We start from the raw sequence: 55182 nt of genomic DNA on the forward strand, positions 1-55182 counted from the left end.
ACGATGTGCTCGACCTCGGGCTCGCCCTGGTACGACTCGGCGGGCGATGTGCCGGGGGCGCACGCGGCGAGCAGGAAGACGGAGGCGAGCGCGGCGCCTGCGAGCGCGGCGCGACGAAGCGAGGAGGAAGCCATGCCGCTATGGTATCGGTTCCGCCGCCCCGCCCAGTTGCATGCAAGCGTATGATGCGGACGTGAGCAACCTCGAGCGAGACCCGGTCGAGCTGCAGGTCCCCGCGCCCGAGGCGGCGACCCCGGCCGTGACCGTGCTGCAGCCGCGCGACGTGCCACTCGGCGGCGTCCGAGCCATGCAGGTCCGCCGTACGCTCCCCCAGCGCGGCCGCACCACGATCGGCGCCTGGTGCTTCGCCGACCACTACGGGCCGGACGAGGTCGCCGAGACCGGCGGCATGGTCGTGCCGCCGCATCCACACACCGGCTTGCAGACCGTCAGCTGGTTGTTCGAGGGCGAGATCGAGCACCGCGACTCGACGGGTGTGCGTGCGCTCGTGCGCCCGGGCGCGGTGAACCTGATGACCGCGGGCCGCGGCATCTCGCACTCCGAGGTCTCGACGCCGGGCACGACCCGCCTCCACGGCGTGCAGCTCTGGGTCGCGCTTCCGGATGCCTCGCGCCACACGCTGCCCGTCTTCGAGCACGCCGAGACGACGCCGGTGCCGGTCGACGACGCGACGGTGCGCGTGTTCGCCGGAGCGTTGCCAGGGGTCGCGTCCGAAGCATCCGTCACCGTCTTCTCGCCGCTCGTGGGCGCCCAGGTCGAGCTGCCCGCCGGCGGCGAGGCGTGGCTCGACCTAGACCCGGCGTTCGAGCACGGCGTGCTCGTGGACCGCGGCCCGGTGGGCGTGACCGTGCCGAAGCGCGACGACGAGGCGGACGACGCACCGGACGGCGCCGACGCCCTCGCGGTGACCGGTCACACGACGGTGCTCGAGCGCAGCGAGCTCGGATTCCTGGCGGCGGGCTCCGAGGGCGTCCGGCTGCGTGCTTCGGATGCGCCGGTGCGGGTGATCCTGCTCGGTGGCGTGCCGTTCGGCGAGCAGCTGGTCATGTGGTGGAACTTCATCGGCCGCGACCACGACGAGATCGCCGAGTTCCGTCGCCAGTGGCAGTCCGACGTCATCGACGGAGCCGACCCGCACGGCCGCTTCGGCACCGTCGACGACTACCCCGGCGACGCGTTGCCCGCACCCGAGCTGCCGACCGTGCGCCTCAAGCCGCGCGGCTGACCACCCGCGGCGCCCGCCTCGGCGCTACTGCAGCGCCGACGTGAGCCGGGCGAGATTGTCGAGCACGGTCGAGCGCAGCGGCTGCTTCCGCCATTCCTCGAGCGTGAGCTCGCGGCTCATGCTGCGATACCCCGCCTCGACCTCGCGCATGTCGCGCACGAACGAGGCGCCGCGGACCAGCAGCGACACCTCGGCGTTCAGCTCGAACGACCGGATGTCCATGTTGCTCGAGCCGATCACGGCGACGTCGTCGTCGATGGAGAAGTGCTTGGAGTGCAGGATGTACGGCGCCCGGTAGAGGTAGATCTTCACGCCGGTGCGGAGCAGGGCCTCGTAGTACGACCGCTGCGCGTGGTAGACGAGCGCCTGGTCGCCGATCTCCGAGACGAAGAGCTCCACGTGCACGCCGCGCTGCGTCGCGCCGCTGATGGCGTAGAGCATCGACTCGTCGGGCACGAAGTACGGGCTCGTGATGATGATCCGCTCTTTCGCGGCGTACAGCAGCGAGAGGAACAGCTTCAGGTTGTTCTCATTGCGGAAGCCGGGGCCCGACGGCACGACCTGGCAGTCGAGGTTCTGCGCCTCGGCCGGCTGGTCGAACGTGGGGATCTCGGTGACGATGACCTCGCCGGTCTCGAGGTACCAGTCGCTCGAGAAGATCGCGTCGAGTCCCGAGACGATCGGGCCCTCGAGACGTGCGACGAGCTCCTTCCACTTGAGCCCGCGCTTCTCGTTGCTGCGCTTGTTGTACCCGCGGTCGATGATGTTCTGCGAGCCCATGAACGCGACCTCGCCGTCGACGACCAGGATCTTGCGGTGATTGCGCAGGTCGGGGCGCTGATACTTGCCCTTGAACGGCTGCACCGGGAGCATGAGCTGCCAGCGCACCCCCATGTCGGTGAGCCGCTTCAGGGTCTGCTTGTAGCCGCGTACCCGCATCGACGCGATGTGGTCGAGCAGCACGCGCACCGTGACGCCGCGTGCCGCGGCCTCGCCGAGCGCGTCGAAGAACGGCGCCGTGGTCTTGTCGAGCGCGAAGATGTAGAACTCGACGTGCACGTACGCCTTCGCCTCGCGGATCGCCGCGGCCATCTGATCGAGCGAGGCGTGGTACTCCCCCACGAGCTGCGCGCTGTTCGAGCCGACGAGCGGCATCGCCCCGAGGTTGCGGTTCATGCGCACGATGCCCTCGAACCATGACGGCCAGGATCTCGTGTCGCTCACCCGCTCGACGCCGTGCGTGGCCTCGAGGATCGCGCGGTCGACCTCGGCCTGCTTCCGGCGGCGGTGCCGCGGCAGCTTCGGGTTCCCGATGAGCAGGAAGAACAGCACCCCGAAGTACGGGATGAAGAAGATGGCCAGCAGCCACGCCATGCCCGCTGTCGGCTTGCGGTTGCGCGGCACGACGATGATCGCCACGATACGGATGGCGAGGTCGATGAGGAGGAGCCCGACGACGACGAACAGCGCCCAGAACTCCTCGAAGTTCATCGGGTCGAAGCCGGCTTCTCGCGGGCGAACTTCGCCCGCTCCTCCGCCTCGATCCGGGCGTACGCGTCACGCTCGGTGCGGTCGGCGCGGACGATCGCGCGCATCACGATCCAGAAGATCAGCCCGATGAGCACGGTCGGCGCCAACGACCACACGGCGTTCGCCCAGAATTCTTCGACCATAGTGCTCTCAGGATACCCGGCCAGCGGCCGGTTCCCTGCCTCAGCCGGGTGTGATCAGCCCCCAGATGCCCGACCCGACGAGCCACAGCCCGATCGCGGCCACGATGATCCAGATGGTGATCCGCGCCTGCGAGGGCTTCTTGGGGTCGCGCTCCTTGAACGGATCGGTCATCTCACGGCCTCACTTGACCAACGGGAACAGGATCGTCTCGCGGATCCCGAGGCCGGTGATCGCCATCAGCAGACGGTCGATGCCCATGCCCATGCCGCCCGACGGCGGCATGCCGAACTCGAGCGCGCGCAGGAACTCCTCGTCGAGACGCATGGCCTCGGGGTCGCCGCCCGCGGCGAGCTTGGCCTGCTCGACGAACCGCTCGCGTTGCACGACCGGGTCGACGAGCTCGGAGTAGCCGGTCGCGAGCTCGAACCCGCGCACGTACAGGTCCCACTTCTCGACGACGCCGGGGATCGAGCGGTGCCACCGGACGAGCGGGGACGTGTCGAGCGGGAAGTCCATGACGAACGTGGGGCGCTCGAGGCCCGGCTTCACGTGGTGCTCCCAGAGCTCCTCGATGTACTTGCCGGGCAGCGGGTGCTCGATCTCGAGTCCGACGGCGTCGGCGAGCTCCTTCAGCCGCTCGGCGGGCGTCTCGGGCGTGAGCTCCTCGCCCACGGCCTCGGAGAGCGAGCCGTACATCGAGATCCGGTCCCACTCACCACCGAGGTCGAACTCGGTGCCGTCGGCCCAGGTCACGACGTGCGAGCCCGAGACCGCCAGCGCGGCGTCCTGGACGAGCTGCTTGGTGAGGTCGGCGATCGAGTGGTAGTCGCCGTACGCCTCGTAGGCCTCGAGCATCGCGAACTCGGGCGAGTGCGTCGAATCGGCGCCCTCGTTGCGGAAGTTGCGGTTGATCTCGAACACGCGCTCGATGCCGCCGACCACGGCACGCTTGAGGTACAGCTCGGGCGCGATGCGCAGATAGAGCTCGGTGTCGAACGCGTTCGAGTGTGTCACGAAGGGGCGGGCGGATGCTCCGCCGTGCATGACCTGCAGCATCGGCGTCTCGACCTCGACGAAGCCGCGGCCGGCGAACGTGGCCCGCAGACTGGCGTTCACGCGTGCCCGGTCGAGCACGTTCTTCCGCGCCTGATCACGGGCGATGAGGTCGAGGTACCGGCTGCGGACACGCGTCTCCTCGGAGAGCTCCGAGTGCAGGTTCGGCAACGGCAGGATCGTCTTCGCCGCGACGCGCCATTCGCGGACCATGATCGACAGCTCGCCGCGACGGCTCGTGATCACCTCGCCGGAGACGAAGAGGTGGTCGCCGAGGTCGACGAGCTCCTTCCACGCCTTGAGCGACTCCTCGCCGACCTCGGCGAGCGAGACCATCGCCTGGATGCGCGTGCCGTCGCCGGACTGCAGCGCCGCGAAGCACAGCTTTCCCGTGTTGCGCAGGTGCACGACGCGGCCGGCGACGCCGACGGTGTCGCCGCTCGCCTCGTCGACCCCGAGGCCGATGTAACGATCGCGCACCTCGGGGATCGTCGCCGTGATCGGCAGGCTCACCGGGTACGCGCCCCCGCCGAGGGCCGCGCCGTCGTTCAGCCGCTCGCGCTTGGCGAGCCGCACGGCCTTCTGCTCCGAGATCTCCTCGGGGGTCGGCTCGGCTGCGGCGTCGGTCTGCGTGTCGGCCATCGTTCTCTCTCGTCGGCTGGATGAAGCGACCCCCAGCCTACGCGGCGGGCGCGCCCCCGGTGGTCCAGTACGCGCGCCGGCGCCCCCGCGCTGGTCGAGTGAGCTGCGCGCCCGCGCCTCCGCGCTGGTCGAGTGAGCTGCGCGCCAGCGAGCGTATCGAGACCCGGTGAGCCGCTCTCGAGACCAGCCCACCCGGGTCTCGATACGCGTGCTCGTTCCTCGCTCGCTACTCGACCAGCGGGGCGCCGAGCGAGATGAAGGCATTGTCGATGAGCCGCGTCGATCCGACGCGCGCGGCGACGAGCACGAGCGCGGGCCCGGATGCCTCGGGCTCGACGGGCAGCAGGGTCGCCGGGTCGACCACGACCAGGTACTCGGGCTGCACGGACTCGTGCGCGCCGAACACGGCGTCGGCCTCCGCGAGCACCTCCGCGACGCCCTGCGGCGCCGCATCCGCCGCGGCACGCAACGCCTCGAAGAGCGCGAGCGCCGTCTGCCGCTCGACCGGGGACAGGAACCGGTTCCGACTGGAGCGTGCGAGACCGTCGGCCTCCCGCACGGTCGGCACGACCTCGATGGCGATCGGCAGGTTCAGGTCGGCGACCATGCGCTGCACGAGGAACACCTGCTGCGCGTCCTTCTGGCCGAAGCACGCGAGGTCGGGCTGCACGATGCCGAACAGCTTCGCGACGACCGTGAGCATGCCGTCGAAGTGCCCTGGGCGCGAAGCGCCCTCGTACAGGTCGCCGACCTCTCCGGCCGTGACCCGGGTCGACGAGGGGCCTTCGGGGTACATCTCGTCGACCGTGGGGGCGAACACGGCGTCGACCCCGAGCCCCGTGAGCGCGTCGAGGTCGGCGTCGAGCGTGCGCGGGTACCGGTCGAGGTCCTCGTTCGGTCCGAACTGCAGCGGGTTCACGAACACCGAGACGACGACGACATCGGCGAGCTCCTCCGCGCGGCGCACGAGCGCGAGGTGCCCCTCATGCAGGGCGCCCATGGTCGGCACGAACGCGACGGATGCCCCGGCGGCGCGCCGTTCGCGGACGAACGCGCGGAGCGCCGGAACGGTATCGATCACGCGGGGGCGGGCGACGGCGGCCTTCTGCTCGATCACGCGGCTCCTTCAGGCGGCGGCACGATGCCGGCCGCGTCGATCGTACCGGTGCCGTCGGGACCCGGGCCGCTGTCGTGCCTCGCGAGCGCGTTCTCGACGGCGCTGCGCACGAGGGGCGCGAGCACGGCGCCGGGGCGGCCGACCCCGATGCCGTCGAGCAGGCCGCTCGCCTGGTCGACGATGGCGGTCGAGAACGAGGTCGCGGTGTCGATCGCCTCGGCGTATGCGGGCCGGTCGGCCTCGGCCACGACGAACGGCTCGCCGCCCATCTCGACGACGAGCGCCTGCCCGATCGGGAGCACGGGCGCGGGCGCGGTGACAGCGAACCAGCTGCCGGCGAGCCGGGCCAGGTCGATCGACGTGCCCGTGAAGCTCATGGCCGGGTGCACCGCGAGCGGGATGGCGCCCGCGCGGCGGGCGGGGTCGAGCACGCCCGTGCCGTACCTCGCCGCGCTGTGCAGCACGAGCTGGCCCGGCTGCCAGACGCCCGCCGACGCGAGTCCGGCGACGAGCGGCTCGAGCTCGTCGGCGGGCACCGCGAGCAGCACGAGCTCGCTGCGCTCGATGATGTCGGGAACCGGCAGCACGGGCACGTTCGGCAGCATCGCGTCGGCCCTCGTCAGGCTGGCCTCGGAGACCGCGGCGACCCCGGTCAGCGCATGCCCGGCCCCGCCGAGCGCCGCCGCGAGCACCGCGCCGACCCGGCCGGCACCGATGACGCCGACCCCGAGCCGCCCCGCGCGCGTCTCAACCACGCCCAGCTGCCGATCCGGTCTTCACCGAACGGTCGCGGATGGCGGGTGTTTCAGCGCCGCACCCACCACATGCGACCGCTCGGCGAGTGGGTTGGGGCGACGACCGGTCAGCCATGCGCGGCGCCCCAGTGGTGCGTCGTATCGGCGGCCGCACGCGCGACGGACTCGCGCGCGACGGCGTCGAACGCGGCCGTCGCGGCCGCCTCGTCGATGGCCGGCAGCGTGGGCGTCACGGGGCCGGCGACGGTGTGCAGCCGCAGGGTCGCGAGGCGGAGCATCCGGCGCAGCGGCCCGCGCTGGATCGCGACCGACTGCAGGCGCGCGAGCGGCACGAGTGAGAGCCCGCGCAGCAGCACCCCATGCCGGATCGCCGCGACGCCGTCGCGTTCGAGCCAGCCGATGCGGCGCCACGAGAACGGGTGCAGCCACGCCGCGCGGCGCGGCGCGGGCTCGAAGCCGCCGTCGGCGCCACGGCCGGTGAGCCCCGCGGTCAGCGAGTCGCCGAGCGCCTCGGCGGCGCCGGGGAGCAGGAGGTCGAGCACGCGCCGTACGTCGTCGGCGGTGCCGACCGGCAGCACCACGGTGCGCTGGGCGGCCTCATTGCTGGCCGACAGCGACTGCCCGGCGATGTTGATCTTCACGCTCCACCAGCCGAACGGCCGCCACAGCAGCCACTGCGTCGCCTGGACGGCGTGCACCCGGCCGGGCGGCAGCGTCTGGTTCGCCGTCGACAGCAGCCCGTGCCCGATACGGACACCGTCGGGCGTGCCCGCGATCGAGTACCTGAGCGATCGCGTGATCCGCGACCAGACGTAGCTCACGAGACCGATCAGGGCCGGGATGAACGAGAACAGCACCCACCACGTGCGCGTGGCGACGCCGACCGCCAGGACTCCGACGAGCACGAGCATCCAGATCATGGCGCCGCCGAGCGCCGTCGAGCCGATCACGCGGCCGAGCGGGATGTGCACGACCGACTCGGGCGGCGCGAGGTCGGGGTCGAGCTCGGGTGCGAGGAACTCGCCGACGCGGCGGTTGACGAGCTCGCCGACGCGCCCGCGCGACTCGGCGTCACCCGAGGCCTGGCCCTCGGTCGCGCCGGGCACTGCGGCCGCGCCGGCGATCGCCGCCGGGTCGGGCTGCTCCACCGAGGCGGTATGCTCCGCCGGAGCGGCCTGCTGGGATGCCCCGGCCGCCGCCGAGGCATCCGTCACCGGACCCGCCTGGACCGCCGCCTTCGCGGCCCGCGCACCCGAGGCCAGGCGCAGGATGTCGGCGCGCAGGCCGTCGGCCAGCGCCGAGCCCAGGTAGGACAGCTGCACGTTCCCCGACTGGCCCGCGACCGACACGTCGAGCTTCGCCGCGCCGAAGAGGCGCGCGAACAGCGGCCTCGCGACATTGATGCCCTGGATGCGGTCGAGGCGCGCACTGCGGTGGGAGCGGAACAGGATGCCGCTGCGGACCTCCACCGATTCGTCGGTGACCCGGAACGTGTGCATGCGCCACGACAGCCAGAACCCGAAGATGATGGCGATCAGGATCACCGCGACCCCGATCAGCGCCCAGCCGACCAGGCCGTTCATCACGAGGCCGCCGATCGGGTCGCTCGCCCAATCGCCCTGCCACCGGCTGAACTCCTCGTCGAACTCGTCCCCGAGATCGGGCGCGAAGATCGGGATGAACAGCTCGACCAGTCGCTCACGCAGGTTCGCGATGACGAACCCGAGGATCGCGAGCAGCGCGAGCCCACCGCGCAGCAACGGGCTCGCCGGGTGGAGCCGGTGCCATTCGCCGTCGGCCAGCCCGGTCGCGGGCGCGGCGTTCGGGGCCTTCGCGGTCACAGGCCCGCCCGGCGGGTCTCGGCGAGCGCGACCAGCTCGTCGCGGAGCCGGTCGGCCTCCTCGGCGGGGAGCCCGGGCACGGTGACGGCGGTCGCCGCGGCGGCCGTGACGAACTTCAGGTCGGCGAGCCCCATCGCCCGGGCGACCGGCCCGCGCGTGATGTCGACGAGCTGCATGCGACCGTAGGGCACCGCGACCTGACGCTGGAACATGATGCCGCGCCGGAAGACGAGGTCGTCCTCGCGCAAGCGGTACCCGATCGACCGCACGCGTCGGGGCTCGAACGCGATCGAGATGAGCGCGACGACCGCGACCGCGACGGCGATCCACAGCGCCCACTGCTGGTTGCCGAGGAAGTACGCGATGAGCATGCCGGCCGCGAGGACACCCGCGCCGATCACCGAGCCCACGATCTCGACCACGATGTACTTCGGCGAGACGCGCCGCCAGTCGGTGTCCGGGCTGGACGCTCCGTCAGGCGCCGCGTCGGGGGTTCCGGGGGCGTCAGACATGTGCGTGCTCCTCGTGTTGGGCATCGGGGTCATCGGGCGGCGGCAGCGTGCAGAACCACTCGGCGACCAGCCCGGCCGCGAGCATGAGCGCCGCGCCGATCGCGGTGGCCAGGGCCATCCAGACGACTGTGGCGTTGGGGACGACGGCGCGCGTGAGCAGGAACAGCGTGATGCCGATGCCGAGCCCCAGCACGAGGGCCCCCGCGAGGCTCGACGCCTTGGCGAGCACCGCGATGCGCATCGCCCGGAACGGGTCGAGGCGTCGTCGCGAATGCCCGGTCACCGCACGCCGGACCGGCCACGCGAGCACGAGGACGATCGCGGCGACCCCGACGAGCGTGATGGGCAGCGAGAGCGGCGGCACGAGCGCCGTGCCGCCGCTGCTCACCACGAGCAGGTCGCCGAGGTAGCCGAGCACGACACCGCCGACGACGCACGCGATGAGCGACGAGGGATGGGTGCGTCTCACCTTCGGGTCACCTCGTCGGATGCGGCGGCGCGGAGCGCCGAGATCGGTCCGCGCCCGGCGAGCGTCGCGTCGGGCTCCACGTCGAGCCACGGCTGCAGCACGAAGGCCCGTTCCCAGGCGCGCCGGTGCGGCAGGACGAGCCGGTCGTCGGCGATGACGCGGCCGTCGACGTCGATCAGGTCGAGGTCGAGCGTGCGGGCGCCCCAGCGTTCGGTGCGCTCGCGGCCGTGCGCCGCCTCGATCTCGTGCAGACGCTCGAGCAGGGCGTGCGGGTCGAGCGAGGTCTCGATGGCCACGACGCCGTTGAGGTAGCCGGGGGCGTCCGGGTCGACCCCCGAGACGGTGATCGCCGCCGTCTCGTACACCGGCGAGACCGCGACGAGCGCGACCCCGTCGGTGTCGGCGAGCTCGCGCACCGCCTCGGCGATGGTCGCCTCACGGTCGCCCAGGTTGGCGCCGAACGCGATGATGGCGCGGCTCATGCCCGGCTCCGCACGATCGTGACCGAGACATCGGCGAAGGGCACGCTGATCGGCGCGTCGGGCTTGTGCACCGTGACCTCGACCTCGCGCACCGCGGCGAACCCGAGTGCGACGGTCGCGACGCGTTCGGCGACGGTCTCGATGAGGTCGACGGGGTCGCGTTCGACCGCGGCGACGACGGCCTCGGCGAGCTCCCCGTAGTGCACGGTCCGGGCGAGATCGTCGCCCGCCGCGGCGGCCGCCAGGTCGACGAACGCCGTGACGTCGATCACGAACGGCTGACCCGCCTCGCGCTCGAAGTCGAACACGCCGTGGTGCGCGTGCACGCGCACGCCGGTCAGCGTGATGCGGTCGCGAAGATCAGCCACGTCGTCCACTCTGCCACGCACCGAGGACGTCGAGCGCGCGGCGCGTGGAGACGACGTCGTGCACGCGCACCGCCCAGGCGCCGGCCTGCGCCGAAAGCGCGCTGATCACGGCGGTCGGCAGATCACGGTCTTCGACGGGCGCGTCGTCGGGCAGCAGCGACCCGATGAAGCGTTTGCGCGAGGCGCCGACCAGCACGGGAAGGCCGAGGGCGCCCAGCTCGTCGAGGCGCGCGAGCAGCTGCCAGTTGTGCTCCCCGCGCTTGGCGAACCCGAGTCCGGGGTCGAGGATGATCCGTTCGGCCGGCACGCCCGCGGCGACCAGCGCGTCCACCCGCGAGGCCAGCTCGTCGCGGACGTCGTGCACCACGTCCGCATACTCGGCCAGCCGGTCCATGCGGTCCGAGTGGCCTCGCCAGTGCATGGCGACGTAGCGCGCGCCGGACGCCGCGGCGATCGCCGCCATCGCCGCGTCGGCGAGGCCGGCCGACACGTCGTTGATGATCTCGGCGCCGGCCTCGACGGCTGCCTCGGCGGTCGCGGCGCGCATGGTGTCGACGCTCACCCGGATGCCCCGGGCGGAGAGCTCGCGGATCACGGGGATGACCCTGCGGAGCTCCTCGTCCGGCTCGACGCGTGCGGCGCCAGGCCGGGTCGACTCGCCGCCCACGTCGACGAGGTCGGCCCCCTGGGCGACGAGCTCCACGCCGTGCGCGATCGCCGCGTCGGCGTCGAACCACCGCCCGCCGTCGCTGAACGAGTCCGGGGTGACGTTGACGACCCCCATCACGAGCGTCGGCGTCGCGTCAGTCACGTGCATGCCCGGGGCCTGCGCCGATGAGGGCGATGATCTCGGCCCGGGCCACCGGCTCGGCGAGCGCGCCGCGGCTCGCGATCGTGATCGTCGAGCTCCGCTCCTGACGTGCGCCCCGCGTCGTGACGCAGCGGTGCTGGGCGTCGAGCACGACGAGCACGCCACGCGGGTCGAGCCCGGCCACGAGCGTGTCGGCGATCTCCTCGGCGAGTCGTTCCTGCAACTGCGGACGGCGCGCCAGCGTCTCGACCACCGCAGGGATCCGGCCGAGGCCGACCACGCGCTGGCCCGGGAGGTAGGCCACATGGGCCGTCCCGACGAACGGCAGCAGGTGGTGCTCGCACACCGAACGGAACGCGAGGTCGCGGAGCACGACCGCATCGCCGGTGGCCGGCACCCCGGCGTCGGTCTCGCCGATCGGCACCGAGTCGGCGAGGTGGCTCAGCGGGTCGACCGCGAGCCCGCCGAAGAAGTCCGCGTAGGCCTCGGCGACCCGCTGCGGCGTACGCTGCAGGCCAGGCCGGTCCGGGTCTTCCCCGATCGCGAGGAGGATCTCGCGCACGGCGCGCTCGACCCGGGCGGCATCGACCTCGGTCATGGCACCCCCTCCACCGTGCCGGCTACGCCGTGGCCGGCCGCGGGTTCGTTCGCGGCTTCCTGGGCGCTGCGGGCTCCTCGACGGGGGTGTCGCCGGAGTCCACGCCGCCGTCGACCGCACCCTGATCGATGGGCATCTTCTCTTTCGGGAACGTGATCGGCGGCACATCGGACACCGGGCGCTTGTCGCTCGAGAGCCACAGCGGCCGCTCGGGGAGCTTGCGCACGTCCTTGAATATCTCGGCGATCTGGTGGTGGTCGAGCGTCTCCTGCTCGAGCAGCTCGGAGGCGAGCTTGTCGAGGATGTCGCGGTTGTCGTTCAGGACCTGCCAGGCCTCGTCGTGGGCCTGCTCGATGAGCGCGCGCACCTCGCTGTCGACCTTCTCGGCGATCCCCTCGGAGTAGTCGCGCTGGTGGCCCATGTCGCGGCCGAGGAAGACCTCGCCCTGCGACTGGCCGAGCTTCACGGCGCCGACGTTGGCCGACATGCCGAACTCGGTGACCATCTTCCGCGCCGTGGCGGTCGCCTTCTCGATGTCGTTCGACGCCCCGGTCGACGGGTCGTGGAACACGATCTCTTCGGCGACGCGGCCGCCCATGGCGTAGGTCAGCTGGTCGAGCAGCTCGTTCCGGGTCACCGAGTACTTGTCCTCGAGCGGCAGCACCATCGTGTAGCCGAGGGCGCGGCCGCGCGGCAGGATCGTGATCTTCGTGACCGGGTCGGTGTAGTTCATCGCGGCTGCCGCGAGCGCGTGGCCGCCCTCGTGGTACGCCGTGATGAGCTTCTCTTTGTCTTTCATGACGCGCGTGCGACGCTGCGGCCCAGCGATGACCCGGTCGACGGCCTCGTCGAGCGCGCGGTTGTCGATGAGCTGCGCGTTGGAGCGCGCCGTGAGCAGCGCGGCCTCGTTGAGCACGTTCGCGAGGTCGGCACCCGTGAAGCCGGGCGTCTTCCGCGCGAGCACCTCGAGGTCGACGCCGTTGGCGAGCGGCTTGCCCTTCGAGTGCACCTCGAGGATCTTCTGCCGGCCCTTCAGGTCGGGCGCGTCGACGCCGATCTGCCGGTCGAACCGGCCGGGGCGCAGCAGGGCCGGGTCGAGGATGTCGGGCCGGTTCGTGGCGGCGATGAGGATGACGTTGGTCTTCGGGTCGAAGCCGTCCATCTCGACGAGCAGCTGGTTGAGCGTCTGCTCGCGCTCGTCGTGGCCGCCGCCGAGGCCCGCACCGCGGTGCCGGCCGACGGCATCGATCTCGTCGACGAAGATGATCGCGGGCGAGTTCTGCTTGGCCTGCTCGAAGAGGTCGCGCACGCGGCTCGCGCCGACGCCCACGAACATCTCGACGAAGTCGGAGCCCGAGATCGAGTAGAACGGCACGCCGGCCTCGCCGGCGACGGCGCGGGCGAGCAGCGTCTTGCCGGTACCGGGAGGGCCGTAGAGCAGCACGCCCTTGGGGATCCGGGCGCCGACCGCCTGGAACTTCGCGGGCTCCTTGAGGAACTCTTTGATCTCGTGGAGCTCTTCGATCGCCTCTTCGGCGCCGGCGACGTCGTCGAAGGTGACCTTCGGGCTCTCCTTCGAGACCATCTTCGCCTTGGACTTGCCGAACTGCATGACGCGGTTGCCGCCGCCCTGCATGCCCGAGAGCATGATCCAGAAGAAGAGGCCGATCAGCACCAGCGGCAGCAGGATGCCGAGCATCGACAGGAACCAGTTCGGCTGCGGGACCTCGTCGTCGTAGCCGTCGGCGGGGTTGGCCGCGTCGACCGCGGCGACCACGTCGTCGCCGCGCGGCGTGACGTAGTAGAACTGCACCTGTGAGCCGAGCTCCTCGTCGGCCTTCTTGAGCGTGAGGTCGACCCGGTTCTCACCGTCGACGATCTTGACGGCGGCGACCTTGCCGTCGTCGAGCAGCTCGAGACCCTCTTGCGTCGACACCTGCTTGAAGCCGGACGCGGTGATCAGGCTCGACCCGACCCACACGGCGACGATGGCGAGCAGGATGTAGATGATCGGCCCGCGCAGGATCTTCTTCATGTTCATGGTGAGGCAAGGCTATCGTCGCGCCACTGTGCACGCGCTTCATGTTCGCTGAAAGCGCGCCTGCCGCTCAACGCGCGCCTGCCTCGCGGACGAGGTGCGGCCGTCGCGCGGCGGGCCGCGGCGGGGCGTCGTAGCGCACGCGCGCGAGCAGCAGTGCCGCCCAGAGCGACGCGGCGGCGGCGACCCCGACGACGACGGCACGGCCGCGGCGCCGCCGTCGCGGTAGGCGATGATGCCGAGCGCGACGGTGAACGCCCACTCCGCGGTCCAGGCGCCGAGGAAGCTCAGCTGCGCGCGGCGCAGGTTCGGGTTGACGGCATTGCTGGTGAAGGCCGCGACCGCGTCGCGCATCCTCTGCCGGAGCCGGCCCATGCGTGAACTCTAGGGGGCCGCCCGCCCGTTGGTCGAGTAGCGAGCGCCAGCGAGCGTATCGAGACCGTCGCGCCGGGTCTCGATACGCGCAGCTCACTCGACCAACGGCTACGAGTACACGTGCGGCGCGAGGATCGCGACGTCGCGCAGGTTGCGGTAGTTCTCCGCGAAGTCGAGGCCGTAGCCCACGACGAACTGGTTCGGGATGTCGAATCCGAGGTACGTCACGTCGACGTCGACCTTGGCCGCGTCGGGCTTGCGCAGGAGCGCGCAGATCTCGACCGAGGCGGCGCCGCGCGACTCGAGGTTGCCGCGCAGCCAGCTGAGCGTGAGGCCTGAGTCGATGATGTCTTCGACGATGAGCACGTGCTTGCCCGTGAGGTCGGTGTCGAGGTCCTTCAGGATCTTCACGACACCGCTGGACTGCGTGCCGGCGCCGTAGCTCGACACGGCCATCCAGTCCATGTTCACGTGCGGTCGCAGCTCGCGCGCGAGGTCGGCCATGACCATGACCGCGCCCTTCAGGACGCCGACGAGCAGCAGGTCGCGGCCCTCGTAGTCCGTCTCGATGCGGCGCGCGAGCTCGGCGAGCTTCGCCTGGATCTCGGCCTCGGTGACGAGGACCTCGGTCAGGTCGGCCTCGATCTCGCGCGCGTACATGCCTGCTCCTGTCATCCAAGGCGAACGGATGCCTCGAGCCTACGCGCTCGCATCGCCCCCGTTGGTCGAGTGAGCTGCGCGCCAGCGAGCGCAACGAGACCCTGGTGGGCGGCTCGCGAGCACGGGCCGCCGAGTCTCGATACGCGTGCTCGTTCCTCGCGCGCTACTCGACCGACGGGTGCGGCAGCGGTATCGATACGCGTGCTCGTTCCTCGCGCGCTGCTCGTCCGGCGGGAGGGCTCAGTGATCGTGGGGCAGGATCTCGGTCGCCCCGGTCGCCGAGAACACGACGTGTCGTGCGACCCGCGTCGCCTTGGCCCCGCCGGGCAGGTCGATCGGCCCCTGCCCGTGCCACTCCGTCGCCAGGCGTGCCACTTCGAGCGTCTGCGTCCGGCTGAGCGACACCCCGAACTCGCTCGCGACGACGTGCCGGATGATGCGCTGCCGCAGCGCCGCGGGGTTCGCCTCGAGCACGCCGACCGACACCGCGATGCCGGCCTCGGCGGGCTCGCAGATCTCCTCGATGAACTCCTCGATCTGTGCGTCGAACGCGATCTCGTCCTCGCGCAGCTGCTCGGCGGTGCGCGCGAGCGCCTCGGCGATGCCGGGCCCGAGCTCGGCCTCGAGCACCGGGAGCACGCGTTCACGCACGCGCACGCGCGCGTACGAGGCATCCGTGTTGTGGGGGTCGTCCCAGAAGGTCAGGCCCGCGTCCGCGCAGGCCTGCCGGGTCTCTGCCCGCCGGATGCCCAGCAGCGGCCGCGCATACCGCCCGGCGCGCGGCGCCATGCCGGCGAGGCTCGCACCGCCGGACCCGCGCGCGAGGCCCAGCAGCACCGTCTCCGCCTGGTCGTCGAGCGTGTGGCCGAGCAGCACGAGCGCCGCGCCGGTCTCCGCGGCCGCCGCGTCCAGCGCCGTGTAGCGCGCCGTGCGCGCCGCCCCCTCCGGCCCGCCCTCCCCTGCGACCTCGACCCGACGGACGAGCACCGGCTCGAGGCCCAGCTCGTGCGCCTGCGCTGCAGCCCGCGCCGCGACCTCGTGCGAGGCATCCTGCAGCCCGTGATCGACGATCACCGCGCCTGCGCGCGCACCCGCCCGCGGAGCCTCGAACGCGGTCGCCGCGGCGAGCGCGAGCGAGTCGGCGCCGCCCGAGAGCGCGACGAGCACGAGTGCGCCTTCGGCGTCGGGCAGCATCGCGCGCACCGCGCGTCGCACGTTCGCGATCGGCGGGGTCAGGCGCGGCCGGCGTTCGCGCGAGGCATCCGCTCGCTCGTCGGAAGAAGGCTCGGAAGGCATCACGGTAACCTTATTGCGCCGATCGCGGGCCTCGCCCGCGCGCAGACGTTCATCGACAGGAGCACACATGGGCGAGTACGCCGCCGTCATCGAGATCCCCAAGGGCAGCCGGAACAAGTACGAGGTCGACCACGAGACCGGCCGCGTCTTCCTCGACCGCGTGCTGTACACCACGTTCGTCTACCCGACCGACTACGGGTTCTTCGAGAACACCCTCGGCGACGACGGCGACCCGCTGGACGTGCTCGTGCTGCTCGACTACCCGCTGTTCCCGGGCGTGGGCGTGAAGGTGCGCCCGGTAGGCGTGTTCCACATGACGGACGACGGCGGCGGCGACGCGAAGGTCGTCGCGGTGCCCGCGGGCGACCCGCGCTGGAACCACATCCAGGACGTCGAGGATATCCCTGAGTTCAGGCGGAAAGAGATCGAGCACTTCTTCGAGCACTACAAGGACCTCGAGCCCGGGAAGTGGGTCAAGACCGAGGGCTGGGCGAACGCGGCCGAGGCCGAGTCGCTGATCCAGAAGGCCATCGAGGCGTTCCCGGGTCACTGACCCGACCGCACCATCCGAGCACGGCACGAAGGGGCGCGAACCGCGAGGTTCGCGCCCCTTCGTGGTCATGCGCAAATCCTTGCTCAGGAAGATCGGCTGGACACGCCGCGCCGCGGCGCGCGGCTCGCCGACGAGGCATCCGATCTTCCTGAGCAACGAAGAGCGAGCGTCGTCTTGACTCGAGCGAATGCCTCGAGCGGATGCCTCGAGGTCAGCCCGCGGGCCGGGCCGCCGCCGACGGCGAGCCCCAGATGGGCCAGATGCGCACCGTCTTGCCATAGTCGGGCGCCTCGAGGATCTGGCCGCCGCCCAGGTAGATCGCAACGTGGTAGTAGCTGCCACCGCCGCCCCAGAACAGCAGGTCGCCGCGTTGCGCGTCGCGCACCGAGATCGCCTTGCCCTGGTTCGCGAGCGTGAAGTACTGGTTCGTGGCCGAGTGCGTGCCGATATAGATGCCGGCGGCGCCGTAGGCCGCACGCGTGAGGCCCGAGCAGTCCCAGGTGTTGACGGAGTCGCCCGGGGAGGCGTACCACTTGCCGAGCTGGGCGCTCGCGAACCCGATCGCGGTCTCGACCGCGCCCTGGTTCGGCACCGACGGGTTCGGCACGGGAACCGGGACGGGCGCGGGCGCCGGCGCGCTCCCGCCGCCGCCACCGCCGGGTGCCGGAGCGGGTGCGGGCGCCGGGGCCGGCACGGGCGGTGCGTTCCGCATGGCCTCTTCGGCCGCGGCCCGCTGCTGCCCCTCGACGCGTTCGCGTTCGAGCGCGGCCGTCGTGTCCTTGAGCAGCGCGAGTTGTTCGTACAGCTCGGCTGAGCGACGCTCCTGCTCGGTGACCGCGGCGATCGACGCGGCGGCTGCGCGCTGCGACGCGGCGGCGTCCTCTTCCGCCGCCTTGGCGAGCTTCTCCCGCTCGGCCGTGGCGGTCTTCGCCTGATCGCCCAGCGCATCGGCCGAGTTCTTGTCGGCGAGCGCCTGGTCGTAGAGCGCCTGCGATCGCTCGCCGAGCTTGCTGGCCGTGCCGAGCTGCTTCAGCAGGCCGTCGGGGTCGCCCGAGAACGCCAGCTCGGTCGTGAGCCCGCCGTCGGCGCGCTTGGCGAGGTGCGCGGCCATCAGGCCCGCACGCATCCGCGACAGCTCGGCGACGGCCTGGGCTTCTTCGGCCTGCCGGCCGAGCTGGTCGGCGCGCTCCTGCGCACTGTCGCGCGCGATGAGCGTGTTGCGGTACTTCTCGTCGGCGATGCGCGAGGCCTGCACCGCGGCGTCCGCGGTCGCCCGCAGGCCGTCGAGCAGCTCGCCGAGCCGCGTGATCTCGGCCTGCTTGGTCTGCTCGTTCTGCTTCGCCTGCTCGATCTCACCCCACGAGGGGTAGTCGGGGGTGGCGTAGGCCGGCCCGCCGGCCAGGCCGATCGATGCCGTGACGGCGCCGATGGCGACGGTCGAGAAGACCGTCGCGGGCTTCACCCGGGATACCGGGCGCGTGCGATGCTCAGCCAAGTCCAACTCCTCGGTCGGCCATGAACGAGATCGGGTCGATGCGCGAGCCACCAATCCAGACCTCGTAGTGCAGGTGGCACCCGGTCGATGCCCCGGTCGTGCCGCTCGACGCGATGTTCTGCCCGGCGTCGACCCACTGCCCCTGACCCACGAACGTACCACCGGGGCGGATGTGGGCGTATCCGGTCCAGACGCCGCCGCCGTGGTCGATCTGCACGTAGTTGCCGTAGGTGCCCGACCAGCCCGCGAAGCGGACGACGCCGCTGTTGGCGGCGTAGATCGGCGAGGAGCATCCGGTGCCGAGGTCCACGGCGTAGTGGAACGAGTTCGAGCAGCCGCCGCCCGTGCAGATCGAGCCGCGTGCGCCATAGCCCGAGGTGATGCGACCCGCGGCGGGGCTCGCCCACCCCGAGCTGACGACGGTGCCCGGGCTGCCGGCGCGCATGGCCTCCTCACGGCGCTTGCGCTCCTCCTCCTGGCGGATGCGCTCGCCCTCCTCGTACGCGGCCGTGGTCTTCGCCTCGGTGTCGCGCAGGAACGCGAGCTGCTGATCGAGCTCGATCTTCTTCGCCTGCGATTCGGAGAGCGCGGCCTCGGCGGCGGCCTGCGCCGCCTGCGCGGCTTCGAGGGCTTCCTCGGCGGCGATGCGGAGCGCCTCGCGTTCGCCGCGGGCGACGTCGGCCTGCTCGCCGAGCGAGGTCGCGGAGTTCGCCTTGGCTTGGGCCTGCTCGTAGATCGACGAGGTGCGTTCGACCATCTTGTCCATGCTGCCGAGCTTCGCGAGGAGTTCATCGGTCGCCGCGGCGTCGCCGGAGTCGAACATGAGGTTCACGCCGAGATCGCTCGAGCCCGTGCGGAACAGCTGCGCCGCGACCTGGCCCGCGTTGCGCTTCGCGTCGCCGGCTTCCGTCGCCGCGGAGTCGGCCTGCGCCTGCAGCTCGTCGGCACGGCGGACGGCGTCGTCGTAGCGCTGCTGCGCGGCGATGAGCTCGTCGGTGCGGCGCATGGCCTCGGCGCGCGTGGTCTCGACGTTCGCCTCGAGCTGCCCGATGAGCGAGATGATCTGGTCGACCGCCTGCGACGCGGCCGCGGTGTTCGCCTTCGCGGCCTGCAGCTCGGACCAGGTCGGATAGTCGGCGGCGAAGGCCGGTGAGATCGGCTGCGCGAGCGGCAGCGTGATCGCCATGACCGCGGCGGCGGCCGCGGCGAGAAGCCGCTGGGGTCCGGATCGGGCCGGTCCGGATCGGGCCGGTCCGGATCGGCGGGGCCGGCGTCGCGGGCGCGTCCGCTCGGGCGCGGTCGCACGTTTCGCGGCAGTTCGGTTCATTCCAGTCCCCGTCCACGCGAGGGTCCGGCCCCCGCGCCAAGTTTCCGTCAGCAGGCGATCACAGCCACGCTAGGCAGCGATCGGCTCGGATCCGGGATTTCGGCTCCGCGTGCCGCAAACGCGGTTCACGGGCGTGAACACCTCGGCGCGAGGCATCCGCCGGAGTCGTTTTGGAATCTCACGCCCGAGCACGTATGCTTTCCTCTCGGTGGTTGTGCCAGTCACGACTTCCGGCCCCATCGTTTAGCGGCCTAGGACACCGCCCTTTCACGGCGGCAGCACGGGTTCGAATCCCGTTGGGGTCACCGCGAACGGCGGGTATAATTTCACAAGCATGGCCCTGTAGCGCAGTTGGTTAGCGTGCCGCCCTGTCACGGCGGAGGTCGCGGGTTCAAGTCCCGTCAGGGTCGCCAAGGCGACAAGCCCTTTCGAGAGAAGGGGCTTTCTCCTTATCGAGGCACGGTTTCGACGTCAGTCGGGCGGATGCCACGAGGCTCTGTAGCTCAGTTGGTAGAGCGTTCGACTGAAAATCGAAAGGTCACCGGATCGATGCCGGTCGGAGCCACCACGAAACCCCCGGGCGACCGGGGGTTTTCTTGTTCTGGAACCTCACCAGATGACGCCGCCGCCGATCGAGATACCTCCCCAGGTGAGCGCGATGAAGATCGCAGCGAACACCACGGGTGCGATGCCTTTCCCGCTCCGGGCGAGGCCCTTCAGTAGCGCGATCACGCCGAGGACCGCGGCGACGATCGACAGACCGCCGCCCACGATCAGCCCGATGAACAGCGGGATGGGCATCAGGACGAGTCCAGCTAGTGCAACCCAGAAGGCCGCCCACGCGGTTGGGTTCGTTTGGCGTTCAACGGCGTTCGACATGGGATCGATCCTCTCACCCGTCACACTGAAGATGCTTCAAAGGGCACCCGTACGCCATCTCTACGACACGCTCAGGCAGTCCGCGAGTGCGTCGAGATTAGCCCCGCAGCACTCCGGGAAGGCGAGCGCCGAGGCGGATGCACGATGCCTGCCGCTCGCTCTGAAGGATGCCGCTAACCCAAGAAGTAGTTCTGCAAAACTCACACCCTGAGCGTTAGAATTGCAACATGGAATCACGCGTAGCGCTTCGGGTGCTCGCCGAGGTGACGGAGTCTCAGTGGGGGCTGGTCACGTCGGCGCAGGCGCTCGCGCGTGGTGTGAGCCACATGAACCTCGCCCGTCTGGTCGACTCAGGCGACCTCATCCGGCTCGCCCATGGCGTGTACCGGGATGCCGGCGCGCCCGGCCCCGAGCACGAGGAGCTGCACGCTGCATGGCTCGCGACCGAGCCCAAACGACTCGCCTACGAGAGGCTGGCGGATCGCCCGCCGAGCGCCGTCGTCTCCGGCGAATCGGCCGCGAGCCTGCACGCTATCGGCAACCTCCGCGCCACGCGCAGTGAACTGACTACGGCAACCCGGCGGCAGACGCGACGAACCGACGTCCACTATCGAACGCGAAAACTCCCCGCCGAGGACGTCACAGTGCGCGGCGGCCTGCCGGTGACGACTCGTGAGCGCACGATCGCCGACCTCGTCGAAACCCGCGAAGACCTCACCAACGTCGGCAATGCGCTCCGCGACGCGGTCAATCAATCTGAACTGGACACCAGCCGACTCGCCGAACTGCTGGCACCACTCGCCGAACGAAACGGCCACCGCAGGGGCGACGGGGCAGCGCTGCTCGCCGAGCTCTTTCGAATCGCCGGAATCGATCGTGACGGTGTGATCAAGCGAATCGCCGCAGTGCCGGAGCTCAGCGCTCGCATCACGGTGGAGAATCTGGAGCGCCTCGCGAAGGTCGATGTTTCAACGCTGCGAGATCCGGCTCATCGACACCTGGCCATGACGCTGCAACCGCTCTTCGAGCAACTCGCTGTCAAGTCAGAGGAACTCCGTCGCGCGCTGGAATCGGTGGGTCACGACCGCGATGATGTCGCAGCCGGTGCAGACGGCCCGGCACTCGCAGAGATCCGCCAGGTCGCCGATGCCATGACGTCGGCTGACTGGGCCCGCCTCGCCAGCGCCCTTCAGCTCGCACGACCCCCGGAGGAGATCGACCACTCATGACCGAGCCCGAGAAGTACGGCAGCCCTGCCGCCGTCGAGTCCGCGATCAACGCCGCAGCCCGCAGAGCCAACGCTGCCGACCCGTCGCTCACGGTGCAGGAACGAGTACGGCTCGAGTACTTCAATCGGTTCCTGAGCCGCATCTTCTCCGAACCGGACAACACCGAGTGGATGCTCAAGGGCGGCACGAGCATGCTCGCCCGGGTGCCTTCCGCACGCGCGACGGTCGATGTCGACCTCTTCCGCGCGAACCGCTCGATCGACGCCGCCCTTGACGACCTCCGCCGGCTGGCAGTCCTCGATCTCGGCGACTTCTTCCGATTCGAATACCTCGATCACACCAGCGCGGTGGGCGGGGACCAGCAGACCTCCACCGAGGGGTACGGCGTCCGTTTCGACGTGTACGTCGGCGTCAAGCGGAAGAACCCACTGCACGTCGACCTCGTCGTCAACGCCCTCACCACCGGCGACGCCGATACCGCCAGCCCCGCCAACGCCCTCGATCTTCCGAGGCTTCCAAGCCACCCGTACCGCCTCTATCCAGTCGTCGACCAGATCGCCGACAAAGTCTGCGCAACCCTCGTACGCTACGGCGGTCACCCGTCGAGCCGAGAGAAGGACCTCGTCGACCTCGTCGTGCTCGCCGTCACCCAAGACGTCGACGCTCACCAGCTGCGCCGGGCACTCGAAGGCGAGGCACGCAACCGGTCTCTGGCGCTGCCCGTCGAGTTCACCGTCCCAGCCGCTTGGGGTGCCCGCTACGCCAAGCTCGCCGCGCCTCTCCCGGCATGCACCGACTTCCGCACGGTCGTCGCCGCGACGGGACTCATGCGGTCATTCCTCGACCCGATCCTCGCCGGCGGCGCCGAACAGATGGCTTGGCATCATGACCTGCGCGCTTGGATGCCCTGAGACCGGCCCGAGCCGTGCAGACAGCCACAGTCTTGACCGCGACAGGGAGCGGGGCAGAGCGGAGGCCGCGCCGTCCTGATCTGCCTGCTACTGAACGGCGACGAAGACGTCGTCGCCGAACATGCCCGGAGTCACCCGGATGAGGCCGTTGCCGTCGGCGGGGATGGCGATGACTTCGTTGCCGGTCGAGACACCGCCCGTGTAGAGCTCGTCGAATCCGAGTGCGGGTTCTGGCGCGACCGCGGTGTGGTCGGAGGGGGTGAGGACTTCGCCGGTGGCCGTGACGAAGTCGAGGCCGACCATGGCGGCAAAGCCGGAGTCGGCGCCGGTGTAGGTGATGGTGGTGTTGATGATGGCGTACACGAAGCCTTCAGGGGGTGCTTCGTTGAACATGTTGGCGGCAAGCACGGCGTCGGTGCCGTTGAGGGTGACGCTGTTGATGACGACGTCGTATTCGTCGCCGCTGATCACGGTGCCGAGCGGGACGGGGTTCTCGCGGGTCCCTGCTTCCGGCGCAGCTGCCCCCTCAGACGGCTCTTCTTCGGTGACAGTCTCGGATTCGTCCGTGGCGGCGGACGGTTCGGTGATCGTGACGTCGGTGCCTCCGAACGCGTCGCTGAAGGATGTTGCGACGACGGCGAAGAACACGATGAAACCGACGACCGTGCCGACGATCGATGCGATGAGGGCAGTGATCGCCGGCCACTTCTTGCCGTTGAGGAACAGCGCGACGATCGAGAGGACGAACGCGATCGGAAGCAGAATCCAGCCGACGATGAGTGCGCCCGGGATGCACGCGAACAGGAAGCCGACCGCTGCGGTGATCAGCGCGATGATACTGAGGACATGCGGCTTGCTCGCTGCCGCCGCGGGCGCGAGCGTGCTCTGCGGTGCGAGTCCGGTGATGGTGGCGCTCGTGCCGGGGGCGGTGTGCTCAGTCCACTGGGCTCCGTCCCAGTAACGCTGGGCGCCGTTGCCGTCGTCGTACCAACCTGCGGGGGTGTTGTGGTTCGTCGGGTCGCTCACGATGGATCATCCTGGCAGGCAGACGCGGCAGATGCTGTGTTGTTCCTACGCCCCAGAACGGGGGTGTCTTGGGCAGCGCCACGCTCTACGGAGGCGAGAACCTCATGCCTGGTGCGGGCTCGCCAGGATGCTCGCCTAAGCCGTGGTCGGCTAGAACATCAGCTCGAACGCAGCCCGCTGAAGCAGGAATCCGATCACCACGGCGGCAGTGATCCCGAGAAGCACCCACAGGCCGACCTTCGTCGATCGAGAGGCCGCGTGCTCAAGCTTCATGCCGGGTTCCCAGTCTTCCAACCGCCTCGCCATCGGCGCCTGTGGTTCGGCTCTCGCCGGCGGGGGCCATGGCTGGGTGTGTTCGCTCCACGCCCGACCGTCCCACCAGCGGAAGACCGGCGCGCCCGCCGGATCGTTGTACCAGCCGGGCGGCGGAATCGGTGGGGTTGAGGCCATGGGTGCAGCGTAATCCTCGAACGGCGGAGAGCTTGGAGCACATCCTCCCGGTGAAGAGGCCGACGATCTCCGCATCTATGCAATGATTCACCGCATGAGCCTGTGGAGCACTGATGCCGAGGCTGGGGCGCTGGCCGGCGTGCGCGTGGTCGACTTCGGGCAGTACATCGCGGGGCCGATGGCCGCGATGCTGCTCGCGGATCAGGGGGCCGACGTCATCCGCGTCGACCCGCCGGGCGGGCCGAGATGGCCTTCCCCCGCGAACGCGGCGCTGCTGCGGGGCCGCCGGAGCGTCGTGCTCGACCTCACGTCGGAGGAGGATCGCGAGCGGGCGGTGAAGCTCGTCGCGTCCGCCGATGTGGTGATCGAGAACTTCCGGCCCGGCGTGATGGACCGGCTCGGGCTCGGCGCCGGACGGTTCACGCGCATCGCGCCGCAGCTCATCTTCTGCTCGATGCCCGGCTTCGGCGCCGACGACGAACGCGCCGACCTGCCGGGCTGGGAGGGCGTGGTCATGGCCGCGGGCGGCGGCTACTCACTGACCGGGCTGCGCATCGGCGGCTCGACCACCGCCGGCAGCCCGGCGGCGTTCTCGCCGGCGCCGCTCGCGTCGGTGTTCGCCGCACTCGAGACCGCGATGGCGGTCGGCGCAGCACTGATCGCGCGCGATCGCGACGGACGCGGCCAGCGCATCGAGGTGCCGCTGTTCGATGCCCTGTTCGAGGCGAGCGGCGTGCAGGGCATGTCACTCGAACGCAGCCCCCTCCGCGGCACGAGCTTCGGCAGCGGCCTGTTCCGCTGCGCGGACGGCCGGCACCTGACGTTCGTCGCGCAGTGGTTCCGGCATCTCGTCTGGTTCGTCGAGGCCGCGGGCAGGCAGGACTGGATCGACGAGGGCCTCGTCGACCTCGACCGACTGCGGGCCGACCCCGAAGCCGCCGCCGAGTTGCAGCGCCGCCTCACCGACCTCTTCGCGACCCGCGACGCGTTGGAGTGGGAGGAGCTCGGGCGGCAACACGGATGCAGCCTCGCCATGGTGCGGTCGACCGCCGAGTTCGCGGCCGAGCCGGCGGCGACCGAGTCGGGAGCCCTCGCGCGCGTCGTCGACCCGCTGCTCGGCGAGCTCCTCGTACCGGGCATCGCGGTCGACCTCACCCGGTCCGCGGGGCGCATCGCGCCGCGGACCGCGCCAGGCGCGGACACCGCCACCGTCATCGCGGCGCTCGATGCGCTGCCGGGACCGGGCGCGGCACCCGAACCGGCACCGGAACCGGCGCACGAACCCGCGCCCGCGACCCGGCGGGCGCCTCGGCGGGCACCCCTCGACGGCATCCGGGTGCTCGACCTGTCCCGGGTCGTCGCCGCACCGACCACCGGCAAGCTGCTCGCCCAGCTCGGCGCCGACGTCGTCAAGCTGGACGTCGACCCGGCGGGAAGCACGGCCGCGTTCGAGGAGCCCCTGTTCCACGTCCACCTCAACCGGGGCAAACAGACCGTCATCGCCGACCTCTTCACCGAGGAGGGCCGGGGCGTGTTCGCGGACCTCGTGGCCTCGTGCGACATCCTCGTGCAGAACTTCACGCTCGGCACGGCCGAGCGTCTCGGCACGAGCGACGAGCAGGTCCGGAAGCTCGCCCCAGGGCTCGTGAACCTCTACCTCAATGCGTTCGGCACCAGGGGGCCATGGGCCGGACATCGCGGCTATGCCGAGCTCGCGAACGTGTCGTCGGGGCTGTCGCACTTCACGCTCGGCGACGGGATGCCGCCCAGCGGATCTTCGCCGTCCATCGATTTCCCGCGCTGGATCTTCACCGACTACGCCACGGGCGTGCTCGGAGCGTTCGGCGCCATCCTGGGCCTGCTCGACCGCAGCAGCACGAACCGGGGCCAGCTGGTCGAGACCTCGCTGCTCAGGGCGACGGCACTCGAGCAGATCCCGTGGATCGTCGGCGACCCCGACGCGGCGATCGCACGATCGTGCGGACGCGCGGCGACCGGCTGGGACGCACTGCAACGGCTGTATGCGACCGCCGATGGCTGGCTCTTCCTGGGAGCCGCGCCCTCGCAGACGCCCCAAGTGCGCGCCGCGCTCGGGCTCGAACCCGACGCCGCGCTCGGACTCGAACCCGACGCCGCACCCGTCGACCTGGAGTCCGAGCTCGAGGCCCGCCTGGCCCGGCTCCGCGCCGACGAGGCGTGCCGCGCGCTCCACGCTGCCGGCGTCGGCGCGCACGAGGTGACCAGCCTGCCGGGCCTCATGCGCGAGGGCGGACCGGTCGACCGGCGCGGGCTCCGCGCGAGCGATCGATCGCCGCGCCACGGCGAGGTGGTCATGCCCGGCCCGGTCGTGCGCTTCTCGGAGACGCCCATGCGAGCCGGCACCCTGCCCGCGGAGTTCGGCGCCGACCTCGACGCGGTGCGCGCCCGGGCGGCGCGCTGAGCGGGTTCCACCCAGGTCACCGCGCCCAGGGAAAGGGGCCGCCGGGCCGGCGAGGAGGATTCACCGGCCCGGCCACCGAAGCCCCACGCGGGTAGATCGCGGTCGGCATCGATGGCGCAGGTCCCTTGGAGTGCGCGTCTTCAAGCGGAAGCGAAGTGCAAGCCCCCCGGCTTCAACTCCCGCGACCACGCCGTTCACGGTGTTGAGGAGGCTGATTACCCGAAAATCAGCCGCCGCCGACCCGGCGTGGTGCCCCGATCATAGCAACTTCGTCGCGTGAATCGTCGAGCCGATCCGCACGCGTCGAACCACGGAACAACCATGTCCGTCATCGGAACAGAATGACGACGAACGCTCGTGCGGTTCGTCTCGCCGACGTACGCTGAACCCACGGCGGCCGACGGGACTTTCGCGACGACGACCTCACCCGAGCGAACTCGCCTCTGCCATCTCACTGGCCGGTGACGTGGATCTGATGCGCGGATGGGATGAACATGGGCCTTCTCGTCTACAACGGCGGTACGGCGATCGAGATCCCCGACCGCACGCTCGCACATCTGCAGGCCGTCTTCATCGACAAGCTGCGCCGGCTCGAGAACTTCTCGTTCTGCTGGGACGACGGTCCGCGCCGATACGTGCTCTGGCTCGGCCCGGCCGTGCCGCTCGAGTTCATCTATTCGGGCAACCGGGCGCCGGCGCTGAACCGTCGCTGGCTCGAGCAGCTCGCGATGTCCGCGGGCGCGAGCGGCGGCCTCGTCGTCATGCCCGAGCCGCCGATGCCCGAACCCCAGGCGGCCCAGTCACCCCAGTCACCCCAGGCACCGCAGGCACCGCAGGCACCGCAGAGCCAGCCGGCCTAGCGAGTGAGCGTCGCGTTCGGCAGCTCGCCGTAGGCCGCGCGGTAGTCGGCCGCGAACCGCGACAGATGCACGAACCCCCATCGCCGGGCGATGCCCGCGGTCGATGCGCCCGGCTCGGCGGCGAGCAGGTCGGCGCGCGCGCCCTCGAGCCGGATGCGGCGCAGCCGCTCGCGCGGCCCCTCTCCGAGCTCGCGTACGAATGCGGCGTGCAGGCCGCGCGATGAGACCGACACGGCGGCGGCGACCTCCTGCACGCTGATCGGCTCGCCCGCGTGCTCGTGCAGGTACTCGAGTGCGCGCGCGACCGTGGTCCGGCCCGCCCGCGGCGTGGCGCGGTCGCGCCAGCCGGTCGGGTAGACGTGCAGGAACGCCATCGCGAGCCGGTGGAAGGCGGCCTGTTCGATGATCGGCGACTCGAACGCCTCCGGTGCGGCGGCCATCGCGAGCCGGATGCCTCGGGCCGTCGCCTGCCAGTACCGCGCCGCCTCGCGTGAGACGGGACGGGTGCTGAGCCGGTGCACACGCGCGCCGTCGTCTCCGGTCGCCTGGCGCGCGACGTCCTCGACCGCTCGCCGATCGAGCGCGATCGCGCGCGCGTGCACGGTGTCCCAGGTCGCGACCAGCCCGTCGTCGGGGGCGAGGTAGGGCATGGAGAGATCGACCTCGCGGCCCCGGTGCTCCACGCGGTATCGCTCACCGCGGCTCTCGACGACGATAAGCTCCTCGGCGCCGGCGTGAGCCGAGCCCGGGGTCTCGAACGCGTACTCGGCGAGCGAGAATCGCGGCGCGCGCGCGAGCTCGAGCCTGGTGCGGAACTCCGCCGGCTCGCCACTGCCGAGCCGCAGTGCGGGGAAGTACGGGGCGAGCGCCTGTTCGGCCGCGCCAGGGTCGACGAGCGTCATCGACGCGAGCTCGATCCTCGCGATCGGTCGCGGCCTCGACCCCGGTCCGTTCATCGGCGCAACGCCTCGGACGGGAGCTCCCCGTACGCGGCGAGATAGCTCGCCTCGAACCGGTCCACGTGTGCGAAGCCCCAGCGTCGGGCGACCTCGGGCACGTTCGTCGTCTCAGTGCTCCCGGCCCGCAGTTGGGTCCGCGCCGCGTCGAGCCGGACGCGCTGCAGCGCACGGCGAGGCGTCTCGCCGAGCTCGCGCGTGAACGCGTAATGCAGGCCGCGCGTGGAGATCGGCACGGCCTGGGCGATGTCCTGGACCGTGATCGGTTCACCGGCGTGGGCGTGCACGAAGTCCATGGCCCGGCGCACGGTCGCCGAGAGATCCGACGGGGTGCGCTCGGCGGGCTCGTCCCGCCAGTTCGTGGGGAACGCATGCAGGAACGCGGTCGCGAGCTGCTCGAACACGGAACGCTCGATCATGGGCTCGCCGAGCAGCTCGGGTGCGGTGGCCACGGTGCCGCGCACGTCGGCGACGACGGCCCGCCAGTGGCGGAGCGCGGCGGCGTCGCCCGGGCGATACCCCGTGCGGCGGAGCCGCAGGTCCTCGCGCCCCGACGCCGCACGGGCGACGGCGCCGAGCGAGGCCGGCGCCAGACCGATCGCGACGCATTCCACCGCCGACCAGTGCCCGGCGAGTCCGTCGCGCGGGGCGAGGAAGGCGTCGGCGGACGCGATCTCGGCTCGGCCGTGGCTCAGCGCGTAGTCCCGGCCGGTGCTGTGCACGACCGTGAAGTCGTCGGTGTTGGAGACCCCGCCTCCGCGTCCCTCGAACGCGTAGTCGATGACGCGGAATGAGCTCGCCGCCGTGGAGGCGACGCGCGCGCGGATGCCCGATGACGCGGCCCGGGTGAATCGGATCGAGGGGAAGTACTGTTCGAGGGCGCGCTCGGCTCCGGCGGCGTCGAGTGCGACGACGCCGGTGACACTGATGCCGGCCACGCCAGCCTCCTCGCTCAGCCCCACGAGCTGGGGGGGTGGGGCCAGCCTAGGCGACGGTCCCGCCCGATCGCTCGCCGCCGTCGCCGCGCGATGACGCCCGGTGACGCTCGACGGCGGCGACCTCTGAGGCGGTGCCGAAGCGCCGTCGGTGCCAGAGGCCGATGACCTCGAGCGCCACCCACGACGCCGGCACCACGATCGCCATGTCGATGAGTGTGCCGGGCCCGGGCATCTGGAGCTGCAGGAACTCGATCGCGATCGGCACGGTCAGCACGAGCACGAGCCCGGCGACCATGGCCAGCACCACGGCCGCCTTGATCCACGTGAACGGCCGCGAGAGCACCGTGAGGATCCACAGCCCGATGAGCGCGAGCGTCACCATGCTCGCGGTGCGCACCGCCGCCTCGGGCTCGCCCAGCGCCCTCGCGTGCCCGGAGACGATGGCGATCGCGATCGCGACGACGAGGCCGGCGGGGATCGCGAACGAGAGCGACCGGCGCAGGAACCCCGGCACGTAGCGCCTCGCGTTCGGCAGCATGGCCAGCAGGAACGCCGGGATGCCGATGGTGAGCCCGTCGGTGATCGACAGCTGCCGTGGCAGCAGCGGGAACGGCCACAGCAGGATGCCGAACAGCACCGACATCGCGATCGCGTACGAGGTCTTCGAGAGGAACAGCATCGACACGCGCTCGATGTTGGCGATGACCTTGCGCCCTTCGGCGACGACGCCCGGCAGGTGCGAGAACCGGCCGTCGAGGAGCACGATCCGGGCGACGGCCCTCGTCGCGGCCGATCCGGACGCCATCGCGATGCCGAGGTCGGCGTCCTTGATCGCGAGCGCGTCGTTGACCCCGTCGCCGGTCATCGCGACGGTGTGGCCGCCGGCTTTCAGCGCGCGCACCATGTCGCGTTTCTGGGTCGGCGACACCCGGCCGAACACGAGGTGCTCGTCGAGCACGCGGGTGAGGTCCGCCTGGTCGGCGGGCAGCTCACGCGCGTCGAAGCCGTCGCCCGCGTCGAGCCCGACCTCGCGCGCGACGGCCGCGACCGTGAGCGGGTTGTCGCCCGAGATGATGCGGACGCCGACCCCCTCCTTCTCGAAGTACGCGAGCGTCGCGGCGGCGTCGGAGCGGACGACCTCGCGGAACGTCAGCAGCACGACGGGTCGGAGCCCGGCGGGCAGCACCGCGCGGTCGGTCTCGGCCTCGGTGAGCGGTTCGGGCGCGAAGCCCAGCAGCAGCGTGCGCCGGCCGGTCGCGGCGAGCGTGCGGGCACGCTCGAGGGCGACGGATGCCTCGGCGCCGTCGCCGTCCGAGAACATGAACTCGGGCGCGCCGAGGACCCACGTGCCGCGGGCATCGTCGTCGAACGACACCGCGCTCCATTTGCGCGCGGACGAGAACTCGATGCGGGCCGAGGCCTCGGGCGAGGCATCCGTGAACTCGTCGGTGAGGCAGCGCGCGGTCGCGTTCGCGGCCGGCTCGGTGCCGTACCAGGCGAGTGCGCGACGCCAGCCCTCCGGCAGGTCGTCGCCGGGACGCCCGTCGTCGAGCGCGTGCACCGCGTCGAACCGCACCTCGCCGGTCGTGATCGTGCCGGTCTTGTCGAGGCAGATGACGTCCACGCGCGCGAGGCCCTCGACCGCGGGCAGTTCTTGCACGAGCACCTGATGCATGCTCAGCCGGACGGCGCCGACCGCGAACGCGATGCTCGTCATGAGCACGAGGCCGAGCGGGATCATCGCGATGACCGCAGCGACCGAGGCGACGGCAGCCTCACGCCACTCCCCCGTGTCGATCGCGTGCTCCCAGCCGCCGGCGGCCTGCATGTTCGCGTTCACGACGATGGCCATGATCGGGAAGATCGCCCACGTGATCCAGCGCAGGATGCGGTCGATCGAACGTCGGAGCTCGGAGTTCACGAGCGAGAACCGCTTGGCCTCTGCGGTGAGCTTGGCCGCGAAGGCCGCGTCGCCCACGGCCGTGACCCGTGCGAGCCCATCGCCGCCGACCACGATCGACCCGGAGAGCAGACGGTCCCCTGGCAGCTTGTCGACCGGGTCGGACTCGCCCGTGAGCAGCGACTCGTCGGCCTCGAGGCGCGTGGCGTCGAGGACCGAGGCATCCGCCGTGATCTGGTCGCCCGAGCGCACGACGAGGAGGTCGTCGAGCACGATGCCGCGCACCTCGATCTCCTGCTCGACACCGTCTCGGAGCACGCGCGCCTTCGGCGCGTGCATGAGCGCGAGCCGGTCGAGTGCGCGCTTCGCGCGGTACTCCTGCGTCACGCCGACCACCGCGTTCGCGATCGCGGCGAGGCCGAACAGCGCGTCCTGCCAGTACCCGAGGATGAGCAGCAGTGTGAAGCCGGCGACCACGATGCCGTTGAACAGCGTCAGCACGTTCGCCCGGAGGATGCTCCAGATGCTGCGGCTCGAGGCATCCGTCACCGTGTTGGCCCGGCCCGACGCGACGCGCTCGGCGACCTCGGCCGCCGTGAGGCCGCGCTCGGCGACGAACGTACCCGGGGCGTGCGACGCGGCGGGTGCGGCCGGCTCGGCCGTGGTCCCGTGCGGATCGCCCATCGCGCTCCCTCGTTCGCTCGTGTCGCTCGTCACCCGTATCCGGTCGAGCATGGCACACCATCCCCGCTCGCGGACAGACACAGATTGTGGAACAATCCGGCCATGCGTTTCGTCATGGCCGTGCTGCTCGCCGCAGTGTGCTTCGGCACGACCGGCACCGCGCAGGCCCTCGGCCCCGACGCCGACCCGGCCTCGGTCGGGGCCGCCCGGATCGTGATCGGCGGCGCCGCGCTCGCGCTCGTCGCCGGCCTGCAGCTCGCCGCGGCTCGGCGCCGGCGCGCACCCGGGGGCGCGGGGCCTGCGGCGACGACCACGGTCCGGGCGCTGCCCGCGTGGCTCCTCGTCCTGATCGGCGCGGTCGGTGTGCTGGCGTACCAGCCGGCGTTCTTCGCCGGCACCGCGGCGAACGGCGTCGCGGTCGGCACGGTGGTCGCACTCGGCTCGGCGCCCGTGCTCACCGGCGCGCTGGACTGGGCGGTCTCACGACGCCGCCCCGGCGGGCGCTGGCTCACCGCGACGGTCGTCGCGACGGCCGGCGTGGCCACGCTCGCACTCGCGACCGACGGCACGACGGAGGCGGCCGATCCGGCCGGCATCGCCGCGTCGCTCGGCGCCGGCGCGTCCTACGCGGTGTACACGATCGCCGCGAAGGCGCTCATCGATCGCGGCTGGAGCTCGACCGGCAGCGTGGGGGCGCTGTTCGGCGTCGCCGCGGTGGCCGCGCTCCCGCTCCTGCTGATGACGGATGCCTCGTGGCTGGCCACGGGCCCGGGGCTCGCGATGGCGCTCTGGCTGGGGCTCGTCACGACGACGCTCGCGTACGTGCTGTTCGGGTACGGCCTGCGCGGGCTCGCGCCGGCGACGGTGTCGACACTCACACTCGCCGAACCGCTGACCGCGGGCCTGCTCGGCGTGCTGCTGCTCGGCGAGCAGCTCTCGGCGGCCGCCGCGCTCGGGCTCGCGGTGCTCGCGACGGGGATCCTCGTGCTCGCGATTCCGGGGCGGGCGACGCGGCGGACCACGCGGACTGACGCGGTGTCGGAGGGCGCCGGTAGCGTCTGAGCATGGACGTCATCCTCATTCCGGGCTTCTGGCTCGATGCGTCATCGTGGGAGCGCGTGACCCCGGTCCTCGCCGAGACCGGTCACCGGCTGCACCCCGTCACCCTGCCCGGCCTCGAGTCGGCCGGCGCCGACCGCACGGGCATCGGGCTCGCCGATCACATCGCCGCGGTCACCGAGCTCGTCGACCGGCTCGAAGGCCCGGTCGTGCTCGTGGGCCACTCGGGCGGCGGCAGCGTCGCGCACGGGGTCGTCGACGCGCGCCCCGAGCGCATCGCGAAGGTCGTGTACGTCGATGCCGGGCCGCCTGCGCCGGGCGAGGTCATCAACGACCAGCTGCCCGTCGTCGACGGCGAGGTTCCGCTGCCCGACTGGTCGGTGTTCCAAGACGAAGACCTGGTCGATCTCGACGACGCGCTGCGTGCCGAGTTCCGGGCGCGCGCCATCACCGAGCCGTGGGGCGTCGCGTCCGATCCCATCGAGCTGACCGACCCGCGGCGGTACGAGGTGCCGATCGCCATCATCGCGTGCGAGTTCCCGAGCGTGGTGCTGCGTGAAGCGGTCGACGCAGGTCAGCCGTGGGTCCGCGAGCTCGCCAAGGTCGCCCACGTCGAGTACGTCGACCTGCCGACCGGGCACTGGCCGCAGTTCACGAAACCCGTGCAGCTCGGGCAGGCGATCGCGTCGGTGCTCCCGAGTTCCTGATCCGCTCCGCACGCCCCGCTAGAGCTGGGCCCCGTCCACCGCGAACGTGTCGCACGCCGCGGGGCCCTGCTCGTACCCGGTCACGAACCAGCGCTGCCGTTGCTCGCTCGAACCGTGCGTGAACGTGTGCGGGGTGACCTGTCCCTGCGTGGCCTGCTGGATGCGGTCGTCGCCGACGGCGGCCGCCGCGCTCAGGGCCTGGTCGACCTCGTCGCGCGTGGGGGTCCGGAGCAGGGGCACGCCCGAGGCATCCGTCGTCTGCGACGCGCTGCCCACCCAGGCCCCCGCGAAGCAATCGGCCTGCAGCTCGACCCGGACGGCGTTCGACGTCGGCCCGGTCTGCCCGTCCTGCGAGCGTTCGAGCACACCCGCGAGGTTCTGCACGTGATGCCCCCACTCGTGCGCGACGACGTACATCTGCGCGAGCGGGCCGGCATCGGCCCCGAACCGGCTCTCGAGCTCGTCGTAGAACGTGACGTCGAGATAGATCGTCTGGTCGGGCGGGCAGTAGAACGGGCCGGTCGCGCTCGTCGCCTGCCCGCACCCGGTCGCGACGGTCTGGTCGAACAGCACGAAGTCCTGCGGCGGCCGGTAGGCGACCCCGAGCTCGGCGGGCGCGGCCTGCTGCCAGTAGTCCTCGAGCGAGGCGGAGGCGCCGCGCATGCGGCAGTCGACGCGCGCGTTCGCGTCGGCGCCGGTCTGGCACTCCTCGATGCTGGAGTCGGGCGCGGACTCCTGCTGCTGCCCGCCGCCCAGCAACCCGGTCACGTCGAATCCCAGGAACTGCGAGAGCACGAAGAGCGCGATCACCCCGAGTCCGCCGCCGACCGCGATGCCCGTCGTGCGGCCGCGCTTGCTCGCTCGACCACGGCTGATGTCGGCATCGGGATTGAACGTCATGCGGTGACGCTACTCCCGGCCTGTTCCGGGCGGCTCGGGCTTGACGCCGCACCGGAGGCGACCTCGCGCGCTCGTCAGCCGGCGCGCTCGCTCGCCCGCGCGAACCGGTCGGTGGCCTCGATGAGCTCGGTGAGGATGCCGGGTTCGTCGAACGCATGCCCGGCGTCGTCGACGATGCGCAGCTCGGCCTCGGGCCACGCCCGGTGCAGATCCCAGGCGGTCATCGTGGGCGTGCACACGTCGTACCGGCCCTGCACGATCACCGCGGGGATGCCCCGCAACCGGGACGCGTCACGGATGAGCTGGCCCTCCGCGAGCCATCCGCCGTGCCGGAAGTAGTGGTTCTCGATGCGCGCGAACGCCGTCGCGTACTCGGGGGCGGTGAACTTCGCGATGGTGTCCGCCTGCGGCAGCAGGGTGATCGTCGACGACTCCCAGCGCGACCAGGCGATGGCGGCGGCCTGGTGCACCTCCGGATCGGGGTCGTGCAGCAGCCGCCCGTACGCCTCGATGAGGTGGGCGCGTTCATGCGCGGGCACCGGGGCGAGGAACTCCTCCCACAGGTCGGGGAAGAGCGCGGCCGCGCCGCCCTCGTAGAACCAGTCGAGCTCGGCGCGCCGGAGCGTGAAGATCCCGCGGAGGACGAGCTCGGTGACCCGCTCAGGATGCGTCTCGGCGTACGCGAGCGCGAGCGTGCTCCCCCACGAGCCGCCGAACACCTGCCAGCGGTCGATGCCGAGGTGGGTTCGCAGGCGCTCGAGATCCGCCACGAGATGCCACGTGGTGTTGGCGGACAGGTCGGCGTCGGGCTCGGACGCGTGCGGGATGGACAGGCCGCACCCGCGCTGGTCGAACAGCACGATGCGGTAGCGCTCGGGATCGAACAACCGGCGGTGCTCGGGCGTCGTGCCGCCACCGGGCCCGCCGTGCAGGAAGACCACGGGCTTGCCGCTGCGGTTGCCCGAGATCTCCCAGTAGATGTGCTGTCCGTCGCCCACGTCGAGCATGCCGGTGTCGAGCGGCTCGATCTCCGGGTACAGGTCCCTCATGCGCCCACGGTACGAGCCGGACTCGCACGACCGGCGTAGGCTCGCGGTATGACTGCCGCACCCGTCACGATCACGATCACGGGAGGGGGCGGCCAGATCGGCTACGCCCTCCTCTTCCGCATCGCTTCGGGCGCGATGCTCGGCCCTGAGACGCACGTGCGGTTGCGGCTGCTCGAGATCCCGCAGGGCATCCGCGCGGCCGAGGGCGCCGCGCTCGAACTGCAGGACAGCGCGTTCGAACTGCTCGACGAGGTCGAGGTCACCGACGGCGCCGCGCGTGCATTCGACGGCGCGAACCTCGCCCTGCTCGTCGGTGCGCGGCCGCGCGCGGCCGGCATGGAACGCGGCGACCTGCTCGCGGCCAACGGTGCCATCTTCGGGCCGCAGGGTCGCGCGATCAACGACCACGCGGCCGACGACGTCCGCATCGCGGTCGTCGGCAACCCCGCGAACACGAACGCGCTGATCGCACGTGCCGCCGCGCCGGACGTGCCGTCGGAGCGGTTCACCGCGCTCACCCGGCTCGACCACAATCGCGCGCTCGGGCAGCTGGCCGCCGAGCTCGAGGTGCCGGTCGGCGAGATCCGCGGCCTCACGATCTGGGGCAACCACTCGGCGACGCAGTTCCCCGACGTCGCGCACGCGACGGCCGGCGGCACCCCCGTCACCGAGCTGCTCGCAGCCCGGCACGGCGGCGCCGAGGCTGCGGCCCGGTGGATCGAGCGCGAGTTCATCCCGCGGGTGGCGAAGCGCGGGGCCGAGATCATCGAGGTGCGCGGATCGTCGTCGGTCGCCTCGGCCGCGTCGGCCACCATCGATCATGTGCGCGACTGGGTGCTGGGCACGGGCGAGCGCGGCTGGACGAGCGCCGCGGTCGTCTCCGACGGGTCGTACGAGGTTCCCGAGGGGCTCGTCTCGTCGTTCCCCGTGACGAGCGACGGCGGTGCGTGGCGGATCGTGCCCGACGTCGAGGTCGACGCCTTCGCACGCGCCCGGATCGAGGCATCCGTCGCCGAGCTCGACGCCGAGCGCCGCACCGTGCGCGAGCTCGGCTTCGCCTGACCGGCTGATCGTACGACCGCGCCGGGCGCGGGGCGCCGGGCGGGGGCGCGGGGGCGCGGGCGCCTTCCCTGTACAGGAACGAGCCTCGTCGGCTCGGCGCGCCGCAGGCATATGGCCGGCGTTTCGCCCCGGGTTTCCTGAGCAGGGAGACGGCGCGAGATGCGCGGGCATGCAGTTCAGGCGCGAACGGATGTCTCGCGCGAGCGCGTCTAGGCTGGCAGCATGCCCGAACCCGTCAACGCGTCACGTCGCAAGCAGATCATCGCCGGCATCGTCGTGGGGGCGATCGTCGGCGTCGCGATCAGCCTCTGGACGGGGTTCTGGCTGTGGCTTCCGGCCGGGCTCGCGGTGGGACTGGCCGCGGGCGCGATCATGAAGCCTCCAGCGCAGAGCTGACCCGTCGCTGCCGGCCCCCGCGCGAGACATCCGCCCGCCGTCGCCTCGCCCGCCCGCGCGAGACATCCGCCCGCCGTCGCCTCGCCCGCCCGCGGAGCCGGCGCGTGGGCGCGCGGGCGCGGTCAGGCGCGCTTGGCGGACTTCCCCGGAACCGGGAGCGTGCCGGCCTTGCGCTGGGCCGCGTAGTAGGCGCGGGCTTCGTCCTGCCGTTCCTGCTCGGCGCCCGTCGCGATCTTCGCGCGCAGGTGCGCGTCGGTGTACCCGAACGCGTGCACGAGATCGAGCGCGTGCGGGCGAAGCCGCTCGACCAGCCGGTCGATGTACGCCGTGACCGCCTGCGCGCGCTGCGGCGAGAGCCGCCCGTGCATGAGGTACCAGGCGAGGTGCCGCTCGACGAGACCGAGCCCGAAGAGGTCGCGCAGCCAGGTGACCACGCGCTTCGTACCCGGGCCGTCGACGCGCGCGAGCGCCCGGGTGAACGCCTCCCATTGCAGCAGCTCGCCGTGTGCGCGGGCCGCCTCGATGAGCTCGTTCTGGTTCCGGTTGAACACCGCGGCCGCCTCGGCCTTGGGCAGTTTGCGAGCCTCGCGGAGCCGGCCGGCGATCTCGCCGATCATGGTCTCGACGCGGTCGGTGAGCAGCTCCCGCTGCGTCTCCTCGTCGCGGAGCTCGCTGACCGAACGCGCCGTCGAGCCGAAGTCCGCGATGGTCTGCGCGAGCCGGCGGAGGCCCGTGCCGTGGTACGCCCGCTCCGCGGTCTGCGAGACCACGTAGCGCGCGAGCGCGCCCGCGTCGGCCCCCGCGAACTGCTTCGAGAAGTCGGTCAGCAGCCGCTTCGCGACGAGCTGCAGCAGCACGTTGTTGTCGCCCTCGAACGTGACGTAGACGTCGAGGTCCTGCCGCAGGCCGACGAGGCGGTTCTCGGCGAGGAATCCGGCGCCGCCGCACGCCTCGCGGGCCTCCTGCAGCGTCTCGAGCGCGTGCCAGGTCGACAGCGGCTTGAGCGCCGCCGCCATGGTCTCGAGGTCCTGACGGTCGTCGTCGGTGTCGGCCTTGCCCGAGAACACCTCGTCGAACTTCACGAGGAACTCGTCGTGCGCGAACGTCTGCGCATACACGGTCGCGAGCTTCGGCAGCAGCCGGCGCTGGTGCCGCTGGTAGTCGAGCAGCACCTCCTCGTCGGTGTCGCTCGCGCCGTTGAACTGGCGGCGCTGCGTGCCGTACTCGATGGCGATCGTGAGCGCCATGGCGGCCGCGGCGGTCGCGGCACCATCGAGCGAGACCCGGCCCTGCACGAGCGTGCCGAGCATGGTGAAGAATCGCCGGCCGGGGCTCGCGATCGGGCTCGTGTAGGTGCCGTCGGCCGCGACGTCGCCGTAGCGGTTGAGCAGGTTCTCGCGCGGGATGCGCACGTCGGTGAAGTGCAGCCGCCCGTTGTCGATGCCGTTGAGGCCGCCCTTGAGGCCGTCGTCCTCGCCGTCGATGCCGGGCAGGAAGTTGCCGTCGGCGTCGCGCAGGTGCACGTAGAAGGCGTGCACGCCGTGGTTCACGCCCTTGGTGATGAGCTGGGCGAAGAGCACCGCGTCCTTGCCGTGCACGGCGGCGTTGCCGAGGTAGTCCTTCCATGCCCCGCGGAACGGCGTGTGGATGACGAACTCCTCGGTCGCTTCGTCGTACGTCGCGGTCGTGCCGATCGAGGCGACGTCCGACCCGTGCCCGGTCTCGGTCATCGCGAACGCGCCCGGGACCTCGAGCGACATGATGCCGGGCAGCCACTTCTCGTGGTGCGGCTTCGTGCCGAGGTGCAGCACGGCCGCGCCGAACAGCCCCCACTGCACGCCGGCCTTGATCTGCAGGCTCGGGTCGGCGATGACGAGCTCCTCGAACGCGGCGATGTTGCCGCCGTGGTCGTCGTGGCCGCCGAGCTCCTTCGGGAACGCGCGGTGCACGGCGCCCTGCTCGACGAGCAGCTTCAGCTGGCCGAGCACGCGCTCGCGGTGGTCGTCCATCGACTGCCCGTCGATGCGCTGCAGTTCGGGGTGCGCGGCGCGTTCGCGCGCCGCGAGCCGGATGTCGGCCCAGGTGCCGAGCAGGTGCCGTCCGAGCGCCTCGACGTCGACCTTGGGCTCGCCCTTGGGTGACGCGGGCGCGTGCGGCGCCGGGATCGGGGCGGCTGCGGTGTCGGCGGGCGCCGGCGGGGCGGATGCCTCGGGCGAGAGCTCGTCGGTGCGGGAAGCCGTGTCAACCATCGAAGGATCCTCCATGAGCGGTTCGTGGCCGTGCTGCCCTCACGCTAGGCCGGGGTCTCAGTTCACCGGAAACGGGCGGTCTTTTCCCTACAAGCCCGGCCTGACCCGTCTCGGCGAAGACTGTGCGGGTCCTACAAACATCTCCCGCCACGGCCAGCCAGGACCGACAAGCGCTCAGCGCGTCCAGGTGTCGTCCCGAGCGCCCGCGGACACCGCGGACCCCGCCGGCCCCGCAAACCCCGCCCATCTCATCCGCGCCAATTCGCGTCACCCGCGCCTGCGCCCACCGCTCGCGCCACCACGGACGGTCTTGCCTGGCGCAGTACGTCAGAGGTGGCGCTGCAACGGGCGGGGGCCGGGGGCAGGGCGGAGGGGTCAGCTGGCGAAGAACGCGGAGGCCTTGCGCGACCACAGCAGGATGAGCACGACGAGCGCGACGAGGATGCCGATCCACTCGCCGATCGCTGTCGGGCTCTCGCGATAGGCGATCGCAAGGAACAGCGACCCGATGATCGACAGGATCTGCAGCACCGTCACGACGAGCCGGGCACCGGGGCTGCCGTTGAGCAACCCGCCGGCCACGATCACCACGATGAGGCCGACGATGATCGAACCGATCGCTGCTGCGATGAGGGCGCCTCCCCCGCCGTATTCGTCGACGACCGATTGGATCGGCAGGAGGAACAGCATGATGATGCCGGCGATGAGATCCAGGGCGCCGGAGATCCAAGCGATCACCGCGACCACGGTCACGCCGACGGGACGGAGCGTGCGATCAGCCATCGATGCCTCCTTCGCACCGCCGACTGCGGCGCATTGGCCAGATGCTATCGAACGCGAGGATGCCTCGCGCGGTTTCTTGGCGCGCGCCTTCGGCGCCAGCTCCGCGCCACTTCGTGCGAGTTCGCGCCACCCGTGCTGGCGCAGGGGCGGCCAAACTGGAGCAGACCGCGGCGGCGGGGCCGCGGGGGCGAGGCCGCGGGGACGAGGACCGCGGGGTGGGGACCGCGGGGACGAGGACCGCGGGGTGGGGACCGCGGGGCGAGGACCGCGGGGGCGAGGACCGCGGGGTGGGGACCGCGGGGGCGAGGACCGCGGGGTGGGGACCGCGGGGCGGCGCCGCGGGAGGCGCTCGGCCGGGCCGCTCGCCGAGGGCGCTCAGCCTTCGGCGCGCAAGACAGCCGCCGACGATTTCAGCTCCGCGCCACTTCGTGCGAGTTCGCGCCACCTGGGCTGGCGCGCAGGCGGCCGAACTGGCGCAGAGCCGCGGCGGCGGCGCGGGAGGCCGCGGCGGCGGGCGGGACGCCGCGGGCGACGGGGACGACCCTGGGGGCCCCGGCGGGGCGCGGCTAGCCTCCGGCGACGACCCGGATCAGCGCCTCGCCGTAGGCTTCGCGCTTCTTCGCCCCGATGCCCGTGATGCCGTCGAGATCGCTCAAGGTCGCGGGCTGTGCGACCGCGACCGCCCGGAGCGTCGCGTCGCCGAACACGATATAGGCGGGCACACCCTGCGCCTTCGCCTCGCCGGCTCGCCAGGCGCGGAGCGCCTCGAACCGCTCGGCGGCCGCCGGCTCGAGGTCGGCGGCGGCGGGTGCGGCGGCCCGGCGGGACGATCCGCGCACCGGCCGGTCGGGCTCTTCGCGGAAGGCCACCGTGCGATCCCCCGAGAGCACCGCACCGGATGCCTCGGTGAGCGTCAGCACGCCATAGTCGCCGACCGCCTGCAACAGCCCCTGCGCGAGCAGCTGCCGCACGACCCCGCGCCACTGCGCATCGCTGAGATCTTGCCCAATGCCGTAGGTGGCGAGCTGGTCGTGCCCGTACTGCTGCATGCGCGCGGTCGACTTGCCGCGCAGGATGTCGACGAGGTGACCGGCGCCGAAGCGCTGCCCACGTTCGCGCTGCAGCCGCACGACCGTCGAGAGCAGCTTCTGGCTGGCGACCGTGCCGTCCCACGAAGCGGGAGGCTCGAGACACGTGTCGCAGTTGCCGCACGGCTCGCTCGCCTGCCCGAAGTAGCCGAGCAGGTTCTGCCGGCGGCAGTGCACGGTCTCGCACAGCGCGAGCATGGCGTCGAGGTGCTGGCTGAGCCGGCGACGGAATGCGAGGTCACCCGGGCTGTCGTCGATCATGCGCCGCTGCTGCACGACGTCTTGCAGACCGTAGGCGAGCCAGGTGGTCGCCGGCTGACCGTCGCGGCCGGCACGGCCGGTCTCCTGGTAGTAGCCCTCGACCGACTTCGGCAGGTCGACGTGCGCGACGAAGCGCACGTCGGGCTTGTCGATACCCATGCCGAACGCGATGGTCGCGACCACGACGACCCCGTCTTCGCGCAGGAACCGCTCTTGCGTGCGCCGGCGCACGTTCGCATCGAGGCCGGCGTGATAGGCGACCGCGTCGACGCCGTTCGCGCTCAGGAACTCGGCGAACCGCTCGGTGCTCGCACGCGAGAGCGCGTAGACGATGCCCGAGACCGGGTTGCCGTCGGCGTCGCGCCCCTCGGTGCGGATGAAGTCGAGCAGCTGCTTGCGCACCTCGAGCTTCGGCGCGATGCGGTACTGGATGTTCGGCCGGTCGAAGCTCGCCACGAAGTGCCGCGCCCGGCCGAGCGACAGGCGCTCGGTCAGCTCTCGGTGCGTGGCCTCGGTCGCGGTCGCGGTGAGCGCGATGCGCGGCACGTCGGGCCAGCGCTCGGCGAGGCCCGAGAGGGCGAGGTAGTCAGGCCGGAAGTCGTGACCCCACTGCGACACGCAGTGCGCCTCGTCGATCGCGAACAGCGCGACGCGGCCGCGCGCGAGCAGTTGCAGGGTCGGCTCGGTGTTGAGCCGCTCAGGCGCGACGTAGAGCAGGTCGAGCTCGCCCGCGAGGTAGCGGCGCTCGACCTCGGCCCGCTCGGCGGGGAACTGGCTGGAGTTCAGGTACGCCGCGCGCACGCCGTTCCGCTGCAGCGCGTCGACCTGGTCGTGCATGAGCGCGATCAGCGGCGAGACCACGATGCCCGTACCCTCGCGCAGCAGCGCGGGGATCTGGTAGCAGAGGCTCTTGCCGCCGCCGGTCGGCATGAGCACGACGGCGTCGCCGCCGCCGGCGACGTGGTCGATGATGTCAGCCTGCTCGCCGCGGAACGCGTCGTACCCGAACACGGTCTTGAGCGCGTCGAGCGCGGTCGCGTACCGCGCGGGTGCGACGCCGGTGACGGATGCCCCGCCGGCAGCCGCTCCGGATGCGGGCGCCGCACCGGTCATCGGGTCGGGCGGCGGAACCCAGCCGTCGTCGTCGGGCGGCACGAGCTCGTCAGGGTCCCACGGGATCTCATCGACCCATTCGGGCTCTGACTGGCGCTGCACCCGTCGAGTGTAACGACCCCCGCTGACACCGCCGCCGGCTCTGCACAGCCCCGTTGGTCGAGTGAGCTACGCGCCGGCAAATGTATGGAGAGCCCGTTCACCGATCCTCGCACTCAGTCACCGGGTCTCGATACGCTGCGCTACTCGACCAACGGCACCTCCCGCACGAGCCCGCTGGTCGAGTAGCGAGCGCCAGCGAGCGCAACGAGACCCGTACACCCGTCCTCGGACCCAGGCACCGGGTCTCGATACGCTGCGCTACTCGACCAACGACTGCTCCCGCACGAGCCCGCTGGTCGAGTAGTGAGCGCCAGCGAGCGTATCGAGACCCCGTGCACCCGTCCTCGGACTCAGGCACCGGGTCTCGATACGCTGCGCTACTCGACCGACAACTGCTACCGCACGAGCACCGGGAACGGCAGGCTTCGCGCGTCGTCGTAGCCTGGCGACCCGGTGAAGTGCGCCCGCAGCAGGTGCAAGCCGCGCGCCAGCGTGCCGAGCTCGGCTCGGAACACGCCGCGCCCCTCCGCGGTGAGCTCGACCGTCGCGAGCACGGTGTCGCGGTCGCGGATCTCAACCGTGCCGACCGCGGCGGTGCCGTCGTGCGCGATGACCACGCCGGAGTAGGTGATCGGCGTGTTCGAGGTGGCGATGAGCCTGTTCGCGATGCCGATCACGGTCGTGTCGACGGGTTCGACGGGTTCCGCGTTCAGTTCGAGCGTCAGGCTCGCCGTCGTGCCGGTCGCGGGCACCGTGATCTCCAGCGGTTGCGGCCCGTACAGGCCGTCGGGGATGACGCCGGAGATCGACGCGGTGCCGACCCCGTCGAACAGCCGCACGAGGGTGCGATCGATCGGTGCACGCCCGAGCTCGACCCCGCCGAGGGTCACGACGGCTTCGCCGGCGGCCGGCTCGGTCGTCGTGAAGTCGAGCGCCGACAGGTCGACCGTGAGCGGGTCGCCGGGGCTGTAGCCGTCGGCGTCGGGCGCGGAGACCTGCACGCCGACGGAACGCTGCGCGAGGTCGGGCGTCGCCTCACCGTTCGCGGTGAACCAGTCGACCATCGACTGCAGGTCGATCTTGCCGGTGTCGGCGCGGCCGGTGCCCTGACCGAGGGTGACGAAGTTGTCGCCGCCGGCTGCGAGGAACGAGTTCGCGACGACCCGGTAGGTCGCGGCCGGGTCGAGCGGCGCGCCACCCAGTGTGATGCCCGTGATGTGCGAACCCGCAGGCGCGGCGGGGTCGAACGTGTAGTGCAGCTCCGCGTTGACGCCCAGCTTGAGGAACGGACGGCTCGAACCCGCCGGCTGCCACTGCTCCTCGAGCACCTGCGTGATCTGCTCGCCGGTGAGGTTCTGCGTGAACAGCGTGTTGGCGAACGGCTGCACGTTCGCGGCCTCGCGATAGGTGATGGCCCCGTCGGGCGCGAACGTGAGGTTCGCGCGCAGGCCGCCCGGGTTCATGAAGGCGATGTCGACGGGGTCGTCGGCCGGCGCGTCCTGGTTCACCGACCAGAGCTGCACATCGGCGACGAAGTTGCCGAGCGTGGACTCGACGCCGCGCGACTCGACCGCCGTGCCCGGCACGGGGTTGCCGGCCGCATCGACGTCGGGTTGCAGGCCGCGGTTCAGGTCGCCCGTGATGGTGCCGACCTGCACCGCGCCGAGCTCGTCGGCGACCTTCGTGGCCTCGGCCACGAGCGCGGCCACCTCGGTGTCGGGTTCGTAGTTGTACCCGATCACGGCGCCCGTGTCGTCTTTCACGGCCACGTCGTAGACGGTGTTCTGCATGTTCAGCAGCTCGTCGGTCACGGGGTCGTACTCGATGACCATGTTGCTGAACTTCTCGCCGTACTGCCCGCTCGAGATGACCGGCCGGCCGTCGATGACGTGGTTGTACGCGAGGTGTGTGTGCCCCGACACGATCGCGTCGATGTTCGCGTCGGCGCCGAGCACGATCCGCCCGAACGCCGAGTTCGGGTCGGTCGCCGACTCGACGCTCGTGGTCGCGGCACCCTCGTGCACGAGCAGCACCACGACGTCGGCCTCGCCGTTCGCGGCGTCGCCGTCGGAGAGACGGCCGGCTGCGGCGTTGACCGAGTCGACGATGCCGCGCACCTGCAGCTCGGCGATGCCCGCCGGGCTCACCAGCGAGGGCAGCTCCTCGGTCACCGCGCCGACGAAGCCCATGGTCACGCCGTTCGGCAGCGTCGTCGTCCACGACTCGGAGAGGGCGGTCTCGTCGGTGTCGCCCAGGAAGACGTTGGCCGCGATGTACTCCCAGTCGGCCAGGCCTTGCACGCGATCGCGCAGATCGACCCAGCCCTGATCGAACTCGTGGTTGCCCGCGGCGCTGACGTCGAGCCCGGCCGCGTTCAGCGCCTCGATCGTCGGCACGTCATTCTGGATGAACGAGGTGAACGTCGACGCCCCGATCAGGTCGCCGGCCGCCGCGAAGACGGTGTTCGGGTTCGCGTCGCGGAAGCTGTTCACGGCGGTCGCGAGCCGCGCGGCGCCACCCGCGGCGCCGTCTTGCTCGATGCGCCCGTGGAAGTCGTTGACGGTCACCAGGTTGATGGTCTCGGGTGCGGCCTGGGCGGGAGCGCCGCCGAGCAGGCCGATGGCGAGCGCGCCGACGGTGGCGGCCGCGAGCCCTGCGGAGCGTCGTACGGTTCGACGAGGCATGTCTCTCCTTCATTCATGCGGCCGCGGCACGGCCCGGTGGATACTAGTCCACAGTAAACGCGGCCACCGACACCGATGTCGTGACCCGCGAACGGGGGACATGGCCGAAAGCCTATGCAGACGCTCCGCCGAGGGGAAGACCCGGCCGCGTCCCGCCATGAACTTCGCTCATGTGAGCAGGTGGGTCTCGATACGCGTGCTCCTTCGTCGCTCGCACCTCGACCAACGGGCCGACCGGCGCGGCTAGAGTCTGATCACCTCGGTCACCCGCACCACGGCCGCCCCCTCCTCGGCCGACGCCTCGAGGTCGACCTCGGCACGGATCCGCCAATCGCGGTCGCCGGCGGGGTCGTCGATCGTCTGCTCCACCCGCCAGACCCCGCCGGGGCCGCCGGCTCCCGCCGAGGCATCCGTCTCGTCGATCGCGACCAGTCGCGGCGAGCGCGCCGCCGCGTCGACGCCGATCGAGTCGTGCTCGGCGTAGTAGCGGTCGAGCGCACCGGGCCAGTCGGCCTCGGGGTCGAGCTCGGCGAGCTCGTCGTCGCGCTCGAGCGCGGCGAGCTGCACCCGGCGGAACAGCTCGTTCCGCACCAGCACGGTGAACGCGCGCCGGTTCGAGACGACCGATGGCGGCGCGGGCGGCACGACGGCCTGCTCGGCGTCGGCGTCGTGCAGGGTCGGGTCGATGAGCTCGGCCCACTCGTCGACGAGACTCGAGTCGACCTGCCTGACCAGCTCGCCGAGCCATTCGATGAGGTCGTGCAGCTCGTCGTCCTTGGCCTCCTCGGGCACGGTCTGCCGGATCGCGCGGAACGCATCGGACAGGTAGCGCAGCACGAGCCCCTCGCTGCGCGCGAGCTGATAGAACGACACGAGCTCGCCGAACGACATGGCGCGCTCGAACAGGTCACGCACGACCGACTTGGGACGCAGCTCGAAGTCGCGCACCCACGGCTGGCTCGACGCGAACGTCTCGAACGCGTGGCTCAGCAGCTCGTCGAGCGGCTTCGGGTACGTCACCTCTTCGACGCGGGCCATCCGCTCGTCGTAGTCGACGCCCTCCTGCTTCATGGCGCCGATCGCCTCGCCGCGCGCGCGGAACTCCTGCTGCGACAGGATGGGCCGCGGGTCGTCGAGCGTCGACTCGATGATCGAGACCACGTCGAGCGCGTAGTGCCCGGTGCCCTGCTCGCTCGTCTCGGGGTCGAGCAGCTCGATCGCGGCGAGCGCGAACGGCGAGAGCGGCTGGTTGAGCGCGAAGTTCGGCTGCAGGTCGACGGTGAGCCGGAGCACGACGCCGAGGGCTCCGGCCTGCGGCGAGCGCGAGTGATCGCGACGACCGTGCCTGTCGGCCTGCGCACGCTCGTCGCGAACGCTCGCGCTCGCGGGCAGCACCTCCACGACGCCCGCGTCGCGCAGGGTGCGCAGGATCTCGAGCGCGCGGCGGGCGAGCGCGAACCTCCGCGCGCGCGGCTCGTGGTTGTCGAACACGAGCGAGCGGATGCCTCCGGCGGCGTCGCCGCCGCGAGCGATCACGTTGATGAGCATCGCCGCGGTGAGCTGCAGGTGCGGCACGAGCGGCTCGGGCTCGGCGGCGACGAGCCGCTCGAACGCGGCCTCACCCCACGACACGAAGCCCGCCGGGGCCTTCTTCCGCACGATCTTCTTGAGCTTCTTGGGGTCGTCACCCGCTTTCCTGACCGCCTGCTCGTTCTCGATCTCGTGCTCGGGCGCGAGCACCACGACGGTACCCGCGGTGTCGTAGCCCGCGCGCCCGGCGCGGCCCGCGATCTGGTGGAACTCGCGCGCACTCAGGTGCCGCATGCGCTGCCCGTCGAACTTGGCGAGCGCGGTGATGAGCACGGTGCGGATCGGCACGTTGATGCCGACGCCGAGCGTGTCGGTGCCGCAGATGACCCGCAGCAGCCCGCGCTGCGCGAGCGTCTCGACGAGCCGGCGGTATCGCGGAAGCATCCCCGCGTGATGCACGCCGATGCCCGCGCGCACGAGTCGCGACAGCGTCTTGCCGAACGCCGTGTTGAACCGGAAGCCACCGATCGCCTCGGCGATCTCATCGCGCTGCTCGCGGGTCACGACCCTGATGGAGGAGAGCGCCTGCGCACGTTCCATGGCGGCGGCCTGCGAGAAGTGCACGATGTAGACGGGCGCCTGCCGGGTCTCCAGGAGCTCCTCGACCGTCTCCTGCACGGGGGTCTTGGCGTACGAGAAGCTGAGCGGCACCGGCCGCTCGACCCCGGTCACCTGCGCGGTCTCGCGACCCGTGCGGCGGGAGAGGTCGGCGGCGAGGTCGGTCACGTCGCCGAGCGTGGCCGACATGAGGACGAACTGTGCGCGGTGCAGGATGAGCAGCGGCACCTGCCACGCCCAGCCGCGGTCGGGCTCGCCGTAGAAGTGGAACTCGTCCATGACGACCTGGTCGACGGGCGCGTCGGGTCCCTGGCGCAGGGCGAGGTTCGCGAGGATCTCGGCGGTGCAGCAGATGATCGGCGCGTCGGCGTTCACCGAGCTGTCGCCGGTGACCATGCCGACGTTCGCGGCGCCGAAGATGTCGACGAGCTGGAAGAACTTCTCGGAGACGAGCGCCTTGATCGGCGCCGTGTAATAGGTGCGTCCGCCGCGAGCGACCGCCGCGGCGTGCGCCGCGACCGCGACGAGCGACTTGCCGGTGCCCGTGGGCGTCGAGAGGATGACGTTCGCGCCCGACACGATCTCGATGACGGCCTCGTCCTGCGCGGGGTAGAGCGAGAACCCGCGCTCCTCGGCCCAGCCGACGAACCCCTCGTAGAGCGCATCGGGGTCGACTTCGGCGCCGTGCGGCAGCCGGGAGAGGAGCGGGTCGGTCACCCGTCGAGTCTGCCGCATGTTGGCGACCGCACCGGATGCCCCGGCCCGATCACGCGGCATCCGCACCGATCCACGTCGAGAAGTCGCCGATGGCGGGTGCGCGTCGCGAACACCCGCCACGAGCGACCGTTCGATGATGGGGTCGCGGGTTTCGCGACGGAACCGGATGCGCCGCGCTAGGCGTAGCTCACGAGGGGGCCGCCGGCCGCGGACCAGGCGACGCGGCCGCCCTCGAACTCGGCGCCCGCGACGTCGGAGCCCCTCGGGGTCTCGACGTCGGCGACCGGCAGGCCGAGCCGGCCGCCCCAGCCGCCGAGCAGGATCCAGATGTCGCGCACCATGCCGTGCAGGCACGTGGCGCCGTGTCGCGCGGTCCAGACGATCGTGCCGCGCTCGTACTCACGGAAGTAGCCGTTGCCGCGCGGCAGCTCGGCGTGCGGGCCGACCGCGAGGCCGAGCTGCGGGTGCTCCGCATGCTTGGCCGAGATCGCGGGCACGGCCGCGAGCAGGTCGCCGCCGCCGCCGTAGCGGAGCGCGGTGCGGAACTCGTCCCAGCTGACCGCGCGCGGGGCGCGGCCCGGCCGTGCCGGGTGCGGGGTGCAGCTGGCGGGGCGTGACATGTCGGGCTCCTGAGTTCGATGGTTCGGGCGGATGTTCGGGTGGCGAGGGGAGCCGGCCTCCGCCACGGGAGTCGGGTAAACGACGGGGCCGGCTCGCGGACCGCGGCGCCGGCGACAGTTCCCCCTGCAGGTCGACGACCGCGATCGGGATCGAGCCTATGGAACGGGGGTGACACTCCGAATCAGGGATACCCCTGAACGAGCCCGGGTTCACCGGCCCGGGGTCAGCTGACCCAGTTCAGGTGCCGAGCAGCAGCGCGACCGCGAGCAACACGGGCAGAGAGCCCGCCGTGGTGAGGAACACCGTGTCGCGGGCCACGGTCTCCGCCGTGGAGTACCGCTGCGCGAACACGAAGACGTTCTGCGCGGCGGGCAGGGCCGCGAGCACGGTGACCGCGTAGAGGTCGTGACCCTCGAGCCCGAAGACGAACGCGCCGAGCGCCCAGGCCGCCAGCGGCATGACGATGAGCTGGAGGACGGTCGCCAGCAGCACGTCGCGGCGATCGGTCCCGGGTTCGAGCAGTCGCTTGCCGTGCAGCGACATCCCGAAGGCGATGAGCATGAGCGGGACGGCGGCGTGACCGATGAGGTCGATGGGCTCGGACACGATCGGCGGGAGCTCGAGACCCGTCACGGCGACGAGCACGCCGAGCAGCGAGCCGACGATGATCGGGTTCAGCAGCGTTCCGCGGACGATCGCCACGAACGAGGTGCGACCCTCGACCGTGGCGCCGAGGATCGCGAGCCCGACGGGGGCGAAGAGCATGAGCTGGAGCAGCACGATCGGGCCGGCGAGCGCCGCATCGCCCAGCATGTACACCGCGATCGGAATGCCGAAGTTGTTGCCGTTCACGTAGCCGGACGCGAGCGAGCCGATGACCGTGTGCGCGAGGCTCCGGCGCCAGACGAACAGCGACACCGCCGCGAAGATCAGCATCATCGCGGCGGCGGCCACCGCGGACACGGGCAGCAGTGCCGAGAACAGGGTTCCGACGTCCGCCGTCGAGAGCACTGAGAACAGCAGGAACGGCCCGAGCACCGTGAAGTTGAGCTTGGCGAGCACGGGCCGCGCTTCGGGCGGCAGGACCCCGGTGCGCGCGGCGATCCAGCCGACGAGCACGGCGATCGCGATGACCGAGAACCCGGTGAGGATGTCGATCACCCGGCGGCCCGCTGGGCTCCGGGGCATCGCGCGTGGCTCACCATCCCGACCCTATCGCCCCACCCGCCCCCCACCCCACCCGCGCACCGAGTGTGACCGAAACGCCGCGAACGGCGCCGCAATTCGGTCACCCTCGGGCGTGACCGGTATCACTCGATCGGGGATGGCGGACGGGCGACTCAGCCGTCGCAGCCCCAGAACCACGACCCGTTGTACTCGATGGGGTACATGGGCTTGCCGAGGCAGGGTCCGCACTCCTCGGGGCTCGGTGCCGGTGAGAGTCCCGGATAGCTCGGCGCGGCGGGTGCGGGCGCCGGCGCCGATGCCGCCGTCTCGACGGGTGCGCCCGAGGACGATCCGCCGGACCAGCCGGAACCTCCGGACTCACCTGAACCGGTGCTCGACCAACTCGCCTCCGCGGCGCGTGCGGCCTCCGCCGCGGCGGTCGCGGCGGCCGCTTCCGCGGCGAGCCTCGCCGCCTCCGCCTCGCGATGCGCCGTGACCGCGGCCGCGACCTGGTCCCGGGCCGCGTACAGCTCGGTCCGTGCGGCGAGCACCGCGGCGGGCGAGCCGTTCGCGGCCGCGGCGCGAACCTCGTCCTGCAGCGCGGCGAGCGCGGCGGTGTGCTCCGCTCCGAGCAGGGCGGATGCCTCGTCGGCGAGGCCCTGCACGCTCGATGCCGCGGTCTCGGCCGTGCTGGCCGCTGCCGCGGCGTGCAGCGCACCCACGTCGACGCCGGCTGCGCCGATGCCCATGCGGTCTCCGACCGCCTCCACCGCGGCGGCCTTCGCGCGCACGAGGTCGGCCGCGGCGTGCGCCTGGCTCGTGGCGAGCACGCTGCTCGTGACGGCCACGCCGGCGACCAGCAGGCCGACCGCGGCGAGGCCGGCGACGCGCCGGCGTGTACGAGTCTCGGGCGCCGTGATGGCGCCGGCGGATGCGTTCCCGAATGGCATTCCGTCTCCCCCATGTTCATCTGTCTCACGGCGCCACCCCTGGCCCCGCGAGTCATGCGCTCACGTCGACCACCCCTGGTGCCGTGAGCTGACCCGTCACCCCCCGGCGTCAGGTCATGGCCTCAATGTATCGATGAAGCGGAGAATTAGGTACCGAAAACTCTGCCGGCCGAACCCCGTCTTCGGGGGACGTGGAGGCGACCGTCACCCGGCGCTCAGATTCGCGGAGGCTCGGCGCGGAGCGCGCGCCATCCGTTCGCGATGTCGCACGAGCCGAGCGTCGTGAAGCCGGCGTCTCGCAGGATGTCGCGAACCAGGGCCGCACCCGTCGCGCCGACGAGCGTGCCGCCGTGCACGACCCAGGTGGGCACGACGACGCCGCATTCGAAGAGCCACGCGGGCAGGGCGTTGAGCTGATCGCGCGTGCGCACGACGGTGAGCACGAGCTTCGCATCCCACGGGAGGGCGCGCGGGACGTCTTCGAGCACGGTGGCCAGCTCGGGCACGGGCAGCTCACCGCGCACCGCGACGGGGAGCCCGTTCGTGATGCCGAGACGCTCGGCCAGACGGGTCTCGAGCGAGGCGAGCGCCCGGTACACGCTGCCGGACGCATCGGTTTCCGCCATGTCCCCCGCCCTTTCCCCCCGCGTCATCTTCGCTTGAGATGCTCCCGCTCGCAATGGCTGTCGCGCGAAACGCACGATCCTTGCACGGCGCAGCACAGCGTGCGCCCGAGCAGTGGCTCACTCGCCGGGGATGGGCACCGCCGTGCCGGCCACCCGGATCCCGCCGTGCGGCGGGATCGCGACGGCGAGCACGCTCGGCCGGCCCGCGTGCCGGCCCTGGTGGATCACGACCTCGGCGGGAGGCTCGACGAGCCCGAGCTCGCGAAGGTACCCGCCGAAGGCGGCGGCGGCCGAGCCGGTGGCCGGGTCCCCGGTGATGCGGCCGACGGGGAAGAGGTTGCGCGCCTCCCATGTGGCATCGCCGAGCGCGTGCAGCACGCTGATCGTCGCGGGCCAGCCCTGCACGTCCATGATCGAGCGGACCGCGACGGGCGAGAACGTGAACGTGTCGAACACGGTGGCGTCGGCGAGTACGAGCACCGGGTGGGGGTTGCCCGCGAACGCGATCCGCGGCGGGTAGCGGTCGTCGAGGTCGCCGCGGGTGAGCTGCAGCAGGCTGAGCACCTCGTCGAGGATCACGTCGTCGAACGCGTCGACCGTGGGTTCGACGCTCGTGAACGTCGCCCGCACGTGCTCGTCCGAGGCATCCGTCTCGATGACCACCTCGCCGACCTGGGTGGCGAACCGGAAGGTGCCCGCGCCCTCGCGCTCGGCGAGCGCGACCGCGGTCGCAATGGTCGCGTGGCCGCAGAACGGCACCTCGGCGATGGGCGAGAAGTACCGGATGCGTCGGGCTCCGCCCTCGGAGCCGGACACGAACGCGGTCTCGGCGTAGTCGACCTCGGCGGCGATGCGCTGCATCGCGTCGTCGTCGAGGGCTGAGGCGTCCAGCACCACGCCGGCGGGATTGCCGCCGGCCGGGTCCTCGGTGAACGCCGCGTAGCGCAGGATCTCGGGCTCGCTCATCCCCCGATCCTGCCATGATCGCGGCGCCGGGGAACCGGCCCCCAGCGCCGCGATTTCAGACCCGGGTCAGGCGTCGGCCTTCACGGTGAGCAGCTCATCGAGGCGCTCGAAGCCCTCGGAGAGGCCGGTCTCCATTCCCGACTCGACCATGCCGTCGCGGGCCTCGAGGCTCGGGTACGTGGAGTGACCCGTCAGACGCGAGCGGCCGTCGCCCAGGTCTTCGAACGTCATGGTCTCGATGGCGACGACGTCGGGCACGCCCTCGAACTCGAAGGTCTGCACCGCGAACTCGTTGTCGCGCACGGTGTGGAACGTGCCGTTGAAGCGCCACTCGCCGCCCTCGGGGTCGCGGTGCACGTATCGGTAGCCGCCCTGGGTCGTGAAGTCCCAGCGCTCGATGGTCATGTCGTAGCCGCGCGGGCCGAGCCACTGCTTCACGAGGTCGGGGTCGCGATGCGCGTTGAACACCGCCTCGACGGGTGCGTCGAACTCACGCACGATCTCGATGAACGGCAGCCCTTCGGGCGCGGTGATGATGACGGGGTTGCTCATGATTCCTGCTCCTTCTCGGTCGCGTCGGCGGGGTCGCCGCCGGCGTCGGTCATGGTGCCGAGCACCGAGTCCAGGGATCGGAATCGCTGCTCGTGGATCAGCCGGTATCGGTCGATCCAGGCGGTGAGCGCCTCGAGCGCTTCGGCGTGCAGGTGCACGGGCCGGCGCTGCGCGTCACGCGTGCGCGTGACGAGGCCCGCCTGCTCGAGCACCTGGATGTGCCTGGACACCGCCTGCTTGCTGATGGCGAACGGCTCGGCGAGGTCGTTGACCGTCGCGGGGCCACGGCTGAGCCGCGCCACGATCCGTCGCCTGACCGGGTCGGCCAGCGCCATGAAGGCCCGGTCGAGACGGTCGTCGGCACTCGGATCCACGATCATCGTTCCTCCTGTAATCAACCGCTTCCTTGATCAACCATCTTGTTGATCACAGTACGACGACCTTCGGCATTCGTCAAGGCTGACGTGTCCCTCACCCCGCCTGAGGCCGCATACCGGCATGACAGGGGTACCGGCACGGGCCCGAAGCGAGCAGAATCGGCGATGCTTCGCCACGAGGCGGGTACCTCGGCCGGGCGAAGGACCAGTGAGAAGGGAATCGCTCATGTCCGTGCTCCTCAACCCGTATGTCAACTTCAAGGACAATGCCCGCGAGGCACTCGAGTTCTATCAGTCGGTGTTCGGCGGCGAGCTGAACGTCAGCACCTTCAGTGAGTTCGGGCAGAACGACAGCGCGGCCGACGCCGACAAGATCATGCACGGGCAGCTCACGACCGAGGCCGGGCAGACGATCATGGCGGCCGACACACCCTCGTCGATGACCTACGCACCGGCCGCGGGCATCTCGCTCTCGTTGTCGGGCGACGACGATGCGACGCTGCGGCGGTACTGGGACGGGCTCGTCGCGGGCGGCACGGTCGTGCAGCCGCTCGAGGTCGCGCCATGGGGCGATGCCTTCGGGATGCTCGTCGACCGGTTCGGCATCAGCTGGCTCGTCAACATCGCGGGTTCCGGAAACCAGTAGCCCGCACCTCGCTTCAGAGATTCCCCGCGCGCCCCAAGCCGGTTCATAGGGATGCGGGATTGGCTTGGGGCATGACCCGCCGGATCGTGCTCCCCCTCGTGACCCTGGGCTATCTCGCCCTGGTCGCCTGGGCGACCCTCGGCCCGGTGTCGTGGCACGCGATCGGGTACGAGGCCGAGTACGGCGTGCTCACCCCGTCGATCTGGTTCGATCGGGCGACCTGGACCATCGGCTCGCCGTACGAGTTCGCGGCGAACGTCGCCATGTTCGTCCCCGTCGGCGTGCTGTTCGCCATGCTCGCGGGGCCACGGCGGTGGGGCTGGGCGCTCGTAGCCGCCGGCGGAGTGAGCCTTGCGATCGAGCTCGTGCAGATCCCGATCGCCGACCGCATCTCCGACCCGCGCGACCTGCTCGCAAACGCGGGCGGCGCGGTGATCGGCGTCGCCATCGCGGGCGCCGGATGGCTCGTGCGCGCCGCGTGGCTCGCGATCTCCCGCTCCCAGAGCCGCGCGCGCGTCGCGCGCTGATCGCGCGACTGAACTCTGAGTGAACTCCGCCGCTCCCTCGCCGGACACCCTTGTCCGCTGCATGCCTCGCGCGCAGAATGACGCCATGGACACCGACGAAGAGGACCGCGCCGTCGACCAGGTCGTCGACCGGCTCGCCGACCGCTTCCCGGCCGCCGGCCGCGAGCACATCGCCGCGGTCGTCGACGAGGAGCACCACGAGCTCGACGGCAACCCGATCCGCGACTTCGTGCCCGTGCTCGTCGAGCACGACGCGCGCGACCGCTTGCGCTCGGAAGGCATCGCGCCGACGTCGCTCACCGAGGATCCGACCGACCCGTCATCGGGCCCCGTCGCCTGACGGCGCCCGCCCTGACCGCGCCCTCATGCGATGACCGAACGGGGTCGCGAATGGTCGCCCGAGGCCGCGTCGAGCGACCATTCGCGACCCCGCTCGATCGGACGCGGAGTCCCCGCTCGATCGGACGCGGACGCGTCGGAGGCGTGGGTATGAGAGAGGCGGTCAGTCGAAGAGGTCGCTGAGCCAGTTGTCCTTCTTCTTCTTGCGGCCGTAGCCTCCGCGGTCGTCGTACCGACGGTCGTCGTATCCGCGGTCACCATAGCCGCGGTCGTCGCCGCGACGGTCGTCGCCGCGACCGCCCATCTGGCGGAGCACGTCGAGCGGGTTCTGCTGCTGTTGCGGATAGCCGACCTGCGGCGGCGCCACCGGCGGGGCGAGGGGCTGCTGCGGCTGCGACTGGAACTCCTGGCCGGCACGCTCGATGATCTTGTCCAACTCACCGCGGCCGAGCCACACCCCACGGCAGGTCGGGCAGTAGTCGATCTCGATGCCGCTGCGCTCGCTCAT

At 71.4% G+C, this 55182-nt stretch carries 55 protein-coding genes and 3 tRNA genes (2 of these 58 only partly in view); 16 read left to right on the top strand and 42 right to left on the bottom strand.

Annotated features, from left to right (window positions below; genetic code table 11):
* Positions 1-134 carry the beginning of a hypothetical protein gene (locus tag RH864_RS01380; protein ID WP_310515704.1) on the bottom strand. The gene continues 331 nt to the left of window position 1, outside the view, so only the first 134 of its 465 coding nucleotides appear in the window; the start codon lies at positions 132-134; the stop codon falls past the left edge of the window.
* Positions 135-193: 59 nt separating this feature from the next.
* Here RH864_RS01380 and RH864_RS01385 point away from each other — a divergent pair, with 59 nt between their 5' ends.
* The gene (locus tag RH864_RS01385; RefSeq protein ID WP_310515705.1) at positions 194-1246 is read left to right on the top strand and encodes a pirin family protein; all 1053 of its coding nucleotides are present in this window, start codon (positions 194-196) and stop codon (positions 1244-1246) included.
* 24 nt (positions 1247-1270) lie between these two features.
* Here RH864_RS01385 and cls read toward each other — a convergent pair whose 3' ends face one another.
* The 17 genes from cls to tilS form a co-directional block, all read right to left on the bottom strand.
* Positions 1271-2737, bottom strand: a complete 1467-nt coding sequence (gene cls / locus RH864_RS01390) for a cardiolipin synthase (protein ID WP_310515706.1) — start codon at positions 2735-2737, stop codon at positions 1271-1273.
* Positions 2734-2919: a hypothetical protein gene (locus RH864_RS01395; protein WP_310515707.1), complete on the bottom strand. Its 186-nt coding sequence runs from the start codon at positions 2917-2919 to the stop codon at positions 2734-2736. The genes cls and RH864_RS01395 overlap by 4 nt, the downstream gene beginning before the upstream one ends.
* 40 nt (positions 2920-2959) lie before the next feature.
* Positions 2960-3091, bottom strand: coding sequence for a hypothetical protein (locus tag RH864_RS01400; RefSeq protein ID WP_310515708.1), 132 nt, complete (start codon positions 3089-3091; stop codon positions 2960-2962).
* 9 nt (positions 3092-3100) lie between these two features.
* Positions 3101-4615: a lysine--tRNA ligase gene (lysS, locus tag RH864_RS01405; protein ID WP_310515709.1), complete on the bottom strand. Its 1515-nt coding sequence runs from the start codon at positions 4613-4615 to the stop codon at positions 3101-3103.
* A gap of 226 nt (positions 4616-4841) precedes the next feature.
* A complete protein-coding gene (panC, locus tag RH864_RS01410; RefSeq protein ID WP_396129937.1) occupies positions 4842-5729 on the bottom strand; it encodes a pantoate--beta-alanine ligase in 888 nt (295 codons plus the stop codon).
* Positions 5729-6487: a Rossmann-like and DUF2520 domain-containing protein gene (locus RH864_RS01415; protein WP_310515711.1), complete on the bottom strand. Its 759-nt coding sequence runs from the start codon at positions 6485-6487 to the stop codon at positions 5729-5731. The genes panC and RH864_RS01415 overlap by 1 nt, the downstream gene beginning before the upstream one ends.
* Positions 6488-6594: 107 nt before the next feature.
* Positions 6595-8328, bottom strand: a complete 1734-nt coding sequence (locus RH864_RS01420; protein ID WP_310515712.1) for a PH domain-containing protein — start codon at positions 8326-8328, stop codon at positions 6595-6597.
* Positions 8325-8840, bottom strand: a complete 516-nt coding sequence (locus RH864_RS01425; protein ID WP_310515713.1) for a PH domain-containing protein — start codon at positions 8838-8840, stop codon at positions 8325-8327. The genes RH864_RS01420 and RH864_RS01425 overlap by 4 nt, the downstream gene beginning before the upstream one ends.
* Entirely contained in the window at positions 8833-9309 is a 477-nt protein-coding gene (locus RH864_RS01430) for a DUF3180 domain-containing protein (protein WP_310515714.1), read from the bottom strand. Before RH864_RS01430 ends, RH864_RS01425 begins: the two co-directional genes overlap by 8 nt.
* Positions 9306-9791, bottom strand: coding sequence for a 2-amino-4-hydroxy-6-hydroxymethyldihydropteridine diphosphokinase (gene folK / locus RH864_RS01435; protein WP_310515715.1), 486 nt, complete (start codon positions 9789-9791; stop codon positions 9306-9308). Before folK ends, RH864_RS01430 begins: the two co-directional genes overlap by 4 nt.
* Positions 9788-10159, bottom strand: a complete 372-nt coding sequence (gene folB / locus RH864_RS01440) for a dihydroneopterin aldolase (RefSeq protein WP_310515716.1) — start codon at positions 10157-10159, stop codon at positions 9788-9790. The genes folK and folB overlap by 4 nt, the downstream gene beginning before the upstream one ends.
* On the bottom strand, positions 10152-10976 hold the full coding sequence (folP, locus tag RH864_RS01445) for a dihydropteroate synthase (RefSeq protein ID WP_310515717.1): 825 nt from the start codon (positions 10974-10976) through the stop codon (positions 10152-10154). Before folP ends, folB begins: the two co-directional genes overlap by 8 nt.
* On the bottom strand, positions 10963-11568 hold the full coding sequence (folE, locus tag RH864_RS01450) for a GTP cyclohydrolase I (protein ID WP_310515718.1): 606 nt from the start codon (positions 11566-11568) through the stop codon (positions 10963-10965). Before folE ends, folP begins: the two co-directional genes overlap by 14 nt.
* 22 nt (positions 11569-11590) lie before the next feature.
* Positions 11591-13609: an ATP-dependent zinc metalloprotease FtsH gene (gene ftsH, locus RH864_RS01455; RefSeq protein WP_310515719.1), complete on the bottom strand. Its 2019-nt coding sequence runs from the start codon at positions 13607-13609 to the stop codon at positions 11591-11593.
* 39 nt (positions 13610-13648) lie between these two features.
* Entirely contained in the window at positions 13649-13981 is a 333-nt protein-coding gene (locus RH864_RS01460; protein ID WP_310515720.1) for a hypothetical protein, read from the bottom strand.
* A gap of 108 nt (positions 13982-14089) precedes the next feature.
* Entirely contained in the window at positions 14090-14641 is a 552-nt protein-coding gene (gene hpt, locus RH864_RS01465; RefSeq protein WP_310515721.1) for a hypoxanthine phosphoribosyltransferase, read from the bottom strand.
* 240 nt (positions 14642-14881) lie between these two features.
* Complete coding sequence (gene tilS / locus RH864_RS01470) at positions 14882-15937, bottom strand: tRNA lysidine(34) synthetase TilS (RefSeq protein WP_310515722.1); 1056 nt, start codon at positions 15935-15937, stop codon at positions 14882-14884.
* Positions 15938-16004: 67 nt separating this feature from the next.
* Here tilS and ppa point away from each other — a divergent pair, with 67 nt between their 5' ends.
* Entirely contained in the window at positions 16005-16490 is a 486-nt protein-coding gene (gene ppa, locus RH864_RS01475) for an inorganic diphosphatase (RefSeq protein WP_310515723.1), read from the top strand.
* Positions 16491-16701: 211 nt separating this feature from the next.
* Here ppa and RH864_RS01480 read toward each other — a convergent pair whose 3' ends face one another.
* Together RH864_RS01480 and RH864_RS01485 are read right to left on the bottom strand one after the other, a co-directional pair.
* Positions 16702-17985: a C40 family peptidase gene (locus RH864_RS01480; protein WP_310515724.1), complete on the bottom strand. Its 1284-nt coding sequence runs from the start codon at positions 17983-17985 to the stop codon at positions 16702-16704.
* On the bottom strand, positions 17978-19171 hold the full coding sequence (locus RH864_RS01485; RefSeq protein WP_310515725.1) for a peptidoglycan DD-metalloendopeptidase family protein: 1194 nt from the start codon (positions 19169-19171) through the stop codon (positions 17978-17980). The genes RH864_RS01480 and RH864_RS01485 overlap by 8 nt, the downstream gene beginning before the upstream one ends.
* 373 nt (positions 19172-19544) lie before the next feature.
* Here RH864_RS01485 and RH864_RS01490 point away from each other — a divergent pair.
* From RH864_RS01490 to RH864_RS01500, 3 genes are all read left to right on the top strand, one after another.
* Positions 19545-19617, top strand: a tRNA-Glu gene (locus RH864_RS01490).
* A gap of 31 nt (positions 19618-19648) precedes the next feature.
* Positions 19649-19725, top strand: a tRNA-Asp gene (locus tag RH864_RS01495).
* A gap of 79 nt (positions 19726-19804) precedes the next feature.
* A tRNA-Phe gene (locus tag RH864_RS01500) sits at positions 19805-19880 on the top strand.
* A gap of 41 nt (positions 19881-19921) precedes the next feature.
* On the opposite strand, the gene RH864_RS01505 is transcribed toward RH864_RS01500, so the two are convergent.
* Both RH864_RS01505 and RH864_RS19195 read right to left on the bottom strand, forming a co-directional pair.
* Positions 19922-20191 carry a hypothetical protein gene (locus RH864_RS01505; protein ID WP_310515726.1) on the bottom strand — a complete coding sequence of 90 codons (270 nt, stop codon included), beginning with the start codon at positions 20189-20191 and terminating at the stop codon, positions 19922-19924.
* A gap of 60 nt (positions 20192-20251) precedes the next feature.
* On the bottom strand, positions 20252-20428 hold the full coding sequence (locus RH864_RS19195) for a barstar family protein (RefSeq protein ID WP_396129933.1): 177 nt from the start codon (positions 20426-20428) through the stop codon (positions 20252-20254).
* On the opposite strand from RH864_RS19195, the gene RH864_RS01510 reads away from it, so the two are divergent.
* Together RH864_RS01510 and RH864_RS01515 are read left to right on the top strand one after the other, a co-directional pair.
* Positions 20419-21420, top strand: a complete 1002-nt coding sequence (locus tag RH864_RS01510) for a type IV toxin-antitoxin system AbiEi family antitoxin domain-containing protein (RefSeq protein ID WP_310515727.1) — start codon at positions 20419-20421, stop codon at positions 21418-21420. The two genes, RH864_RS19195 and RH864_RS01510, sit on opposite strands and share 10 nt — an antisense overlap.
* A complete protein-coding gene (locus RH864_RS01515; protein WP_310515728.1) occupies positions 21417-22331 on the top strand; it encodes a nucleotidyl transferase AbiEii/AbiGii toxin family protein in 915 nt (304 codons plus the stop codon). Before RH864_RS01510 ends, RH864_RS01515 begins: the two co-directional genes overlap by 4 nt.
* An 87-nt stretch (positions 22332-22418) precedes the next feature.
* Here RH864_RS01515 and RH864_RS01520 read toward each other — a convergent pair whose 3' ends face one another.
* Together RH864_RS01520 and RH864_RS01525 are read right to left on the bottom strand one after the other, a co-directional pair.
* Positions 22419-23357, bottom strand: coding sequence for a DUF2510 domain-containing protein (locus RH864_RS01520; RefSeq protein ID WP_310515729.1), 939 nt, complete (start codon positions 23355-23357; stop codon positions 22419-22421).
* Positions 23358-23507: 150 nt separating this feature from the next.
* A complete protein-coding gene (locus RH864_RS01525; protein WP_310515730.1) occupies positions 23508-23807 on the bottom strand; it encodes a DUF2510 domain-containing protein in 300 nt (99 codons plus the stop codon).
* Positions 23808-23901: 94 nt separating this feature from the next.
* Between RH864_RS01525 and RH864_RS01530 the strand changes: the two genes are divergently transcribed.
* Positions 23902-26247, top strand: coding sequence for a CaiB/BaiF CoA-transferase family protein (locus RH864_RS01530; RefSeq protein WP_310515731.1), 2346 nt, complete (start codon positions 23902-23904; stop codon positions 26245-26247).
* Positions 26248-26741: 494 nt separating this feature from the next.
* Complete coding sequence (locus tag RH864_RS01535; RefSeq protein ID WP_310515732.1) at positions 26742-27107, top strand: DUF7882 family protein; 366 nt, start codon at positions 26742-26744, stop codon at positions 27105-27107.
* On the opposite strand, the gene RH864_RS01540 is transcribed toward RH864_RS01535, so the two are convergent.
* The 3 genes from RH864_RS01540 to RH864_RS01550 are packed head-to-tail and all read right to left on the bottom strand — an operon-like array spanning position 27104 to position 31585.
* Entirely contained in the window at positions 27104-28063 is a 960-nt protein-coding gene (locus tag RH864_RS01540) for a helix-turn-helix domain-containing protein (protein ID WP_310515733.1), read from the bottom strand. The two genes, RH864_RS01535 and RH864_RS01540, sit on opposite strands and share 4 nt — an antisense overlap.
* On the bottom strand, positions 28060-29001 hold the full coding sequence (locus RH864_RS01545; RefSeq protein ID WP_310515734.1) for a helix-turn-helix transcriptional regulator: 942 nt from the start codon (positions 28999-29001) through the stop codon (positions 28060-28062). The genes RH864_RS01540 and RH864_RS01545 overlap by 4 nt, the downstream gene beginning before the upstream one ends.
* A gap of 46 nt (positions 29002-29047) precedes the next feature.
* The gene (locus RH864_RS01550) at positions 29048-31585 is read right to left on the bottom strand and encodes an HAD-IC family P-type ATPase (protein ID WP_310515735.1); all 2538 of its coding nucleotides are present in this window, start codon (positions 31583-31585) and stop codon (positions 29048-29050) included.
* Positions 31586-31687: 102 nt separating this feature from the next.
* Between RH864_RS01550 and RH864_RS01555 the strand changes: the two genes are divergently transcribed.
* Both RH864_RS01555 and RH864_RS01560 read left to right on the top strand, forming a co-directional pair.
* Positions 31688-32647 carry an EamA family transporter gene (locus tag RH864_RS01555; protein ID WP_310515736.1) on the top strand — a complete coding sequence of 320 codons (960 nt, stop codon included), beginning with the start codon at positions 31688-31690 and terminating at the stop codon, positions 32645-32647.
* Between the two features lie 2 nt (positions 32648-32649).
* Positions 32650-33351, top strand: coding sequence for an alpha/beta fold hydrolase (locus tag RH864_RS01560; RefSeq protein WP_310515737.1), 702 nt, complete (start codon positions 32650-32652; stop codon positions 33349-33351).
* An 18-nt stretch (positions 33352-33369) separates the two neighbouring features.
* Here RH864_RS01560 and ypfJ read toward each other — a convergent pair whose 3' ends face one another.
* Both ypfJ and pip read right to left on the bottom strand, forming a co-directional pair.
* Complete coding sequence (ypfJ, locus tag RH864_RS01565) at positions 33370-34251, bottom strand: KPN_02809 family neutral zinc metallopeptidase (RefSeq protein ID WP_310515738.1); 882 nt, start codon at positions 34249-34251, stop codon at positions 33370-33372.
* A 74-nt stretch (positions 34252-34325) separates the two neighbouring features.
* Positions 34326-35300 (bottom strand): prolyl aminopeptidase, encoded by a 975-nt coding sequence (gene pip / locus RH864_RS01570; protein WP_310515739.1) that lies wholly within the window; start codon positions 35298-35300, stop codon positions 34326-34328.
* Positions 35301-35348: 48 nt separating this feature from the next.
* Here pip and RH864_RS01575 point away from each other — a divergent pair, with 48 nt between their 5' ends.
* Both RH864_RS01575 and RH864_RS01580 read left to right on the top strand, forming a co-directional pair.
* Positions 35349-36362: a malate dehydrogenase gene (locus tag RH864_RS01575; protein WP_310515740.1), complete on the top strand. Its 1014-nt coding sequence runs from the start codon at positions 35349-35351 to the stop codon at positions 36360-36362.
* Between the two features lie 222 nt (positions 36363-36584).
* On the top strand, positions 36585-36758 hold the full coding sequence (locus RH864_RS01580) for an HPP family protein (protein ID WP_310515741.1): 174 nt from the start codon (positions 36585-36587) through the stop codon (positions 36756-36758).
* A 122-nt stretch (positions 36759-36880) separates the two neighbouring features.
* Here RH864_RS01580 and RH864_RS01585 read toward each other — a convergent pair whose 3' ends face one another.
* The 12 genes from RH864_RS01585 to RH864_RS01640 all read right to left on the bottom strand — a co-directional run bounded on the left by RH864_RS01585 (position 36881) and on the right by RH864_RS01640 (position 53165).
* On the bottom strand, positions 36881-39007 hold the full coding sequence (locus RH864_RS01585; protein ID WP_310515742.1) for an acyl-CoA dehydrogenase family protein: 2127 nt from the start codon (positions 39005-39007) through the stop codon (positions 36881-36883).
* 375 nt (positions 39008-39382) lie between these two features.
* Positions 39383-39790, bottom strand: a complete 408-nt coding sequence (locus tag RH864_RS01590) for a hypothetical protein (RefSeq protein ID WP_310515743.1) — start codon at positions 39788-39790, stop codon at positions 39383-39385.
* A gap of 566 nt (positions 39791-40356) precedes the next feature.
* A complete protein-coding gene (gene recQ / locus RH864_RS01595) occupies positions 40357-42252 on the bottom strand; it encodes a DNA helicase RecQ (RefSeq protein ID WP_310516008.1) in 1896 nt (631 codons plus the stop codon).
* 497 nt (positions 42253-42749) lie between these two features.
* Positions 42750-45038, bottom strand: coding sequence for a bifunctional metallophosphatase/5'-nucleotidase (locus tag RH864_RS01600; RefSeq protein ID WP_310515744.1), 2289 nt, complete (start codon positions 45036-45038; stop codon positions 42750-42752).
* Positions 45039-45281: 243 nt separating this feature from the next.
* Entirely contained in the window at positions 45282-47921 is a 2640-nt protein-coding gene (locus RH864_RS01605) for a DEAD/DEAH box helicase (RefSeq protein ID WP_310516009.1), read from the bottom strand.
* A gap of 158 nt (positions 47922-48079) precedes the next feature.
* Positions 48080-48523 (bottom strand): LGFP repeat-containing protein, encoded by a 444-nt coding sequence (locus RH864_RS01610; RefSeq protein WP_310515745.1) that lies wholly within the window; start codon positions 48521-48523, stop codon positions 48080-48082.
* Positions 48524-48761: 238 nt separating this feature from the next.
* The gene (locus RH864_RS01615) at positions 48762-49712 is read right to left on the bottom strand and encodes an AEC family transporter (RefSeq protein ID WP_310515746.1); all 951 of its coding nucleotides are present in this window, start codon (positions 49710-49712) and stop codon (positions 48762-48764) included.
* Between the two features lie 152 nt (positions 49713-49864).
* Positions 49865-50641 (bottom strand): hypothetical protein, encoded by a 777-nt coding sequence (locus RH864_RS01620; protein WP_310515747.1) that lies wholly within the window; start codon positions 50639-50641, stop codon positions 49865-49867.
* A 215-nt stretch (positions 50642-50856) separates the two neighbouring features.
* Complete coding sequence (locus RH864_RS01625; protein WP_310515748.1) at positions 50857-51267, bottom strand: hypothetical protein; 411 nt, start codon at positions 51265-51267, stop codon at positions 50857-50859.
* Between the two features lie 117 nt (positions 51268-51384).
* Complete coding sequence (locus RH864_RS01630; protein ID WP_310515749.1) at positions 51385-52233, bottom strand: PhzF family phenazine biosynthesis protein; 849 nt, start codon at positions 52231-52233, stop codon at positions 51385-51387.
* Positions 52234-52299: 66 nt separating this feature from the next.
* Complete coding sequence (locus RH864_RS01635; protein WP_310515750.1) at positions 52300-52785, bottom strand: SRPBCC family protein; 486 nt, start codon at positions 52783-52785, stop codon at positions 52300-52302.
* Positions 52782-53165: an ArsR/SmtB family transcription factor gene (locus RH864_RS01640; RefSeq protein ID WP_310515751.1), complete on the bottom strand. Its 384-nt coding sequence runs from the start codon at positions 53163-53165 to the stop codon at positions 52782-52784. The genes RH864_RS01635 and RH864_RS01640 overlap by 4 nt, the downstream gene beginning before the upstream one ends.
* 223 nt (positions 53166-53388) lie before the next feature.
* Between RH864_RS01640 and RH864_RS01645 the strand changes: the two genes are divergently transcribed.
* The 3 genes from RH864_RS01645 (at position 53389) to RH864_RS01655 (ending at position 54675) form a co-directional block, all read left to right on the top strand.
* A complete protein-coding gene (locus RH864_RS01645; RefSeq protein WP_310515752.1) occupies positions 53389-53808 on the top strand; it encodes a VOC family protein in 420 nt (139 codons plus the stop codon).
* Positions 53809-53879: 71 nt separating this feature from the next.
* On the top strand, positions 53880-54335 hold the full coding sequence (locus RH864_RS01650; RefSeq protein WP_310515753.1) for a VanZ family protein: 456 nt from the start codon (positions 53880-53882) through the stop codon (positions 54333-54335).
* Between the two features lie 85 nt (positions 54336-54420).
* A complete protein-coding gene (locus RH864_RS01655) occupies positions 54421-54675 on the top strand; it encodes a three-helix bundle dimerization domain-containing protein (RefSeq protein WP_310515754.1) in 255 nt (84 codons plus the stop codon).
* 162 nt (positions 54676-54837) lie between these two features.
* Here the strand turns inward: RH864_RS01655 and RH864_RS01660 are convergent, their stop codons facing one another.
* On the bottom strand, positions 54838-55182 hold the 3' portion of the coding sequence (locus RH864_RS01660; protein WP_310515755.1) for a TFIIB-type zinc ribbon-containing protein. Its footprint extends 33 nt past the window's final position; the window shows 345 of its 378 coding nt (coding positions 34-378); its start codon lies beyond the right edge, outside the window; it ends in the stop codon at positions 54838-54840.

Origin of the sequence: Agromyces aerolatus, assembly GCF_031432255.1 — a bacterium.
Classification (GTDB): domain Bacteria; phylum Actinomycetota; class Actinomycetes; order Actinomycetales; family Microbacteriaceae; genus Agromyces.

What these genes read in the sequence shown, in the direction of transcription:
- cls (WP_310515706.1), bottom strand. Translation starts at nt 2,737, where the DNA reads ATGAACTTCGAGGAGTTCTGGGCGCTGTTCGTCGTCGTCGGGCTCCTC.
- RH864_RS01395 (WP_310515707.1), bottom strand. Translation starts at nt 2,919, where the DNA reads ATGGTCGAAGAATTCTGGGCGAACGCCGTGTGGTCGTTGGCGCCGACC.
- RH864_RS01400 (WP_310515708.1), bottom strand. Translation starts at nt 3,091, where the DNA reads ATGACCGATCCGTTCAAGGAGCGCGACCCCAAGAAGCCCTCGCAGGCG.
- lysS (WP_310515709.1), bottom strand. Translation starts at nt 4,615, where the DNA reads ATGGCCGACACGCAGACCGACGCCGCAGCCGAGCCGACCCCCGAGGAG.
- RH864_RS01425 (WP_310515713.1), bottom strand. Translation starts at nt 8,840, where the DNA reads ATGTCTGACGCCCCCGGAACCCCCGACGCGGCGCCTGACGGAGCGTCC.
- folK (WP_310515715.1), bottom strand. Translation starts at nt 9,791, where the DNA reads ATGAGCCGCGCCATCATCGCGTTCGGCGCCAACCTGGGCGACCGTGAG.
- folP (WP_310515717.1), bottom strand. Translation starts at nt 10,976, where the DNA reads ATGCACGTGACTGACGCGACGCCGACGCTCGTGATGGGGGTCGTCAAC.
- folE (WP_310515718.1), bottom strand. Translation starts at nt 11,568, where the DNA reads ATGACCGAGGTCGATGCCGCCCGGGTCGAGCGCGCCGTGCGCGAGATC.
- ftsH (WP_310515719.1), bottom strand. Translation starts at nt 13,609, where the DNA reads ATGAACATGAAGAAGATCCTGCGCGGGCCGATCATCTACATCCTGCTC.
- RH864_RS01460 (WP_310515720.1), bottom strand. Translation starts at nt 13,981, where the DNA reads ATGGGCCGGCTCCGGCAGAGGATGCGCGACGCGGTCGCGGCCTTCACC.
- hpt (WP_310515721.1), bottom strand. Translation starts at nt 14,641, where the DNA reads ATGTACGCGCGCGAGATCGAGGCCGACCTGACCGAGGTCCTCGTCACC.
- tilS (WP_310515722.1), bottom strand. Translation starts at nt 15,937, where the DNA reads ATGCCTTCCGAGCCTTCTTCCGACGAGCGAGCGGATGCCTCGCGCGAA.
- ppa (WP_310515723.1), top strand. Translation starts at nt 16,005, where the DNA reads ATGGGCGAGTACGCCGCCGTCATCGAGATCCCCAAGGGCAGCCGGAAC.
- RH864_RS01485 (WP_310515725.1), bottom strand. Translation starts at nt 19,171, where the DNA reads ATGGCGATCACGCTGCCGCTCGCGCAGCCGATCTCACCGGCCTTCGCC.
- RH864_RS01505 (WP_310515726.1), bottom strand. Translation starts at nt 20,191, where the DNA reads ATGTCGAACGCCGTTGAACGCCAAACGAACCCAACCGCGTGGGCGGCC.
- RH864_RS01510 (WP_310515727.1), top strand. Translation starts at nt 20,419, where the DNA reads ATGGAATCACGCGTAGCGCTTCGGGTGCTCGCCGAGGTGACGGAGTCT.
- RH864_RS01515 (WP_310515728.1), top strand. Translation starts at nt 21,417, where the DNA reads ATGACCGAGCCCGAGAAGTACGGCAGCCCTGCCGCCGTCGAGTCCGCG.
- RH864_RS01525 (WP_310515730.1), bottom strand. Translation starts at nt 23,807, where the DNA reads ATGGCCTCAACCCCACCGATTCCGCCGCCCGGCTGGTACAACGATCCG.
- RH864_RS01530 (WP_310515731.1), top strand. Translation starts at nt 23,902, where the DNA reads ATGAGCCTGTGGAGCACTGATGCCGAGGCTGGGGCGCTGGCCGGCGTG.
- RH864_RS01535 (WP_310515732.1), top strand. Translation starts at nt 26,742, where the DNA reads ATGGGCCTTCTCGTCTACAACGGCGGTACGGCGATCGAGATCCCCGAC.
- RH864_RS01540 (WP_310515733.1), bottom strand. Translation starts at nt 28,063, where the DNA reads ATGAACGGACCGGGGTCGAGGCCGCGACCGATCGCGAGGATCGAGCTC.
- RH864_RS01550 (WP_310515735.1), bottom strand. Translation starts at nt 31,585, where the DNA reads ATGGGCGATCCGCACGGGACCACGGCCGAGCCGGCCGCACCCGCCGCG.
- RH864_RS01555 (WP_310515736.1), top strand. Translation starts at nt 31,688, where the DNA reads ATGCGTTTCGTCATGGCCGTGCTGCTCGCCGCAGTGTGCTTCGGCACG.
- RH864_RS01560 (WP_310515737.1), top strand. Translation starts at nt 32,650, where the DNA reads ATGGACGTCATCCTCATTCCGGGCTTCTGGCTCGATGCGTCATCGTGG.
- ypfJ (WP_310515738.1), bottom strand. Translation starts at nt 34,251, where the DNA reads ATGACGTTCAATCCCGATGCCGACATCAGCCGTGGTCGAGCGAGCAAG.
- pip (WP_310515739.1), bottom strand. Translation starts at nt 35,300, where the DNA reads ATGAGGGACCTGTACCCGGAGATCGAGCCGCTCGACACCGGCATGCTC.
- RH864_RS01575 (WP_310515740.1), top strand. Translation starts at nt 35,349, where the DNA reads ATGACTGCCGCACCCGTCACGATCACGATCACGGGAGGGGGCGGCCAG.
- RH864_RS01580 (WP_310515741.1), top strand. Translation starts at nt 36,585, where the DNA reads ATGCCCGAACCCGTCAACGCGTCACGTCGCAAGCAGATCATCGCCGGC.
- RH864_RS01585 (WP_310515742.1), bottom strand. Translation starts at nt 39,007, where the DNA reads ATGGTTGACACGGCTTCCCGCACCGACGAGCTCTCGCCCGAGGCATCC.
- RH864_RS01590 (WP_310515743.1), bottom strand. Translation starts at nt 39,790, where the DNA reads ATGGCTGATCGCACGCTCCGTCCCGTCGGCGTGACCGTGGTCGCGGTG.
- recQ (WP_310516008.1), bottom strand. Translation starts at nt 42,252, where the DNA reads ATGACCGGTGCGGCGCCCGCATCCGGAGCGGCTGCCGGCGGGGCATCC.
- RH864_RS01600 (WP_310515744.1), bottom strand. Translation starts at nt 45,038, where the DNA reads ATGCCTCGTCGAACCGTACGACGCTCCGCAGGGCTCGCGGCCGCCACC.
- RH864_RS01605 (WP_310516009.1), bottom strand. Translation starts at nt 47,921, where the DNA reads ATGCGGCAGACTCGACGGGTGACCGACCCGCTCCTCTCCCGGCTGCCG.
- RH864_RS01610 (WP_310515745.1), bottom strand. Translation starts at nt 48,523, where the DNA reads ATGTCACGCCCCGCCAGCTGCACCCCGCACCCGGCACGGCCGGGCCGC.
- RH864_RS01615 (WP_310515746.1), bottom strand. Translation starts at nt 49,712, where the DNA reads ATGCCCCGGAGCCCAGCGGGCCGCCGGGTGATCGACATCCTCACCGGG.
- RH864_RS01620 (WP_310515747.1), bottom strand. Translation starts at nt 50,641, where the DNA reads ATGCCATTCGGGAACGCATCCGCCGGCGCCATCACGGCGCCCGAGACT.
- RH864_RS01625 (WP_310515748.1), bottom strand. Translation starts at nt 51,267, where the DNA reads ATGGCGGAAACCGATGCGTCCGGCAGCGTGTACCGGGCGCTCGCCTCG.
- RH864_RS01630 (WP_310515749.1), bottom strand. Translation starts at nt 52,233, where the DNA reads ATGAGCGAGCCCGAGATCCTGCGCTACGCGGCGTTCACCGAGGACCCG.
- RH864_RS01635 (WP_310515750.1), bottom strand. Translation starts at nt 52,785, where the DNA reads ATGAGCAACCCCGTCATCATCACCGCGCCCGAAGGGCTGCCGTTCATC.
- RH864_RS01640 (WP_310515751.1), bottom strand. Translation starts at nt 53,165, where the DNA reads ATGATCGTGGATCCGAGTGCCGACGACCGTCTCGACCGGGCCTTCATG.
- RH864_RS01645 (WP_310515752.1), top strand. Translation starts at nt 53,389, where the DNA reads ATGTCCGTGCTCCTCAACCCGTATGTCAACTTCAAGGACAATGCCCGC.
- RH864_RS01650 (WP_310515753.1), top strand. Translation starts at nt 53,880, where the DNA reads ATGACCCGCCGGATCGTGCTCCCCCTCGTGACCCTGGGCTATCTCGCC.
- RH864_RS01655 (WP_310515754.1), top strand. Translation starts at nt 54,421, where the DNA reads ATGGACACCGACGAAGAGGACCGCGCCGTCGACCAGGTCGTCGACCGG.